The following is a 44,293-nucleotide window of genomic DNA, read 5'->3' on the forward strand; positions in this document are numbered from 1 at the left end:
GGGGGGGCGCGCGCGGGGGCGGGGGGGCCGGGGCGCCCCCGCCGGGGGGGGGGGGGGGGGGGGGGGGGCGGGCGGATCCCCCCCCTGGGGGTCCCGGGGGGCCCCCGCCCCCGGCCACCCCCGTTTCCCACTCGCCCACCCGTCCCGGTCGGCTGGGAAGCGAGGCGCGCAGTCGGCTCGGGCGGGTCGGAGTGCGAGGTGCGGAGCCGTCTCCGGCGGGTCGGGTCGGGGCCGACGGTGCGTCGGTAAAAGGGGGCCTCGGCCGGGCGTAGCGTAGAGCGCATGACGAAGTACGGATCCTTCCCCGGTACGCGTCCCCGGCGGCTGCGCACCACCCCCACCATGCGCCGTATGGTCGCCGAGACCCGGCTCCACCCGGCCGACTTCATCCTCCCGGCGTTCGTGCGCGAGGGCCTGAGCGAGCCCGTGCCGATCGCCGCCATGCCCGGCGTCGTGCAGCACACGCGGGACAGCCTGAAGAAGGCTGCCGCGGAGGCGGTCGAGGCGGGGATCTCCGGGATCATGCTCTTCGGCGTCCCCGAGGAGTCGAAGAAGGACGCCCTCGGCACTCCCGGGACCGATCCGGACGGGATCCTGCAGGTGGCGATCCGTGACGTGCGGGCCGAGGTGGGCGACGAGCTGCTCGTCATGTCCGACCTGTGCCTCGACGAGACGATCGACCACGGGCACTGCGGTGTGCTCGACGAGCACGGCCGTGTCGACAACGACGCCACCCTGGAGCGGTACGCCGAGATGGCCCAGGTGCAGGCCGACGCGGGCGCCCATGTCGTGGGGCCCAGCGGGATGATGGACGGGCAGATCGGGGTCATCCGCGACGCCCTGGACCAGATCGGCCGTGAGGACGTCGCCATCCTCGCCTACACCGCCAAGTACTCCTCCGCCTTCTACGGCCCCTTCCGGGAGGCCGTCGCCTCTTCGCTCAAGGGCGACCGCAAGACCTACCAGCAGGACCCCGCCAACTGGCGCGAGTCGCTGCGGGAGCTGGCCCTCGACCTGGAGGAGGGGGCCGACATGGTGATGGTGAAGCCCGCCGGGCCCTACCTCGACATCCTGGCCCGCGTCGCCGACGCCGTGGACGTGCCGGTCGCCGCCTACCAGATCTCCGGCGAGTACTCGATGATCGAGGCCGCCGCGGAGAAGGGCTGGGTCGACCGGGACCGGGCCATCCTGGAGACGCTGACCGGCATCAAGCGGGCCGGAGCGCGCAACATCCTCACCTACTGGGCCACCGAGGCGGCCCGGATGCTGGACTAGGGGCCGCCGCTGCTGTCGGGCGTTCCCACCCGGCCCGGCTACGAGTTCCCGCTGGACGGCTCGGACCGGGAGACCGAGGAGGACGGGCCCTCGTCGCGTACGCCCTCCCCGTTCCTGCACGCCGTGAGGGAGAGCGCCGCCACCAGCGCGAGCGCGACGGCGGCGAGCAGACGGGCCGGGGCCGGACGTGCGGGCATGGGGGGACTCCTGGTCGGAAGCGATCGGCGTGAACCCAAGCCTGCGCGGCGCCCGCGTCCGCTGCCACCTCTCGCGGGCGATTCGGGACGCCTGAACCAGGACCATGGCACTGAACTGCGGAGACGGCCTGGCCTGGGACGGCGTTCCGGGACGCCGAGGCCTCAACCGGGCGTCCGGATCGCGGAATTACCGGTGTAGGCGGCACCCATCTTCCTAGGCTGCGGGCAGTACGCCACATGGTGTCCGGCACCTGGTGTCCGCCATCCGGTGCCCGCAGCCGAAGGAGCCGTTGCCATGTCCCTCGCCGAGCCCGCTCCGCACGCCCCCGTCCCGCCGCTCTCCGCGCGAGCGGGTACGGTCGGCGGCTCGCCCGTGCGCGACATCCTCGCGGTCACCGCGCGCCCCGAGGTGATCAACTTCGCGGGCGGTCTGCCCGCGCCGGAGCTGTTCGACCGCGAGGGCATCGGGGCCGCGTTCCGCGAGGTGCTGGAGCGGACGCCGGACAAGGCACTCCAGTACTCCACGACGGAGGGCGAACCGGCGCTGCGGGCCGGGCTGGCCGCGCGCGTCACGGCACAGGGCCTGCCGACGGCCGCCGACGACCTGCTGATCACGACCGGTTCGCAGCAGGCGCTGTCCCTCCTGGCCACCGCCCTGCTCGACCCCGGGGACACCGTGCTCGTCGAGGACCCCTGCTATCTGGCGGCACTTCAGGTCTTCGGGCTCGCGGGCGCACGGGTGCTGGGCGTGCCGGGCGACGAGGACGGGGTGGACCCGGCGGCCCTGGCGGAACTGGTGGTGCGCGAACGACCCAAGCTGCTCTACCTCGTGCCGACCTTCCAGAACCCCACCGGCCGGACCATGCCGGCCGCCCGCCGCGCCGCCGTGGCCTCGGTCGCCGCCCGGCACGGGCTGTGGATCGTCGAGGACGACCCGTACGGCGAACTGCGCTACGAGGGCGAGCGGGTGCCGTGGATCGCCGCGCACCCCGGCGCCGAGGACCGGGTCGTCCTGCTCGGCTCCTTCTCCAAGGTCATGGCCCCCGGCATACGCCTGGGCTGGCTACGGGCGCCCGAACACCTGCGGCGCGCCTGCGCGGTGGCCAAGCAGGCGGCGGACCTGCACTCACCGACGGTCAACCAGCTCGCGGCGGCCGGGTACCTGGACGTGCTGGACGGCCATGTGGACAAGGTGCGCTCCGTGTACGGCGAGCGCCGCGACGCCATGCTCGCGGGTCTGCCCGCCGCCTTGCCGGAGGGTTCGGTCTGGAACCGCCCCGAGGGTGGCATGTTCCTCTGGGCCCGGCTCCCCGGCTCGTACGACACCACGGCCCTGCTCCCCAAGGTGGTGGAACAGGACGTGGCGTACGTGCCGGGTGCCCCCTTCTACGCCGGCACCCCCGACCGCTCGACCCTGCGCCTGTGCTTCGTGACGCAGACCCCGGACGAGATCACCGAGGGGCTGCGGCGACTGGGCAGGGGGCTCGGCGGCTGAGGGCGACGGGTGTCAGTCCCACCAGAAGGACCAGGTGTGCGCGCCGATCAGGCGTTTGGCGTACTCCTGGAGGTCGTCGCCGGTCTCGTCCGGGCAGAATGCGAAGTGCTCGACGGCGACCGCCTCCGCCTCGGCCGGTGTGGCGGGCGGCGCGGCGACCGAGACGACCAGGGCGGCGTAGGAGAGCGCGACCACGCGTATGCGGAAGCGGTCCTCCCAGGAGCGGAGTACGGCACAGAGCCGGGCCACGTCGTTCTCGTAGTTGAGCGGACCGGCCCAGCCGAAGGCTGCCGGGATGTCGGCGGAGCGGCGGGCCGGGACGAGGGCCAGCCGGTGATCCGCCCCCCTGGGAGCCGAGTCGAGCAGGGACGCGACCGCCTCGGCGGCCCGCTTCTCCGGGTCCGCCTCGGGCGTCCCGGCGGGCGCGAGTCCGGGCCACTCGTCCCAGGCTTCGGCCAGCACCTCCTCCGCGTCGTGGTCCCCGGGGTACGACGTCTCCTCGGGCCGCAGCTCCCAGTTGTCCGGGCCGCCCAGACCGCCGCCGACGTCCACGAGCACCGGAAGGAGTCCGGCCGTCCGCCGGGCGGGAGCGAGCGCGGTCCAGCCGCTGGGCGACGCGGGGCCGTCCGCGCACCACAGCAGCTCGTCGATCACACGCCCGGGGGGAAGCTGAAGCCCGAGCGAGCGCCCGCTCGGGTCGGCCGCCAGCTTGGGCAGCGGGTTGGGAAGGGTCGCCATGCCCGTGACTCTAGGGGCAGGCACTGACAGCGCTATTCGACCGACGCGACGAAGGCTGACCAACTGGCCGGAGAGACCGTCAGGGTCGAGCCGTCTTCCGGGTTCTTGGAGTCACGGATGTGGATGAGACGGGGGGAGTTGGCAACTTCGAGGCACTGGCCGCCCTCGCTGCCGCTGTAGCTCGACTTGAACCACTCAAGTGCGGTGCTCATTGCTCTCCTAGCAGGCGGTCGACTAGGCCCTTCGATTCGTGAGGGGACATGGCCTGTGACCGCAGCATCGCATACTTACGTGCCAGAACGGACACCTCGTCGGGGTCCGCGACCCACTGGCTGCCTCGTTGGCCCTCGGTGTAGGCGAGAAGCTGATGGTCGGGCGTTTCGAGCAGGGTGAAGGTGCCGTCCAATCCTGCCTGTGCGGACGTGTGCATGGACAGGAACTGCAGGGAAAGCCCTGGCAGTTGGGCGCACTCGCGCAGTCGGCGCAACTGATCGCGCCGCACCTTCCCGCCTCCGATACCGAGGTGCAGCACCGGCTCCCACACCACGAAGCTCATCGTCGGCGGGCACTTGCGCTGGAAGATCTCCTGGCGGGCCACGCGGGCTTCCGTCTTGGTGGCGAGTTCGTCCTCGTCGTACGCCGGTACGCGCTCGCGCAGCACCGCACGCGCGTACTCACGCGTCTGGAGCAGGCCGGGGATGACCAGCGCGTCGTACCAGGACAGGGCGATGGCCTCCCGCTCGTGTGCCATGTACTGCTCCGCGTACAGCGGGAACTGGTCGATCTCGGGGAGGTTGTCCACGCCCGCGCTCAACAGGCCCTTGGTCTCCAGGAGTTCGTCGAGGAGCTCGGCGAAGTCCCGCTTCAGCGGTCGTCGCCCCTGCTCGATCGAGGCGATCGTCTCCTCGTCGACCATCAGCCGTTCCCCGAGCGCCCGCTGCGTCAGACCGGCCGCGCGGCGAGCCGTTCCGACCTGGACGCCGAGCATCCTCATGGCCGAGAGGTTCCTCTTCCGCGGAAGCTTCTTGGAGTTCATGCCGGTCCAACTCCCCACGCCTGCCCATACGCGACCCCGTACGAACCCGTACAAAAAATCTGTACGGGCTCACCCGGTGATCCACCCTAGTCACTCTGCGCGACATTTGCTCCGTGAACGTCGAACCCGAACTTCCCCACCAGCGCGACCAGTTCTACGGCCGCGACCGCCGCTCCGTGCCCGCCGCCAGGCGGTTCGCAGGATGGTCGATGAAGTACTGGGGGCTGGACGACTGGGGCCGCGCCGAGGACGTGTTGCTGTGCGTGAGCGAGCTGGTGACCAACGCGCTGGTGCACGGGGTGCCGCCGGGCCGCGGCCTGCTGTTGCGGCTCCGGTACGACGGCGAGGTCCTGCGGGTGGAGGTGCACGACAGCGGGCCCGGCACTCCGAGGATCGCGGACGAGGCGGACGAGGGCGGGCGCGGGCTGCTGCTCGTGGCGGCGTTCGCCGACAAGTGGGGCGTGGGGGAGCGGGCGTTGGGAAAACTGGTGTGGGCCGAGTTCGTCGTCTAGTTCACGTGACCTTCGAAGCACTGCCGCTTCCCACCCGCCGCGGGCCGGAAGCAGGCCCGGACGACGGTCCCGGGGCGGGTCGCGGTCATGAGGGTGTGGACGTAGGTGTCCGCCTCGACACGGTTGTCGACCCGGGTGCCGCGGGCAGGGCCACGGGCGTTCGCCGTCATCTCCGCGCGGTCGCCGATCCGCGCACCCCACATCCGTATCCAGCTGGCACCGCATGCCTTGCTGTAGCGCAGTTCCACCCGGGCCCCGCTCGCGGTGCGGCGCTCGGCGAGGGTGTCCGGCGCCGCGGCGCAGACCATGCGCATCGGGTCCTTGCCCTCGCAGGCGTTGCCCCGGCAGTGCGGACCGGTGGCGGTAGGAGGTGTGGACGGGCGTGGTTCGTCGTTCCGGTGAGGGAGGAGGAACAGGGCCGCCGCGACGGTCCCGGCCATCACGGCACACACCGAGGCGAGGATCGCCACGACCGCCGCTTCCCGGTGGCCGGCCGGCGTGACCTCCTTCGGAGCGGGGACGGAAGGAGCAGGCGACGCATGCGGCGGCTGGGCCGCCTTCCTCGCGCGGCCGCCCCACTCCGACTCCGCGATCTCCCACAGCGCCAGACAACGGGCGTCGGGCTCGCCCGCGAGGTGGCACAACTCCCGCACCGCCGCACGCGGCGGCAGGGTCTTGCCGTTGAGATAGCGCTCCCAGGACGACTTGCTGAACGTGGTCTTCGCCGCGAGGCCCGCCAGGCTCAGGCCCGTGCGTGCCCTCAGCTCCCGCATTGCGGAGGCCAGCCGGGTGCGCTCCGGTGCGGGCGCCGGGTGCGTCATGCGCGCAGGGCCTTCCAGGTGTACGGCCCGATGACGCCGTCCACGACCAGGCCGGCACGCTTCTGCAGGTCCTTGACCGCGCTCCGCGTCAGCGGGCCGAAGAGCCCGTCGATGCCTCCGGGCGAGATGCCCGCCCTGCGCAGCAGGCACTGTGCCTCGGCCACCTCCGGACCGGCGTTGCCGCTGCCGAGCGTGGCGCTCCGGGTGCGGCTGTTGCCCGCGTACCAGCGTCCGCCGACGCGCTCGTACCGGCAGACGTAGGCGGGAGGCGACGGGTCCGCCGAAGCGGTGACCGCCGGGTGACGGTTCGCCGCCGCCGCTTCGCCCCGCCCGCTGCCGAGCCGTACGAAGAGGAGAACCGCCGAGGATACGGCCAGCGTCAGGGCCACCGCCCCCGCCACGAGCGCGACACGCAGCGAACGTCCGGACAGCCGTGCCCTCCCGGGTCCCGCCGCCGGGACCTCCGGTTCGGCCGCGGCGGGATCCTCCGGTGCGGATGCGCCCGCCCGGCGGTTGCCCCACGCGTCCGCGGCCACTTCGTGCAGCGCGAGCAGCCGGACCGGATCGTCACCGCCGATCCGGGCCAGTGCCTCCACGGCCTCCCAGGGCGGCAGCGACCCGCCGCCCAGATACCGTTCCCACGACTTCGGGCTGTAGCCCGTCTTCGCCGCCAGCTGCCGCATGCTCAGGCCACTGTGGTCCTTCAGCCGGCGCAGGCGCACCACCAATTGCCGCACCCGCGGATCCAGTTCCGCGGGCAGCGCTTTCCAACGCGACATGACCCCCCACTCGCGTTCATGGACCGTGGTCAGCGGTCCGTTACCCCCCACATTCTGCAACAGCAGTTCACACGAGCCACAACATCCCTTCCCTGCCGTCCCGCCGCACCGTCCCGAGGGGCGGCGTCCCCGCAGGTCAGAAGGGGTGTCGTCCCGCGATGCCGTCACTTGCGCGGCAATGGTGGCGGCCGCTGCCGCCCACCCCGCACTCTCGTTGTCGCCGCCTGATCGCCGACGGCGTCAGGTGCGGTCCACGAATCCGAAAGAGGAACACATGCGCTCGAACGTCATGGCCAGGACCCTCGTCAGCCTCACCGCTGTCGCGGGCATCGCCGCCGGCACCGTCGCCGCCGCGGGCACCAGCTTCGCGGCGTCCGCGCCGGTCTCGAAGGCCGCGGTGAGCCCCCGGGCCGTCGCGCCGCGCGCCGCGAACAACCTGGGGCTGACCACGGCGGAGGGAAGCAAGGTCCAGACCTGGCTGAACATGTGGTGGGGCTACAACGACACGGTCGACGGGCAGCTCGGCACCAACAGCTGGAAGGCGTTCCAGCGCTGCCTCCAGAAGTACGACGGCTACACAGGTGCCATCGACGGGGTCGTCGGACCCAACACGATCAAGGCGCTGCAGCGCTTCCTGACGGGGACCTACGGCTACACCGGTGCCATCGACGGCGTCGCCGGATCGGGCACCCAGGCCGCGTTCAAGCGGTTCGCCGCCGCCCTCTGATCCGCGCACGAACGACTGCGGCCCGTCCTCCCGGGGGAGAGGACGGGCCGCAGGACGTCGACGGCTCAGAGCCGCTCGGGCGTCCGGATGCCCAGCAGCGCCATGCCCTTGTGCAGCGTGCGGGCCGTCAGGTCGACCAGGAACAGCCGGTTCTCCACGACCTCCGGGGCGTTGTCGGCGGACAGGACCTGGCACTGGTCGTAGAACGTCGTCAGCAACGTGGCCAGCTGGTACAGGTACGCGGCCAGCTTGTGCGGCTCGTACGCCGACGCCACCTCCAGGACCGTCTCGGCGAACCGGTCCAGGTGCAGGCCCAGCGCGCGCTCCGCCGGGGCCAGTTCGAGCTCCGGGTGGGCGGCGGGGCGGGCCTCGCCTGCCTTGCGGAGGATCGACTGGATACGGGCGTACGCGTACTGGAGGTACACGGACGTGTCACCGTTCAGCGACACCATCTGGTCCAGGTCGAACTTGTAGTCCCGGACGGCGGAGGTCGACAGGTCGGCGTACTTCACCGCGCCGATGCCGACGTACCGGCCGTTCTCCTCGATCTCCTGCTCGGACAGGCCCACCTTCTCGGCCTTCTCCCGGACCACCGTCGTGGCGCGGTCGACCGCCTCGTCGAGGAGGTCCTGGAGCTTGACCGTCTCGCCCTCACGGGTCTTGAACGGCTTGCCGTCCTTGCCGAGGACCGTGCCGAAGGCGAGCTGCTGCGCCGTCACGCCGTCGTTCAGCCAGCCCGCCCGGCGGGCCGTCTCGAAGACCATCCGGAAGTGCAGGGCCTGCCGGGCGTCGACGACGTACAGGATCGTGTGCGCCTTCAGGTTGAAGACCCGGTCCCGGATCGCCGAGAGGTCGGTCGCCGCGTAGCCGTAGCCGCCGTCCGACTTCTGCACGATCAGCGGGACCGGCTTGCCGTCGGGGCCCTTGATGTCCTCGAAGAAGACGCAGAGCGCGCCCTCGGAGCGGACCGCGACGCCCGACTCCTCCAGGAGGCGGCAGGTCTCGGCCAGCATGTCGTTGTAGCCGGACTCACCGACGATGTCGGGGTCGCGGACCTCCATGTCCAGCTTCTCGAAGACGGAGAAGAAGTAGATCTTCGACTCGTCCACGAACTTCTGCCAGATGGCGAGGGTCTGCGGCTCACCGGCCTGGAGGTCGACCACCCGGCGGCGGGCCCGCGTCTTGAACTCCTCGTCGGCGTCGAAGAGCTTGCGCGCGGCCTTGTAGAGGCGGTCGAGGTTCGACATCGCCTCCTCACCGGTCACCTCGGCGGCCTTGTGGTCCAGCTCGTGCGGGTGCTCGTCCAGGTACTGGATGAGCATGCCGAACTGGGTGCCCCAGTCGCCGATGTGGTGCCGGCGGACCACGCTCTCGCCGGTGAACTCCAGGATCTGGACCACCGCGTCGCCGATCACGGCGGAGCGCAGATGGCCGACGTGCATCTCCTTCGCCACGTTCGGCTGGGCGTAGTCGATCACCGTCGTGCCGGGGTGCTCCGCGAACGGCACGCCGAGGCGCTCCGTGTCCGCGTACCGCGCGGCCAGGTTCTCCGTGATCGCCTTGTCGCTGATCGTGATGTTGAGGAAGCCGGGTCCGGAGACCTCGATGTCCCGGATCACGTCACCGGCGACGACCTGGGAGACGACCTGGGTGGCCAGCTCTCTCGGGTTCGCCTTCGCCTTCTTGGCCAGGGCCAGGATCCCGTTGGCCTGGAAGTCGGCCCGGTCGCTTCGTCGCAGCAGCGGGTCCGCGGTGGCCTCCGGCAGGGCGGCGGTGATGGCGGAGGCGAGGTGCTGCTGGACTGCGTCGCTGAGGGACGTGACCGGGGCCATAGGAATGGGTGCCGTTCTCCTCGTGGGGATGGATAGACCCGGCCAGTATCCCATGGGAGGTAAAGCGGTTTTCCCGGTCGAGGGTCGGTCTGGGAGTATGGAAAGGACCATCAAGAGCTCCTGGATCAAGAGGACGTGCCGAACGTGGCTCAGAGCACCGAGACCACCGACTGGGTCTCCCGTTTCGCGGATGAGGTCATCGAGGAGTCGGAGCGTCGGGCCCCGGGCAAACCGGTCGTCGTCGCCTCCGGGCTGTCCCCCTCGGGACCGATCCACCTGGGCAACCTGCGCGAGGTCATGACCCCGCACCTCGTCGCGGACGAGATCCGGCGGCGCGGCCGCCAGGTGCGGCACCTCATCTCCTGGGACGACTACGACCGCTACCGCAAGGTGCCCAAGGGCATCGCCGGGGTGGACGAGGACGCCTGGGCCGAGCACATCGGCAAGCCGCTGACCTCCGTGCCCGCCCCGAAGGGGTCGTCGTACCCGAACTGGGCCGAGCACTTCAAGGCGGCCATGATCGAGTCCCTCGCCGAGATGGGCGTGGAGTTCGACGGCATCAGCCAGACGGAGCAGTACACCACCGGTGTCTACCGCGAGCAGATCCTGCACGCCATGAAGCACCGCGGCGACATCGACGCGATCCTCGCCCAGTACCGGACCAAGCCGAAGGCCAAGAAGCAGGGCCAGAAGCCGGTGGACGAGGCCGAACTGGAGGCCGAGGAGGGCTCCGGCGCGGCGAGCGAGGACGACGGCAGCTCCGGCTCCGCCGGGTACTTCCCGTACAAGCCCTACTGCGGCAACTGCGACAAGGACCTGACCACGGTCACCTCGTACGACGACGAGACCACCGAGCTCGCCTACACCTGCGACGAGTGCGGCTTCGCGGAGACGGTCCGGCTCAGCGAGTTCAACCGCGGCAAGCTGGTCTGGAAGGTCGACTGGCCGATGCGGTGGGCTTACGAGGGGGTCGTGTTCGAGCCCTCCGGCGTCGACCACTCCTCTCCCGGCTCCAGCTTCCAGGTCGGCGGCCAGATCGTCGGGATCTTCGACGGCAAGCAGCCGATCGGTCCGATGTACGCGTTCGTCGGCATCTCCGGCATGGCGAAGATGTCGTCCTCCCGCGGTGGGGTCCCGACCCCGGGCGACGCGCTGAAGATCATGGAGCCGCAGATCCTGCGCTGGCTGTACGCCCGCCGCAGGCCCAACCAGTCCTTCAAGATCGCCTTCGACCAGGAGATCCAGCGGCTCTACGACGAGTGGGACAAGCTGGAGGCCAAGGTCGCCGACGGCTCCGCCCTCCCGGCCGACGTCGCCGCGCACTCGCGCGCGGTGCGCACGGCGGGCGGCGAGCTGCCGAAGACCTCGCGCCCGCTGCCGTACCGCACGCTGGCCTCCGTCGCCGACATCACCGCCGGCCACCAGGACCAGGCCCTGCGCATCCTCTCCGAGCTCGACCCGGCCAACCCGATCGGCTCGCTGGACGAGGCCCGGCCCCGGTACGACAGGGCCGAGGCCTGGATCAACACGCACGTGCCCGCCGACCAGCGGACCGTCGTGCGCGAGGAGCCCGACGTCGAGCTGCTGAAGTCCCTCGACGAGGCCTCCCAGCAGTCGGTACGGCTGCTGCTCGACGGGCTCGCCGAGCACTGGTCCCTGGACGGGCTGACCCACCTCGTGTACGGCGTGCCCAAGGTCCAGGCCGGGTTCTCCGCCGACGCCACGCCCAAGGAGCTGCCGCCGGAGATCAAGACCGCGCAGCGGACGTTCTTCGCGCTGCTCTACCACCTGCTCGTCGGCCGTGACACCGGCCCGCGTCTGCCCACGCTGCTGCTGGCGGTCGGCCAGGAGCGGGTCCGGACGCTGCTCGGGGAGTAGCCCGGGGAGTAAGCGGTACGGGAAAGGGGCCCTCGAGAGAGGGCCCCTTTCTCACGCGCGGTGTCTCACGTGCGGTGTCTCATGCGCGGCGTTCAGGCGATGTGGTCCTCTTCCAGCTCCGCGTTGTAGCGGTTGGTGAAGCGGTTGACCATGCGCTTGGCGTCCTCCGCGGCGAGGGCGATGCTGAACTCCGCGTCCACGTTCTCGCCGAACTCGCGCGGAGTCGGGTAGCTGCCGTTGATCGACTGCTTGAAGACCTGGTAGTAGGCCTCCTCGTCCGGTTCGAAGGGCGTGGTGCCGCCGCCCTCGCCCAGCTCGCGCGTGCGACCCGGGCTCACCGGGATGGGAAAGCTGCCGGTCTCCTCCGAAGAGGGCTCCTGGTAAGGCTCCGGCTCGTGCTCCTGCCCCTGCTCCGCGTAGTACTGCTCGGCCAGCTGCTGCTCCGCGAACCACTGGGCGTACTGGTCCGGGTCGTAGGTCGGGTCGTAGCCGCCGTGATAGTCGGCCTGCAGGGGCGCCTGGAACCAGGGGCTCTGGTCGTCCGGGACCTGCGGCTGCCCGGCGTTGTTGCCGACCAGCTCGGGGCGCTGGCCGCCGGCGGGCACCGCGTTCTGCGGGAGCGCTCCCTGCGCGGCGCCCCCCCCCCCCGCCCCGCCACCCTCTGGCCCGGGGGCGCCGGGGGGCCGCCGCGCGGGCTCGATGCCCGCGGCCGCCAGGCCGGCCGGGGCCGTCTCCGCCAGCGGGACGCCGTAGCGGGCCAGCCTCAGCGGCATCAGGGACTCCACGGGAGCCTTCCTGCGCCAGGCGCGGCCGAAGCGGGCGTGCAGGCGGGCCTGGTAGACGAGACGTTCCTGCTCCAGCTTGATGACCTGGTCGTAGGAGCGCAGCTCCCACAGCTTCATGCGGCGCCACAGCAGGAAGGTGGGCAGCGGGGAGAGCAGCCAGCGGGTGAGGCGGACGCCTTCCATGTGCTTGTCGGCGGTGATGTCGGCGATCCGGCCGATCGCGTGCCGGGCCGCCTCGACGGCGACCACGAACAGGACCGGGATCACCGCGTGCATGCCCACGCCCAGCGGGTCCGGCCAGGCCGCGGCGCCGTTGAAGGCGATGGTGGCCGCGGTCAGCAGCCAGGCCGTCTGCCGCAGCAGCGGGAAGGGGATGCGGATCCAGGTCAGCAGCAGATCCAGGGCGAGCAGGACGCAGATGCCCGCGTCGATGCCGACCGGGAAGACATAGGAGAAGTTCCCGAAGCCCTTCTTGATCGCCAGCTCGCGGACCGCCGCGTAGGAACCGGCGAAGCCGATGCCGGCGATGATCAGCGCGCCGGACACGACCACGCCGATGAGAACGCGGTGCATCCGGGTCAGCTTCAGTGGCGCGGCCACCCGTACTCCCCTCCCCTTGCGTGTTGTTGCGCGCAACAGGGTGGCACATGAGTGCGGAAAACGTGTCGCCGGTAGGCGAGGAGCCCGGCCCACTGGAGGGCCGGGCTCCGGTAAATCAGCGGGTTGAGCTGCGAGTTGTGCGCCAGGTGTGACAGTCAGCTCTTCTTCGACGCTGACTTAGACGGGGAGGCGGACGCCGAGGGGCTCGCCGACTTCGACGCCGACCTGGACGGCGAGGGCTTCGCCGTGCCCGAAGCCTTGCCCGATCCCGTGCCGGAGCCGGACGACCCCGTGCCCTGGCCGTTCGCCGCCGTCACCGCGGCCACGACCTCCTTGGCCGCCTTCTCCGCGGCCTTCGTCAGATCACCGGCGTCGGGGGTCTTCTCGCCGGCCAGGCCCGCGCCGTTGTAGTCGAGCGTGATGACCACGTTCTCGACGCGCACCACGACCGTCTGCTGCTTGAAGCTGCCTTCCTTCTTCTTCAGGTCGTAACGCACCGCCGTCGCCTCGTTGCCCGTCCCGGCGACCGGCTCCGACTTGGTGTTCTTGGCGCCGGACACGGCCTGGGCGCCCTGCGCCTGCTTGCCGTAGTACGCCTGCGCCTGCTTCTCACCGGAACCGCGGCTGGCGTCGGAGTCGAAGCGGAGGAGGGAGACGTTGAGCCAGCGGAACTGGGAGCCCTTCACGCCGTTGCTGTCCAGGCTGCTCCACGAGCAGCTGGCCCGGGACGTGGCGTCGTCCGAAAGGCCCTCCTTGCCCGACTTCGCACCCTTCGGCACGAGTTCGCCCAGAGTCTTCTTCGACAGCACCGCGCACGCCTCCGGCAGCTTCCGGTACGCGGCCGCCTGCACGGTCGGCGAGGCGCTCACCGAGCTGCCGCCGGAATCACTGCTCGTGGTCTGCCCGACACCGGCGCCCTCCTTGCTGTCGGAGCCGGAGTCCGAGGAGCAGCCTGCGGCGACGAACACCACGGGGACGGCGGCCGCGCAGACAAGGGCGCGGCGGAGTCGTCCCGCTCGCCGGTCACGCTGATCACGCTGGTCGTCTCGGTCGTCTCGCTGGGCTGCTCGCTGCATGGTTCCTTCACTCATGACGCTCGGGGTTCCTGCGGTCGGATCGGGTCCGAGGGGCCACGGTACGCGGTGAGTGCGCTGTGCGGTTCCGGTTCACGGGCTTTGCGTACGGCCGCGACAAGGGTCGCGGAAGGCGCTAACCGTTGAGCGAGTCGTCCAGCTGTGCGGCCAGATTCCGGGCCCTGTCCTGCATTTCCTTGCTGTCCGGGACCGTGCCGGTGGCCGTCGGCTGCTCGTCGTACTCGATGGTCACGATGACGTTGGACGTGCGGAACACCACAGTCACCGTTCGCTGTTCGGCCGCCGAACCGGAGCCGCTCAGCTGGTCGTCGAGGAAGGCCTCGTCCCCGAGATCGTCGAGAGTGCGGGGCTGGAGGTCGGCCGGAGTGGAGCCGGCGGCGCCGGCCGACGAGGACGAGGCCGAGGGCGCAGACGAGGCCGGGGACGAGGGCGAGGACGGGGACGAGGGCGCAGATGAGGCCGGGGACGCGGACGAGGCCGGATCGCTCGAGCCCGAGGCCGACGCCGAGGGGGTGCCCGTGGCCGAGGACGCGCTGGGCTCCGGCAGGTCGGCCGCGGTCTGCCTGGTCGCGAAGAGCTGCTCGGCCTGGGTGTCGTCGCTGACGGCGTTGTCGTACGACACGACCCGCTCGAAGTCGACGAGCAGATGGTCGGTCGCGTTGGCGGACTCCACCTTCCACCGGCAGCCGACCTTGCGGTCGGTGTCGTACGTCAGCGTGGCCGCGCCCTGGTACGCCCGGTCCCGCTGGTCCGTGTCGGCGATCTGCCGGATGCCGGGCATCAGGGCGTCGAGGGTGTCGTGACTCACCGCGCCGCAGGCCTCCGGGAGGGTGCGGTACTTGCCGGGCTGGGCGGCGGCCGTTGCCGTGCTCCCGTCGCCGGGGTTCGCGTCGTCCGTCGGACTGTCGTCGCTCGGGCCTCCGGTGCAGCCGACCAGCAGGGCCGCGAGCAGGGCGCCGATGCCGGATACATACGCCTTCCGCTGCACGGTCAGGCTCCTCTCGACGGTAGTCCTCCAGTGTCCCCGCTGGTTATTCGCTTGCCGCAGCGGGGCGCCCCCTGGAGACAATGTGTATCGCACGCACTGCTGTGGACGCCGGTCCCTTGTCCTATTTCGTAGACCTTGGCCCCGCTTTTGCGTTTTGCCGTAATCAAGACTTTTGCCGGGCATCCGGGGGGAATGAGAAAGATATGTCGTACGTGGAAATGGCGGGCGCACAGGTCCCCATCCGCATGTGGGCCGACCCCGCGACGGTCGAGGATGTCGCGCTCCAGCAGCTCCGCAACGTGGCGACCCTGCCGTGGATCAAGGGCCTGGCCGTGATGCCGGACGTGCACTTCGGCAAGGGCGCGACCGTCGGGTCGGTCATCGCGATGCGGGGAGCCGTGTGCCCCGCGGCGGTGGGCGTGGACATCGGCTGCGGAATGTCGGCGGTGAAGACGTCGCTGACCGCGAACGACCTCCCCGGTGACCTGTCCCGCCTCCGCTCGAAGATCGAGCAGGCGATTCCGGTGGGGCGGGGGATGCATGACGATCCCGTCGATCCGGGGCGGCTGCACGAGTTCGGGACCGGGGGCTGGGACGACTTCTGGGGGCGGTTCGACGGGGTCGCCGAGTCAGTCAGATTTCGTCATGAGCGTGCGGAAAAGCAGATGGGAACGCTTGGCAGTGGAAATCACATGATCGAGGCGTGTCTCGATGGGTCGGGTTCGGTCTGGCTCATGCTGCACTCCGGGTCCCGGAACATCGGCAAGGAACTGGCCGAGCACCACATCGGCGTTGCGCAGAAGCTCCCGCACAACCAGGGCCTGGTGGACCGTGACCTTGCCGTATTCGTGTCGGACACCCCGCAGATGGCGGCCTACAGGAACGATCTGTACTGGGCTCAGGAGTACGCCAAGTACAACCGCGCCATCATGATGGCGCTGTTGAAGGACGTGATCCGCAAGGAGTTCAAGAAGGCCAGGCCGACTTTCGAGCCGGAGATCTCCTGCCACCACAACTACGTGGCCGAGGAGCGCTACGAGGGTATGGATCTGCTCGTGACCCGGAAGGGAGCGATCCGCGCCGGCTCCGGTGAGTTCGGGATCATTCCGGGCTCGATGGGCACCAGCTCCTACATCGTGAAGGGGCTCGGTAACGAGAAGGCCTTCAACTCGGCTTCGCACGGTGCGGGTAGGCGTATGAGCCGGAACGCGGCGAAGCGGCGCTTCACGGTGCGGGACCTGGAAGAGCAGACGCGGGGAGTGGAGTGCCGTAAGGACTCGGGGGTGCTGGACGAGATTCCGGGTGCCTACAAGAACATCGACCAGGTGATGGAGCAGCAGCGCGACCTCGTTGAGGTCGTGGCGAAGCTGAAGCAGTTCATCTGTGTGAAGGGCTGACGCGGGACGGCCCCCGGCAGAAGCCGGGGCCGTCGGTCAGTCACGTCGAGGGAACACCGGACACCTGCAGCAAGGGCTCGGGCAGAAGGGCACCCCTGTGACTTATCGCAGCCGCTTCTCCAGCAAGGTCACCGCGTAGGGGCTGCCCAACCCCCCGTCCTTGGCCTTCTGTTCACCGACCACCGTGTAGCCCGCCGACTCGTAGTAGGTGCGCAGGCGGGGGTTGGAGGACAGGCAGTCGAGGCGTGCGTAGGGGCGGCCCGTTGCCGCGATGCGGGACTCCGCCTCTGCCAGCATCCGGCGGCCCGTGCCGGGCGGGGCAGTGTGCGGGGTGGTCATCAGGCGGTGGATGTAGCCGGCTTCGGGTGGGCGGGGACCCCAGGCCGCGGGGTCGTCCCACCAGAGTTCCCAGGCGCCCGCCGGGCGGCCGTCGGCGTACGCCAGCCAGACCTCGCCCTCGCGCATCCGGGTGCGGAAGTGGGCCTCGTCCTTCTCTCCCGGCTTCCACTGGTCGATTCCCCGGGCCAGCTGCCACAGGGCCGCCGTGTCGCGGAGGCGCACCAGTGGGGCGGTGTCGGCCGGTGTCGCCCTGCGGTACGTCAGCGGGGGCCAGGTCGTCGGGGCCGGTTCCAGGAGGCTTGCGCGGAGGGACTCCGAGAGGGCCTTGGCGTCCAGGCCCAGCGCGTCGGTGACGTAGGACTCGACCGAGCCGTAGCGTGCCTTCATGGCCGCCAGGAACAGGCGCATCGCCTCGGCCGGGGCGCGACCGAAGGCGGGCCAGGCCGGGGTGCCGCCCTCGTCGCGCCGCCAGTCGGACAGGAGCGCCGGGGTCGCGAGTTCCGTGAGGGTGAAGTCCTCGACGATCGTCGGCTCGTCCACGCCCAGCAACGTCAGGACCAAGGCCGCCAGTTGGCCCGTGCGGTCCTTGCCCGAGGCGCAGTGGAAGACCAGGGGAGTGGCGGCGGCTGCCGACTCCGCGATCAGCTCCAGGGCCCTCGCCAGCTCCTTCGTACCGTCCTGGGCCACCTCCATGTAGCGCTCGGAGAGGTAGGGACCCGGGGCGACGTCGGGGGACTGCGACGGCTGGTCGTGGGGGCGGTGCTCGATGCTGAGGTTGTGGTAGGTGAGGGAGGGGTGGACGGGGACACGGCCCCTGGCGTCGGCCTCCCCGGGGCGGCGCAGGTCCAGCACCGTGCCTATGCCCAGGGACAGGAAGCGGTCCCAGTCCTGCGTGCCTTCGGCCAGCTTGCCCAGGGAGTCGGCCCGGTAGAGCAGGCCGGGGCGGATGCGGTGACGGCCGTCCGGGGTCGGATAGCCGCCCAGGTCACGGAAGTTGTGCAGGCGGTCGAAGGTTATGTGTCTGTCCACGGCGTTGATTCTGGCCGCCGTCGCTCAGTGGCCGTGTCGTACCGCGTAGATCATGACGAATGCCACGACGTGGATGCCGAAGAGGAAGTACGCCAGGAAGTACCAGACTTGGCGTTCGTTCTTCGTCTCCTGGGCCAGGCGTCGTTTCTCCGCGGACTCGTCCAGTCCCTGGGGGTCGCTCATCACAGCTCGCGGTGGACCTTCGTGTTGGACGCCTGGGCGCGCGGGCGCAGGACGAGGAGGTCGACGTTGACGTGGCTGGGGCGGGTCACGGCCCACGTGATCGTGTCGGCCACGTCGTCGGCGGTGAGCGGGTCGGCGACGCCCGCGTAGACCTTGGCGGCCTTCTCCTCGTCGCCGCCGAAGCGGGTCAGCGCGAACTCGTCGGTCTTGACCATGCCGGGCGCGATCTCGATGACCCGGACCGGCTGCCCGACGATCTCCAGCCGCAGGGTCTCGGCGAGGACGTGGGCTCCGTGCTTGGCGGCGACGTAGCCCCCGCCGCCCTCGTACGTGCCGTGACCGGCCGTGGAGGACACCACGACCACCGTGCCGTCGCCGCTTTCCACCAGCTTGGGGAGCAGGGCCTGGGTGAGGTTCAGCGCGCCGATGACGTTGGTCTCGTACATCGTGCGCCAGTCCGCCGGATCGGCGGTGGCGACGGGGTCGGCGCCGAGTGCGCCGCCCGCGTTGTTGACCAGGACGCCGATGGTCCGGAACGCCGTCGCGAACTCGTCCACCGCCGCGCGGTCGGTGACGTCCAGCTGGTACGCCGTGGCCGAGTGGCCCGCCGCGACGATCTCCTCCGCCAGTGCCTCGATGCGGTCCTTGCGGCGGGCGGTGAGCACGACCCGGTAGCCGGCCTCGGCGAGCCTGCGGGCCGTGGCGGCGCCGATGCCGCTGCTCGCACCGGTGACTACGGCGATGCGGGAGGCGGCGGACGGTGCGGCGGTGGCCATGGGCTGCTCCTCGGGCGGGTGTGCGTTCGCTTTCGACCAGGGTAGGTGACGGGGGCGTTCGTGCCCGGGGGTGTTCCGAGGCGTGGGCGGTCAGCCGCCGTTCCTCGGCGCCCACATGATCAGGGCCATGCCGGCCAGGCAGATCAGCGCGCCGGTGATGTCCCAGCGGTCGGGGCGGTAGCCGTCGGCGGCCACGCCCCACAGGATCGAGCCGGCGACGAAGATCCCGCCGTACGCGGCGAGGACGCGGCCGAAGTGGGCGTCCGGCTGGAAGGTGGCGACGAATCCGTACGCGCCGAGGGCGAGGACCCCGCCGGCCATCCACAGCCAGCCCCGGTGTTCGCGGACCCCCTGCCAGATCAGCCAGGCGCCGCCGATCTCGAAGACCGCGGCGACGACGAACAGGGCGGCGGAGCGGAGGATCGGCATGCGGTGAGCTTCGCACGGACACGTCACCTGATGGACGGCGCGTGTCCGGGGCTCCACGTGGGATACATGCGTACATGCTGAGGACAAAGGTGCTTGCTGTGTGGGCGGCCGTACCGGTCGCGGTCGTGGTCGCCGTCGCCGGGCCCGCCCGCGCGGGCGGTACGCCGGAGGCCGACCTGGAGTACCACGGTTCGGCGGTCATGTCCGGTGACCGGATGGACGTCCGGCTCGTTCCGGGCAATCACGGGCCGTCGGCCGTGGACGAGGCGAGCGTGCAGCTGCGCTGGTCGGTGCCGCTCGCGGACCGGCAGTCGCTGCCGGACGGGTGCGTCCGTACGGGCGAGCGGGTGGTGGTGTGCGGGACGGGGGCGCTGCCCGCGGACGGGCTGGGCAAGCCGATCGACCTGGGTGTGGTGCTGAAGGACGGCGCGCCGGAGGTGACGCTGGAGATCGACACGGCGTGGAGCGACGGCACGGTGGACGCCAACCGGAGCAATGACCAGGCGCGTGTGCTGGTGCTGGACACCGGGGACGCGTACGTCTTCTGAGTCGAGCCGGGGTCTGCGCGTCGTACGATCTCTGCACGGCGCAGACGAAAGGGAGCATGGGCGATGTCCGGGAGCGCTGACGGGAGCGGTACCGCGCGGTCGGGGCTGCTGGCGGAGCTGTCCACGGTCTCCCGCCGGTACATGGCGTCGTACGCCCTGTTCAACCAGGCCGTCGCCGACAGTCTGGGGCTGCACCCCACGGACCTGCAGTGTCTGAACCTGCTCACGCTGGAGCGGGGTCCGGTGACGACGGGCCGGGTGGCGGAGCTGACCGGGCTGACGACCGGGTCGGCGACCCGGCTGGTGGACCGGCTGGAGAAGGCGGGCTACGTCGTACGGGAGCGGGACGCGGTCGACCGGCGGCGGGTGCTGGTGGCGACCGTGCCGGAGAAGATCGCCGAGTTCGGACGGATGTGGGAGCGGCTGGGCGGTGACTGGTCGGCGCTCTTCGACGACCTCGCCGACGCCGAGCTCGCCGTGATCGTGCGGCACATGAGGCGGACCGTGGAGTTCAGCGCCGAGCAGGTCGCCCGCCTCCGGGAGGCCCGGTCCGGGCAGGACCGGTCGTAGGGGCCGTCCCGGGGCGTCCTGTCCTGGCCCTGGCTCTCAGGAAGCGTCCTGGTTGTCGGTGTCGTAGCGCTCGCGTGCCGCGTGGACCTCGTCGAAGTTGGTCTCCGCCCAGTCCTTCACGGCCGTCAGCAGGGTGGCGAGGCTGCTGCCCAGCGGGGTGAGCTCGTAGTCGACGCGGACGGGGACGGACGGGGTGACCGAGCGGGTGAGGATGCCGTCGCGTTCCAGGGTGCGCAGGGTCTGGGTGAGCATCTTGGGGCTGACTCCGGCGATCTTGCGGCCGAGGTCGCTGTAGCGCATGGGGCCCTTGGACAGGGCCGAGACCACGAGGCTGACCCACTTGTCGCTGATGCGGTCGAGGAGCTGGTTGGTGGGGCAGCTCCGGATGAACGCGTCGTACTCGACGCGGGCCTGCTCGCGCCGCTGGGCCGCGGTCGTGGTCGCCATGGCTCACCTCCGGGGGACCTACGCACTCTGAGGTAACTACTTACCAATGGATAGTAGCTCTTCCTAGGGTTGTGCGCAGCGGAGGAGATACCGAAGCGAACAGCCCGACAAGGGGAGTTGTGAGTCATGCGTGCTGCTGTGGTGACGGCGTTCGGCGGGCCCGAGGCCGTGGAGATCGTGGAGAACGAGCTGCCCGAGCCGGGCGCCCGGCAGATGCGGATCAAGGTCGCGGCGGCCGCGCTGAATCCGGTGGACGCGGGGGTCCGGGCCGGTGCCTTCGGCGGGGCGGGAAAGCAGGTCGGGCTCGGCTGGGACGTCGCCGGGACCGTGGACGCGGTGGGTGCGGATGGGGCTACCTCCCTGCTCGAGCGAAGCCGAGAGCCCGGGGGATCCTGGAGCGTGGGCGACGAGGTGGTGGCCCTGGACTACGGCATGGCGAACCCGCTGGGTACGCACGCCGAGTACGTCGTCGTGGACACGGACGCGGCGGCCAAGGCGCCGGCGACGGTGGACGCCGTGCACGCGGCGACCCTTCCGCTGAACGCGCTGACCGCCGTACAGGCCCTGGACCTGCTGGATCCGGCGCCCGGCGCGTCGCTGCTGGTGACGGGTGCGGCGGGGGCCGTCGGCGGGTTCGCGGTCCAGCTCGCCGCCCACCGGGGGATCTCGGTGACCGCGGTGGCCCGTGAGGCGGACGAGGAGCTCGTACGGTCCCTGGGCGCGGCCCGCTTCACCACGGGCGAGGTCGAGCCGGGAAGCGTCGACGCCGTGCTGGACACGGCGCTCCTCGGTGAGCGGGCGCTGGAGTGGGTGCGGGACGGGGGCGCCTTCGTGGGGGTCATCCCGGGGGCGCAGCCCGCTCCGGTGCGCGGTGTGCGGACCGCCGCGGTGGAGGTGAGTCCCGACGGGGCCCGGCTGGCCGAGCTGGCCCGGCTGGTCGACGAGGGTGTGCTCACGCTGCGGGTGGCCGGGACCTACGCCCTGGACGACGCGGCCAGGGCCCACGCCCGGCTCGCGGAGGGCGGGGTGCGGGGGCGGCTGGTGCTCGTTCCCTAGGCGGAGCCGTCGGGACCGGAGGCTGTTCCGGAGACGGCCGGGTTGGTGGCGTAGGCCGTCGGCGGCACCCCCACGGTCGCCGTGAAGTCCCGGACGAGGTGAGCCTGGTCCGCGTAGCCGAGGTCGGCGGCGAGGGCGGCCCAGTCCAGGGCCCGATCGGTCTCGGCGCGCTCCAGGGCCTCGTGGATGCGGTAGCGCAGGATGACCCACTTCGGGCCGACGCCGACGTACGCGGCGAACAGGCGTTGCAGCAGTCGTACGGACACCCCCTCGGACCGGGCGAGGTCGGCGACGCGGCGGACGGTGCGGTCGGTGCGGACGCGGTCGACCAGGGCCATGGCCTGGTCGGCCTGGGGGTCGGGGCGCGGGTCGAGGGAGAGCAGGAACGCGTCGAGCGCGGCGACGCGGGCGTCCTCGTCGTCGGGGCCGAGGACCGCGCCGGGGTCGGCGTCGGGGTAGGGCTCGGGGGCGTCGGGGAGGCGGACGCGCCGGCCCGTCCAGTCGGAGACCGGGTGGCCGGGGGCGAAGGGGCGGAAGCCGCCGGGCCGGAACTGGACACCGCAGACGCGGCCGCTGCCCTCCAGTTTCTGGGTGAAGAGGCCGAGGCCGACGCCGGAGATCTCGGCGAAGGGCTCCTGTCCCCCGTACCGCTGGAAGACGACGTTCACGGACGGGTGCGGGACGACGTGCGAGGCGTACGGCCTGGGCAGGTCCCAGTCGATCAGCCAGTAGTGCTCCAGGTACGGCCGGAGCGGTTCGGCGGGCTCACGGCGGCGGAAGTCCACGTGGGCGAAGAGCTCCGCGGCGTCGACGATGCCTCGGGTGTCACGGCGTGGGGCGGCCATGCGCCGATGGTAGGGCGGGGCACCGACAGCGGGTGGAATACGGCGGCGGGGGTGACGGTTGGGAGGGTATAGTTGAAGCATAAACAACTTGGAGGTTGAGCGACCATGCAGTTCGGGATCTTCAGCGTCGGCGACGTCACCCCGGACCCCACCACGGGCCGTACGCCGACCGAGCGCGAGCGCATCAAGGCCATGGTCGCCATCGCGCTGAAGGCCGAGGAGGTCGGCCTGGACGTCTTCGCGACCGGTGAGCACCACAACCCGCCGTTCGTGCCGTCGTCGCCGACCACGATGCTCGGGTACATAGCCGCGAGGACGGAGAAGCTGACCCTCTCCACGTCCACGACCCTCATCACCACCAACGACCCGGTGAAGATCGCGGAGGACTACGCGATGCTCCAGCACCTGGCGGACGGGCGGGTCGACCTGATGATGGGCCGGGGCAACACCGGGCCGGTGTACCCGTGGTTCGGCCAGGACATCCGCGAGGGCATCAACCTCGCCATCGAGAACTACGCCCTGCTGCGCCGGCTGTGGCGCGAGGACGTCGTCGACTGGGAGGGCAAGTTCCGCACGCCGCTGCAGGGCTTCACCTCCACGCCGCGGCCGATGGACGACGTGCCGCCGTTCGTCTGGCACGGCTCCATCCGCTCCCCGGAGATCGCCGAGCAGGCCGCCTACTACGGCGACGGCTTCTTCCACAACAACATCTTCTGGCCCGCCGACCACACCAAGCGGATGGTCGAGTTCTACCGGAAGCGGTTCGCCCACTACGGGCACGGCACGCCCGAGCAGGCGATCGTCGGGCTCGGCGGCCAGGTGTTCATGCGGAAGAACTCCCAGGACGCCGTGCGCGAGTTCCGGCCGTACTTCGACAACGCGCCGGTCTACGGGCACGGGCCCTCGCTGGAGGACTTCACCGACCAGACCCCGCTGACGGTGGGCTCGCCGCAGCAGGTGATCGAGAAGACGCTGGGCTTCCGCGAGTACGCGGGCGACTACCAGCGCCAGCTGTTCCTGATGGACCACGCGGGACTGCCGCTGAAGACCGTGCTGGAGCAGCTCGACATGCTGGGCGAGGAGGTCGTGCCGGTGCTCCGGGAGGAGTTCGCCAAGGGCCGCCCCGCGGACGTGCCGGAGGCACCCACCCACGCTTCCCTGCTCGAGGCCGAGAAGAACGAGGTGACAGACGCATGAAGCTCGTCGTGGTCTCGGCGGGGCTGAGCGTCCCGTCCTCCACGCGGCTGCTCGCCGACCGGCTGGCGGCCGCCGTGGACCGCACGGCCCCGGTGGACATCCGGGTCGTCGAGCTGCGCGAGCTCGCCGTCCAGATCGCGCACAACTTCACCAACGGGTTCCCCGGGCGAGAACTGACCGCCGCCCTGGACGCCGTCGCACAGGCGGACGGGCTGATCGTCGTCACGCCGGTGTTCTCGGCGTCGTACAGCGGGCTGTTCAAGTCGTTCTTCGACGTGCTGGACAAGGACGCCATAGCCGGCAAACCGGTGCTGATCGCCGCCACCGGCGGCACCGCCCGCCACTCCCTGGTGCTGGAGCACGCGCTGCGCCCCCTCTTCGCCCACCTGCGGGCCGTGGTCGTCCCGACCGCGGTGTACGCCGCCTCGGAGGACTGGGGAGCGGAAGGACTGCCGGAGCGGATCGAGCGGTCGGCCGGCGAATTGGCGGGTCTGATGGCCGGACTCTCGGCCACGCGGCCGGAGCCGGCCGGGGTGGTGCCGTTCGAGGAGCAGCTGGCCAGGCTCGGCGCCGCCTGAGCCCACGGTGGGAGGACGGCGGACCCCCGTTCCGGGTTGTGTCTGTGACGGTGAGAGCCAGGTAAAAAGGGTGATGGTAGACCCGCTCGCCCCAGCCGAACCGACGGGGGCCTTGGCAGACTGGGTGCGTGCCCCAGACTGTGCTGCTCGCCGAAGACGACCGTGCCATCCGTCACGCCCTGGAGCGTGCCCTGAGCCTGGAGGGCTACCAGGTGACGGCGGTCGCCGACGGTGTGGAGGCGCTGGCACAGGCCCACCGCACCCCGCCGGACGTCCTCGTCCTCGACGTGATGATGCCGGGCATCGACGGGCTCCAGGTGTGCCGGGTGCTGCGCGCCGAGGGCGACCGCACGCCGATCCTGATGCTCACCGCCCTGGTGGAGACGGCGGACCGCATCGCCGGCCTCGACGCCGGTGCCGACGACTACGTCGTCAAGCCGTTCGACGTCGAGGAGGTCTTCGCCCGGCTCCGCGCGCTCCTGCGCCGCACCAGCCCGGTCGGCGCCGGCAACGGCAGCGCCGGTGTCGTCGACCCGGTCCGCGACCCGCAGGTCTCCGACCGGCAGATCGAGGCCGCCGGGCTGCGCATGGACCTCCAGGCGCGCCGGGCCTGGCGCGGCAAGCGGGAGCTGGAGCTGACCCGCACCGAGTTCGAGCTGCTGGAGCTGCTGGTCCGCAACGCGGGGATCGTGCTCGACCACTCCACCATCTACGACCGCATCTGGGGCTACGACTTCGGGCCCGGCTCCAAGAACCTCGCCGTCTACGTCGGCTACCTGCGCCGCAAGCTCGACGAACCCGGCGCCCCGCAGCTGATCCACACGGTCCGCGGTGTGGGTTACGTGCTGCGGGAGGACTGAGTGGGCAGTCTGCGGCGGCTGTTGGCCCGGCGCCGGCCCAAGCTCGTGTCGCTGCGCACCACCTTCGCCGTCTCCTTCGCGGCCGTCACCGCCGCAGTCACGATCCTCGTCGGCATCCTGTCCTACGGAGCCGCCGCCCGGCTGGTGCGCGTGGACCAGCAGTCGGTGTTCACACAGGTCGTGCAGGACGTGCAGGACGAGGTGCGGCAGCACGAGATGGTGCCGGAGGACTTCAGCTCCTCCCGGCCGGGGCACGACCTGGTGCGGCCCGCCCGGACCGACGTCCAGGTGCTCGGGGCGCGGGGGGAGATCGTCGACCACGGAAGCCCGGTGCTCCCCGTCACCGCCCGCGACCGGGCCGCGGCCACCGACAGGGCGGCCGGGAAGACCGTCGAGCACAAGGACGTCCGGGTCGGCGAGGACCTCTTCCGCATCGCTACCGTGTCGCTCGGCGACGGTCGTGGCGGGGTGCAGGTCGCCCAGGAGTTCAGCGACACCGAGGACCTGCTGCGGGCGCTCCAGCAGCGGACGCTCGCGCTGATGTCGTCCGTGGTGGTCGCCGCCGGGCTCTTCGGCTGGTGGCTGGCCCGGCGCATCACTTGGCGCCTGATCGCCCTCACCTCCGCCGCCGAGGACGTCGCCCGCACCCGTCGGCTGGGCATCGAGGTGCCCGTCGCCGGCTTCGACGAGGTCGGGCGCCTGGGACGGGCCTTCGACCGGATGCTCGGCCGGCTCGCGCAGTCGGAGGAGGACCAGCGCCGGCTGGTCCAGGACGCGGGCCACGAGCTGCGCACCCCGCTCACCTCGCTGCGGACGAACATCTCCCTGCTCCGCCGTATCGACGAGCTCCCGCCCGCCACGCGCGACGACCTCGTCGCCGACCTCACCCAGGAGGCCCGCGAGCTGACCGACCTGGTCAACGAGCTGGTCGACCTCGCCGCCGGGCAGTCCGACAGCGAGCCGCCGCAGCGGGTGGACCTCGCCGACATCGCCGAGGACGTCGTGGGGCTCGCCCGGCGCCGTACCGGGCGGGAGATCGTGCTGCGGGCGAGCGGCGACACCGGCACGGACGGGCGGCCGGGCATGCTCCAGCGCGCCATGTCCAACCTCGTGGAGAACGCCGCGAAGTTCGACCGGGGCGGCAAGGAGCCCATCGAGATCAACATCACCGGACCCGCCCGCCCCCAGGTTCTCGACTCCGCTCGAGCAGGGGGGACCCCCATCGGCTCGGTTCGCGTCGAGGTCCTCGACCGGGGGCCGGGTATCGCCGACGGCGACCTGATCCGCATCTTCGACCGCTTCTACCGCGCCGCCGACGCCCGTTCCCTTCCCGGCTCCGGCCTCGGCCTGTCCATCGTCCGCGAGGTGGCCATGGCGCACGGCGGGGCGCCGTTCGCCTTCCGGCGGGAGGGCGGCGGGTCGGTCATCGGCTTCACGGTCGGCGCGGGCACGACGGGCGGCTGGACGCGGGGCGGGACGCGGGGCGGGACGCGGGGCGGGGCCTGAGGGCGGTTCGGCCCCTCCGGTACCGGGAACCCAGGCGGTCGTCAGGATGACCAGCAGGGCAGGCTGCTCACGCCCGGCACCCCGGTCGCGCTGATCGACGTCCCCGCACTGAACCTGAGCCAGGTTGTCCTCGAGGGCACCGACTCGGCCGTGCTGACCGACGGACCCGGCCACCGCCGGGACACCCCGATGCCCGGACAGGCCGGCACCAGCGTGCTGATGGGCCGGGCGGCGGCCCATGGCGGTCCGTTCGGGCGGCTGGCCGATCTGGCCGAGGGCGCCACGTTCACCGTGACCACCGGTCAGGGCAGGGCGAAGTACCGGGTCGTCGGCGTACGGCGGGCCGGTGACCCGGCGCCCGCCACGGTGGCCGCGGGCAAGGGCCGCCTGGTCCTGGTCACGGCCACCGGTCCCCGCTTCGTGCAGGCTGGGATCCTGCGCGTCGACGCCGGCCTGGTCTCCGCGCCCTTCCAGACCCCGCTGGCCGTCATCCGCTCCGGCACCCTCCCGGAGTCCGAACAGCCGCTGGCTCGCCCCTCCGGTGTGCCGTGGCCGCTGGTCATGTGGCTGCAGGCGCTGCTGCTGGCCGCCGTCGCCGCCGTCCGGGCCTGGCACCGCTGGGGCCGGCACCAGACCTGGATCGTCTTCGCCCCCGTCGTCGCGGTGCTCGGCCTCCAGGTCGCCACGCGCACCACCGAGCTCCTGCCGAACCTGCTGTGAACCGAGGTACCCGACCGTGACCGACACCGTGGCCAGTGCCGTGACCGACGCCGTGAACGACGCCGTGACCGACACCGCCGTACTCCCCGTCCACGCGGCCCCGGCCGCCGGCCCCGCCACCCTGGAGGCCCGCGCCGTCCCGGCCTGGTTCGGTACCCACCAGGTGCTCAGCCGTGTCTCGCTGACCATGCCCGCGGGGCGGGTCACGGCCCTGATCGGCCCCTCCGGCTGCGGCAAGTCGACGTTCCTGCGCACCCTGAACCGCATGCACGAGCTGATCCCGGGCGCGGCCTTCGGCGGCGAGGTGCTCTTCGAGGGCGAGGACGTCTACGGCCCGAGCGCCGGCTGACGGACGCCCGCCACCGCATCGGCATGGTCTTCCAGAAGCCCAACCCGTTCCCCGCGATGTCGATCTACGACAACGTGGTGGCGGGCCTGCGGCTGACGGGCACGCGCGTGAGCCGCCGTACGAAGGACGAGTTGGTCGAGGAGTCGCTGACCCGCGCGGGGCTGTGGAAGGAGGTGCGGGACCGGCTCCGCCGGCCGGGCGGCGCGCTCTCCGGCGGCCAGCAGCAGCGTCTGTGCATCGCCCGCGCCCTGGCGGTACGGCGCCGGGTCCTGCTCATGGACGAGCCCTGCTCCGCGCTCGACCCCACGTCCACCCGACGGGTCGAGGAGACGATCCACGAGCCGGCCGGCCAGGTGACCGTCGTGATCGTCACCCACAACATGCAGCAGGCCGCCCGTGTCTCCCAGCGGTGCGCCTTCTTCCTCGCCGAGCAGGCAACCCCGGGCGGCATCGTCGAGCACGGCGACACCGAGCAGATGTTCGGCTCCCCGGTGGACCAGCGGACCGCCGACTGTGTGGCGGCCCGGTTCGGCCGACGGCGGTCAGCAGTACGGCGGCTGGTTGGTGAGCGAGGCGGCGACGCGCATCCATACGCCGAACTGGCGGTACAGCGAAGGGAGTTGTCCGCGAGCCTCGACGGTGCGGCTGTCGGTGGCGGTCACGCCGGGGATGCCGGGGAGGGTGGCGGCGACGGAGGCCGACTGCCAGCGGACGGTGAGGGTGCGCTCGCCCGCGGGGACGGAGGGCCGTTCCGGTACGGCCGACAGGGCCGCGGCGACCGCCTCCTCCACCGCCCGGCGGGCCTCGGCCTCGGGGCGCAGCTCCGCCGCGAAGCGGTCGCGGGCGTACTTCACGGGGACCGTCGCGATCCGGTCGTCCCAGGCCGTCGCCTCCGCGCAGGCCACGTCGTCACCCGTGAGGGCGACCACCGGGACGCCGAGGGCCGCCGCCGTGGCCTGGGCCAGCCCGATCTCGCCGACCGGGCTGCCGTCCAGCCATATGTCCTCGATCTCATGGCCCATGAAGCTGTGACTGAGCACCCCCGGTGCCCCGGCCCGGGAGTGGTAGCCGACACAGATCGCGGCGTCGTGCCCTGAGGTCAGGCCCTCCAGCATGCCCATCTGCTTGGGCCTGCCCCGGACCAGCCGGGCGGCGGGGTGCAGGGCCTCGGGCAGCAGGTTGCGCATCGGACCGTGGGCGTCGTTGACGAGCACCTCGGTGGCGCCCGCCGCCACGGCGCCCCGGACGGCGGCGTTCACGTCCTGCGCCATCATCGAACGGCCGCGCTCGTAGTCCCGCCCACCGGGCTGGACGTCGTCGGCGTCGACGAGTCCGGTGATGCCTTCCATGTCCGCGCTGATGTAGATCTTCACCGCCTGAGGCTATCCCGACCCTACGTGATGTAGTTTCCCAACTGCTGACAGCCACAAGCCGGTTCTACGGGGGAATCATGCAGGGCTCGGACACGCGGGACGCACGGAAGCCGGGGAAGGCCGCCGTGAGCCTCGGACCCACCATCGCGCTGCTCGTCGTGAGTCTCGTCATCGCTGCCGTGGGCGTGTACGAGCTGTGCGGCTTCGGGCTGCACAGCCTCGACAGACGACCGCACCTCTTCAGTGACGGACTGGCCACGGGCGGTGTGATCGCCGCCGTCGTGACGGCGGGCGCGGCCCTGGGCAACCTGGCGTGGCACCTGGCGGCGGAGCGGCGGGGCGCGGACCGGTCCGGGTGACTCCGGGTACGACCGTGCTCGGGGCACCTTACAGGCTGTAGTGTCGGCGGTGGCCTGTCCCCGTCCCCCCAAGGTGACCAGTCACCATGCCCGCACCCGCACAGCGGCCGACCCTGATTTCCCCACAGGTTCCCGCCCAGCGCAACACCCGGCAGCGCACCACCGAAGCCGACCGCTCCCGGCTCAGGACCTGGGCCGCCGCCGCCACGGTCTGGTACCTGCGGCTGATGGCCCTTTTCAACATCGTGGCCGTCATGTCGCTGCCGTTCCGGCAGGAGGTCTACGAGCACAACACCGGACAGCTCCTGGATCTCCACCGGCGGCACGTCCACCACCCGGGCCAGTTCTTCACGCCGTACCTGGCCACCGCCGGCCTGGTCTCGGCCGCGCTCGCGCTGTTCCTCGCCCTGGTGATGCGGCGCCGCAAGCGCGCCGCCTGGGTGTCCAACCTGCTGCTCGCCGGACCCCTCTTCCTCCTCTACGTAATCGCCCTGACCCAGCACGAGTACCGCGAGCACGCCTTCAACTGGGTCTCCGCGGGACTCACCGGCCTCTTCGTGGCCGCGCTGATCGTCGGGCGCCGCGAGTTCAACGCCGTCGGCGACCCCTCCAACCCGAAGCTGGCCCTGGCCGTCGGCGCGGGCGGCATCCTCGTCACAGGCGCTCTCGGCACACTCCTGGTGAACGCCACCAACAAGCTCCCCGGCGCGAGCACCACCGACGAGATCGCCTACACCTTCCTGCGGGGCATCAGCGTCGGCCCGCTCGCCGACCGCATCGATGCCGTGCACGCGCCCCGCTGGACCGACATCACCGTCAACATCCTGCTCGCCGCGGCCTTCTGCCTCGTCCTGTACGCCTGCTTCCGCTCGCCCCGCGGCCGCCGGCTGCTCAGCACGGAGGACGAGGAACGGCTGCGCCGCCTGCTCGACCGGCACGGCGCCCGGGACTCCCTCGGCTACTTCGCCCTGCGCCGCGACAAGGCCGTCATCTGGTCGCCCACCGGCAAGGCCGCCGTCACCTACCGCGTCGTCGGCGGCGTCAGCCTCGCCTCCGGCGACCCGATCGGCGACCCGGAGGCCTGGCCCGGCGCCATCGACGCCTGGCTCGCCGAGGCCCGTCGGCACGCCTGGACGCCCGCCGTGATGGGCGCGAGCGAGGAGGCCGGCACGATCTACGCCAGGCACGGCCTGGACGCCCTGGAACTGGGTGACGAAGCGATCGTGGACCTCTCCGACTTCACCCTGGAGGGGCGCGCGATGCGCGTCGTACGGCAGGCGCACAACCGTGTCCGCCGTGCCGGGTACACCGTGCGCATCCGCCGCCACGAGGACATCCCCGACGACGAGATGGCCCACCTCGTCGAGCGCGCCGACCACTGGCGCGACGGCGCCACCGAACGCGGCTTCTCCATGGCCCTGGGCCGCCTCGGCGACCCCTCAGACGGCCGCTGCGTGATGCTGGAGTGCCGCGACGGCGACGGCGCGCCCCGCGCCCTGCTCAGCTTCGTCCCGTGGGGCGGCAACGGCCTCTCCCTCGACCTGATGCGCCGCGACCGCGAGGGCGAGAACGGCCTGATGGAGTACATGGTCGTGGAACTCCTCCTGCGGGCGAAGGAGCTGGACGTCCAGCGGGTCTCGCTGAACTTCGCGATGTTCCGCTCGGTCTTCGAGCGGGGCTCGCGGCTCGGCGCGGGCCCGGTCCTGCGCCTGTGGCGCTCGATCCTCACCTTCTTCTCACGCTGGTGGCAGATCGAGTCCCTGTACCGCGCCAACGCCAAGTACCGCCCCGTGTGGGAGCCGCGCTATCTGCTCTTCGCCAAGAGCAGCGACATCCCGCGCATCGGGCTGGCGAGCGCGCGGGCCGAGGGCTTCCTGACCCCGCCCGCGCTGCCGTCCTTCACCCGGCGCAGGCAGGCTCCCCGCGCGGAGGTCACCTCGTCCCCACCGTCCGCAGCACAGTGAGCACAAGCGCCCGGGCCACGGCCACCACCTCACCCACGGACACCCGCTCCTCGGCACTGTGCGCCACCCGGATGTCCCCCGGCCCGAACTGAAGCGTCGGAATCCCGGCCCCGGCATACAGCCGCAGGTCGCTCCCGTAGGGAGCCCCGCGCTCCCGGGGCCGGGCGGCCCAGCCGTTCGCGTCGGTGCAGGCGTCGCGCACCACGTCCCGCAGCGGATGCCCCTCCGGCAGGCCGCCGCTGGCGAACTGACCGCCGGTCCAGCTCACCGTCGCCGGACGGTCCCGCAGCCAGGGGTCGGCGGCGCAGGCATCGGCCACGCACCGCTCCAGCTCCGCGCGGGCGTCCGCCGGGTCCTCACCGAGCCTGACGCCCAGCCGCCCCTCGGCGACCAGCAGGTCCGGCACGCTGCTCGCCCAGTCGCCCGAGTGCAGGGTGCCGACGGAGAGGGCGTACGGGATCGGATACTCGGCCATCAGCGGGGACGGACCGGCGTTACGGACCGTCTCCAGGCGGGCCAGCGCCGAGTGCAGCGGCAGATACGCGTCGATCGCGCTCACCCCGGCCTCCCGGGAGCTCCCGTGCGCCGCCTTGCCGGGGACGGTGATCCGGAAGGTCAGGGCGCCCGCGTTCGCGGTGATGAGGGTGCCCGCGGTCGGCTCCGTGATGACGCAGGCGTCGCCCCGGTGCCCGCGCCGCAGCGTGCCGAACGCGCCGATCCCGCCGTCCTCCTCGCCGACCACGAAGTGCACGGCGACCCGGCCGCGCAGCCGCACCCCGGCCGCCCGCACCGCGGCGAGCGCCGCGAGGTGCGCCACCAGCCCGGCCTTCATGTCACAGGCCCCGCACCCGTGCACGACGTCCCCGGTCACCCTGGGCACGAACGGATCGCCCTCCCACGCGGCGGGATCCCCGGGCGGTACGACGTCCACATGCCCCTGCAGCACGAGTGCCGGCCCGTCGGCGTCCCCGCCCGCCGTGTGCCCCACCAGACCCCACGCCTCCTCACGCGGCACCTCCATGCCGGGGAAGTCCGGGTCCGCGAGCAGCGCCGGCAGGTCCATGGACCACAGATCCACGTCCAGCCCCAGCCGCTCAAGCCGCCCGGCCAGATGGTGCTGGAGCTCCGACTCGGCGGCGCTCCCGGTCACACTGGGAATCGCGAGCAGTCCGAGCAGCGTCCGGCCGACGGCCGCCTCGTCGACCGCTCCGAGAGCGGCGGCCTCCTCGTCGGTCAGCACGCGGGCTCCTTCCCGTCACGTCGGCGGCGTCCCCTCCCCGCCCCCCCCGATCATGACGCCGCGCGGGCACACGGAAAAGGGCGGGGTCCAAGGTCCCCGCCCGCTCTCGGCCGCCCGTCGCCCTACGGCCACACCAGGCAGTACGGCTGATGCCCGGCCTCATGCAACCGATGGCTGAAGTCCTGCCACTCGTGCAGCAGCTGGTACACGTTGAACGCGTCGCGCGGGCCGCCGCGGTCCGGGACCGTCGACCAGATGAAGGCCGCGGCGCCCACCGCCTCCTCGCCGATACCCCGCAGCGGGTCCACGACGGTCATGGGGAGCTTCACGACCGCGTAGTCGGGGTGCAGGACGACCAGCTCCAGGGGCGGCACCTTGTGCAGGGGGACGCCCTCGATGCCGGTCAGCACCATCGCGGCCATCGTCTCCGGCTTGATCTTGGTGAACATGCCGTTCATGCCGAGCTCGTCGCCGCCGAGTTCCTCGGGGCGCATCGAGATCGGGACGCGGGCCGCGGTCGCGCCGTCCGGCGCGCCGAAGTATTTGTATGTCACCCCCACCCGACCACCATTCCTGTTCCCCGCCCCCAGCCGATCGATCCGACGGTCGATACGTCGATCGTCGCGCTCTGACTCACTCGGCACACCGTGTGCCTGACGTGCCTCGGTCGTTTCCTCCGCCTCGCGTCGGTGCCTTCCCCGCCGGGCACGTCGAGGACCCAGGTCATCGGTCCCCTCGCCCAGTCCGCCACCGCGATGCATATCTCCACCCGACTGCTTTTCTAGGACGCGCGGCCCCCGCCGCGCAACCCGATCATCGTGACAGTGACCTCCCCCACGGCCGCCCGCCGAAACGTGCGTCGAAACACCAGTCCGCAGGATCTTCGCCGTCCCTGATCACCATGAGCCGTATGAGCTGTGTGTATCAGCTGTGTGTATCAGGCCCCAGTCTCGCAGATGGCGCGGCACCGACAAGCGGCGCCGGACGCGAGATCGACCACGTGTTTGTCGGAGTGATGACCGGGGCGGCCTACCCTGAGGAGGTCACTACGCAACCGGAGTCCGAGAAGTCGGAGAAGCCGCACGTCATGAGCGAAATCCCCTATTCATACGAAGCGCCTGTCTCGCAGGCGCTGTTCGACCGTGCGGCCGCCGTCACGCCCGGGGGCGTGAACTCCCCGGTGCGCGCCTTCCGTGCCGTCGGCGGTACGCCCCGGTTCATGGTGTCCGGCACCGGTCCCTATCTGACCGACGCGGACGGGCGTGAGTACGTCGATCTGGTCTGTTCGTGGGGGCCCATGATCCTCGGGCACTCGCACCCCGAGGTCATCGCCGCCGTCCAGGAGGCCGTCGCGCGCGGTACCTCGTTCGGTACGCCCGGTGAGGGCGAGGTCGCGCTCGCCGAGGAGATCGTCGCGCGGGTCGAGCCCGTCGAGCAGGTGCGGCTCGTGTCCAGCGGCACCGAGGCCACCATGTCGGCGATCCGGCTCGCCCGGGGATTCACCCGGCGGTCCAAGGTGATCAAGTTCGCCGGGTGCTACCACGGGCACGTGGACTCGCTGCTCGCCGCCGCCGGGTCCGGGGTGGCCACGTTCGCGCTGCCCGACACGCCCGGTGTCACCGGCGCGCAGGCCGGCGACACGATCGTGCTGCCGTACAACGACCTGGAGGCCGTGAACGAGGCCTTCCACCGGCACCCCGGCGAGATCGCCTGTGTGATCACCGAGGCCTCGCCCGGCAACATGGGCGTCGTGCCGCCGGCGCCCGGGTTCAACCAGGGGCTCAAGGACGCCTGCCAGCGCAACGGGGCTCTCTTCATCTCCGACGAGGTCATGACCGGGTTCCGTACCAGCCGCTCCGGCTGGTACGGCATCGACGGGGTCAGGCCCGACCTCATGACCTTCGGCAAGGTCATGGGCGGCGGGTTCCCGGCCGCGGCCTTCGGCGGCCGTGCGGACGTCATGGCCCACCTCGCGCCCGCCGGGCCCGTCTACCAGGCGGGCACCCTCTCCGGGAACCCGGTCGCCACCGCCGCGGGCCTCGCCCAGCTGCGGCTCCTGGACGACGCCGCGTACGAGACCGTCGACGGCGTCTCCGCGCAGATCCAGGGCCTCGTCACCGAGGCCCTCACCAAGGAAGGGGTCGCGCACCAGCTGCAGACCGCCTCCAACATGTTCTCCGTCTTCTTCACCAACCGGCCCGTGAGGAACTACGAGGACGCCAAGGCGCAGGAGTCCTTCCGCTTCACCGCCTTCTTCCACTCGCTCCTCTCCGACGGCGTCTACCTGCCGCCGTCGTCCTTCGAGTCCTGGTTCGTGTCCGCGGCCCACGACGAGCGGGCCATCCAGAAGATCGCCGACGCCCTTCCGGCGGCGGCCCGAGCCGCCGCGGAGGCCACCGCGTGAGCAACGACAACGCCATCACCGTCGTCCACCTGATGCGGCACGGCGAGGTCGCCAACCCCGACGGGGTGCTCTACGGGCGGCTGCCCGGCTATCACCTCTCCGAGCTCGGGCGGCAGATGGCCGACCGGGTCGCCGAGCACCTCGCCCCCCGGGACGTGACGTACGTGGTCGCCTCCCCACTGGAGCGGGCGCAGGAGACCGCGACGCCGATCGCCAAGACGCACGGCCTGGACCTCGACTCCGACGAGCGGCTCATCGAGGCCGAGAACGTCTTCCAGGGGAAGACCTTCGGGGTCGGGGACGGCGCCCTGCGCAAGCCCGCCAACTGGAAGCACCTCGTCAACCCCTTCAAACCGTCCTGGGGAGAGCCGTACGTCGAGCAGGTCGTACGGATGATGGGCGCCCTGAACGCGGCCAAGGACCGGGCGCGCGGTCACGAGGCCGTGCTCGTCAGCCACCAGCTGCCGATCTGGATCGTGCGGTCGTTCGTCGAGAAGCGGCGGCTGTGGCACGACCCGCGCAGGCGGCAGTGCACGCTCGCCTCGCTGACGTCCTTCACCTACCGGGGCGACCGGATCGTCTCCGTCGGCTACACCGAGCCGGCCCGGGACCTGGTTCCCGCTCACCTCCTGGCGGGAGCCAAGCCGGTGAAGGGACAGAGCAAGGCCTTCGGAGCCTGACCGGGGCCGAACCCGATCGGGGCAAGCACCACAACTGCCGTCCCTTAGGGCGCTTTTGTTGTGTTCGTTGCAAAATATGGAAGAAGTAGCGGAACCTCCCGGTTCGTCACGCCCTCTGAGTGGGTGACCGCCAGCAGGATGTGACGAATCGGGGTTCTCATGCGCACCTTCTCCCGTAGGGGAATACTCGGCCTCGGCGCGGGCGCCGCGGCCGCCGCCGGTCTCGCCGGCTGTGGCACGCTCAACGCCTCAGACGGGGACGGGCGCGGTTCCGGTTCCGGCGGCTCGAAGGGCGGCGACGGCGGCAAGGGCGGCGCGCGCCCCGCCCGGCCCATCGGTGACGGCTCCACGTCCTTCACCGGCAGGCAGCCCCACCAGCCCGCCAAGCCCGAGCCGCTGCAGGCCGGGCAGACCCCGCCGCAGTTCGTGATCTTCTCCTGGGACGGCGCGGGCGAGGTCGGCAACGGCCTCTTCCCGCGCTTCCTCGACCTCGCCAAGGAACACGGCGCGAGCATGACCTTCTTCCTCTCCGGGCTGTATCTGCTGCCCGAGTCGAAGAAGCGCCTCTACAACCCGCCGAACAACCCACGCGGCGCCTCCGACATCGGCTACCTCGCCGACGACCACGTCAAGGCCACGCTGACGAACGTGCGCCGGGCCTGGCTGGAGGGCCACGAGATCGGCACCCACTTCAACGGGCACTTCTGCTCCGGCTCCGGCACGGTCGCCAACTGGACCCCGCAGCAGTGGAAGAGCGAGATCCAGCAGGCCAAGGCCTTCGTGAAGGAGTGGCGCACCAACTCCGGCTGGACCGAACTGCCGTCGCTGCCGTTCGACTACGAGAAGGAACTCGCCGGCGGCCGTACGCCCTGTCTGCTCGGTCAGAACAACCTGCTGCCCACCGCCCGTGAACTCGGCTGGCGCTACGACGCCTCCTCGCCGGGCGGCCGCCAGACGTGGCCGCAGAAGAAGCTGGGGATCTGGGACCTGCCGTTGCAGCAGATACCCTTCCCCGGCCGCAGTTTCGAGGTCCTGTCCATGGACTACAACATGCTCGCCAACCAGTCGGTCAACTCGACCAAGGCGCCCCCGTCCAACTACCCGGGCTGGCGGACCCAGTCCGCACAGGCGTACATATCTGGATTTCAGCGGGCTTATGAGACGAATCGGGCACCCTTCTTCATAGGCAACCACTTCGAGCAGTGGAACGGCGGCATCTACATGGACGCCGTCGAGGAGGCGTTCAAGCACATCGCGCGGGAGAAGGAGAAGGGGGCCGACGTGCGGCTCGTCTCCTTCCGGCAGTTCGTGGACTGGCTGGACGTCCAGAAGCCGGCGGTGCTCGCCAAGCTGCGTACCCTGGACGTCGGGCAGCGGCCGGCCGGCGGCTGGAAGAACTTCCTGTCGGACACCCCCTCCGGCTCCGCGGGCGCCGCATCGAATGCCGCCTGAAAAGCGGTTTTCCACCCGCAAGGGGGGTGCGCAAGATCCCCAGAACGGGCATGCGAAACTTTTCACATGAGCACCCGTAGCCGCGTCCTGCTTGCCGCCACGGCCGCCGCAGCGGCCCTGACCCTGTCCGCGTGTGGATCGGGCGGCACCTCCGGCGGGGGCGGCAACACCAACTTCGTCACCGGCAACAACGGCATCGACACGGCCGCCAGGGGGCACCGCGCCGCTGCGCCCGACCTGTCCGGCAAGACCGTGGACGGCAAGAGCCTCGACGTCGCCGACTACAAGGGCAAGGTCGTCGTCGTCAACGTCTGGGGCTCCTGGTGCGGGCCGTGCCGGGCGGAGGGCCCGAACTTCGCCAAGGTCTCCAAGGAGTACCAGGACAAGGGCGTCCAGTTCGTCGGCATCAACACCCGGGACACCAGCACCACTCCGGCGCTCGCCTTCGAGAAGGACCTGGGCATCACCTACCCGAGCCTGTACGACCCGACGGGCAGGCTGATGCTCCGCTTCAAGAAGGGCACGCTCAACCCGCAGCTGATCCCCTCCACGCTCGTCATCGACCGGGACGGGAAGATCGCCGCGCGGGCCCTGGAGGGGCTCAGCGAGGAGAGCCTGCTCAAGATGCTCAAGCCGGTCCTCGCGGAGAAGTGACGTGAGCGCGCTTCTGCCGCTCGCCGCGGAAGCGGCGGGCAGGAACCAGACCGTCTACAGCGGCGCCCTGCTGGTCGCCCTGCCGGTCGCCGTGATCGGCGGCCTCGTCTCCTTCTTCTCGCCGTGCGTCCTGCCCCTCGTCCCCGGCTACCTCTCCTACGTCACCGGGGTCGCCGGCACCGACCTGGGCGAGGCCAAACGGGGGCGTATGGTCGCCGGGGCCTCCCTGTTCGTGCTCGGCTTCAGTGCCGTGTTCGTCTCCGGCGGGGCGCTGTTCGGCTTCTTCGGCTGGACCCTGCAGGAGCACAAGGACACGCTGTCCAAGGTGCTCGGCGTGCTCATGATCCTGCTGGGCGTCTTCTTCATGGGGCTGATGCCCTGGCTGACCCAGCGCGAGTTCCGCTTCCACCGGCGCCCCGCCACGGGCCTGGTGGGCGCCCCCCTGCTCGGCGCGCTGTTCGGCGTCGGCTGGACCCCCTGCATCGGTCCCACCCTCGCCTCGGTCGTCGCGTTGTCCTCGCAGCAGGCGAGCGCCGGCCGCGGCGCCATACTGACCGTCGCCTACTGCGTCGGCCTCGGCGTGCCCTTCGTCCTCACCGCCGTCGCCTTCCGCAAGGCCCTCGGCGCCTTCGGCTGGGTCAAGCGCCACTACGTCTGGGTGATGCGCGCCGGCGGCACGATGATGATCGTGACCGGTGTGCTGCTGCTGACCGGGGCGTGGGACAGTCTCGTGTACCAGATGCAGATCTGGTCCAACGGCTTCAACGTGGGGATCTGACCCGATGAGCAACACCACGACGGACAACTCCGGGGCCGGGTCCGAGGACCAGGACCTGGGCGCAGCCGGCTCCCAGCTGTCCACCGCGCCCCAGGAGGAGCCGGCCGGCCTCCCCTCGCTGGGCGTCGTCGGCTGGGCCCGCTGGTTCTGGCGGCAGCTGACCTCCATGCGGGTCGCGCTGCTGCTGCTCCTGCTGCTGTCGCTCGGCGCGATCCCCGGTTCGCTGATCCCGCAGACCGGCGCGGACGTCACCAAGGTCGCCGAGTTCCGCAAGAACCACGCGGCGCTGGCGCCCGTCTACGACAAGCTCGGCCTCTTCCACGTCTACAGCTCGGTGTGGTTCTCCGCGATCTACATCCTGCTGTTCGTCTCGCTCATCGGCTGCATCGTCCCGCGCACCTGGCAGTTCGTGGGCCAGCTGCGCGGCCGTCCGCCGGCCGCGCCCAAGCGGCTGACCCGGCTGCCCGCCTACACCACCTGGCGCACCGAGGCCGACCCCGAGCAGGTCCGCGAGGCCGCGCTCGCCCTGCTCAGGAAGCGCCGGTTCCGCGCCCATGTCGCCGGTGACGCCGTCGCCGCCGAGAAGGGTTATGTGCGTGAGCTGGGCAACCTGGCCTTCCACATCGCGCTGATCGTGCTGCTGGTCGCCTTCGCCTCGGGCCAGCTGTACAAGTCGGACGGCACCAAGCTGGTCGTCGAGGGCGACGGCTTCTCCAACTCGATCATCCAGTACGACGACTTCAAGTCCGGCAGCCTGTTCACCACCGACGACCTGGTGCCCTTCAGCTTCGACCTGAAGGACTTCAAGGGCACCTACGAGCTCACGGGCCCGAACCGCGGCACCCCGCGCACCTACCAGGCGAAGCTCACCTACAGCAAGGGCGCCTACGGCAAGGAGACCTCGACCACCGTCAAGGTCAACCAGCCGCTGAAGATCGACGACTCCAAGGTCTACCTCGTGAGTCACGGCTACGCGCCCGTCATCACCGTCCGCGACGGCAAGGGCAACGAGGTCTTCCACGACGCCGTGCCGCTTCTGCCGCTCGACGGGAACGTCACCTCGCAGGGCGTGATCAAGGTGATGGACGGCTACAAGAACGCCAAGGGTCTCGGCGAGCAGCTCGGCATCAAGGCCTTCTTCCTGCCGACCTACGGCGGAGCGGGCATGGAGATCTCCTCCGCGTTCCCCGCGCTGCTGAACCCGGTGCTGAACCTGGAGCCCTACTACGGCGACCTGGGCGTCGACTCGGGCCTGCCGCAGAGCGTGTACCAGCTCGACAAGAAGCACATGAAGGCGTTCGAGGACGCCAAGGGGCGGCAGCTGCGGACGAACCTGAAGCCCGGCGAGACCATGCAGCTCCCGAACGGCGCCGGCTCCGTCACCTTCGAGAAGGACATCAAGGAGTGGGCCGGCTTCGAGATCGTCCAGGAGCCCGGTGGCGGCTGGGCGCTCGGCGGCGCGCTCGCCGCGATCTTCGGTCTGGCCGCGTCCCTGTTCATCCAGCGCCGCCGCGTCTGGGTGCGGGCCGTCCGCGGCGCCGACGGCGTGACCGTCGTCGAGATGGCCGGGCTCGGCCGCAGCGAGTCCGCCAAGGTGCCCGAGGAACTGGGCGACCTCGCCGGACTCCTCTACGACCAGGCGCCGGGGGCTCCGGACCCCGACGACGACCCTTCAGAAACCCCCGACCCCGAAGTCGTACCTGCCGAAGGGGCTGAGAAGTGACTCTCGCCGCCGCAACCGATCTCGCCACCGCCACCAACGAGCATCTCGCGAGCATCAGCAACACGCTGATCTACTCCTCGATGGCCGTCTACACCCTTGCCTTCTTCGCGTACATCGCGGAGTGGCTCCTCGGCAGCCGCAGCAAGGTCGGCCGTACGGCCGCCGCGCTCACCGCCGACGCCTCGAAGAAGGCCGCCGCGCCCGCCGTCACGGTGAGGACGGCCGGCGGCACCGCCGTCCTCGAGCGGCCCAAGGTCGTCGTCCGGTCCTCGGCCGGCGCCCGGGACGTGCCGGACGGGCCAGGTGCCCACGGCGGTGACGAACAGGGCGACCTCTACGGCCGGATCGCCGTGTCCCTCACCGTGCTCGCCTTCCTCGTGGAGCTGGCCGGTGTCGTCGCCCGGGCGGCCTCCGTGGAGCGGGCGCCGTGGGGCAACATGTACGAGTTCAACATCACGTTCTCCACGGTCGCCGTCGGTGTGTACCTCGCGCTGCTGGTGCTGGGGAAGAACGTGCGCTGGATGGGCCTGTTCCTCATCACCACGGTCCTGCTCGACCTCGGCCTCGCGGTGACCGTCCTCTACACCGCGAGCGACCAGCTGGTTCCGGCCCTGCACTCGTACTGGCTGTACATCCACGTCTCCACCGCGATCTTCTGCGGCGCGGTGTTCTACGTCGGCGCGGTCGCGACGATCCTCTACCTGTTCAAGGACTCGTACGAGAACAAGCTGGAAAGCGGCGGCAAGCCCGGCAGCTTCGCGACCTCCGTCCTGGAGCGCCTGCCCGCCTCCGCCTCGCTGGACAAGTTCGCCTACCGGGTCAACGCGGCCGTCTTCCCGCTGTGGACGTTCACGATCATCGCGGGCGCGATCTGGGCGGGCGACGCCTGGGGCCGCTACTGGAACTGGGACCCCAAGGAGACCTGGTCCTTCATCACCTGGATCGCCTACGCCTGCTACCTGCACGCCCGCGCCACGGCCGGCTGGAAGGGCCGCAAGGCCGCGTACCTCGCGATGATCGCCTTCGCCTGCTGGCTGTTCAACTACTACGGCGTCAACATCTTCGTGAGCGGCAAGCACTCGTACGCGGGCGTGTAGCCGGCGCCGGCGAGCGCCCCCAAGGGGTGCGGAAGCCGCACGCCCGGGTCAGGCTGGTTCCATGACGGGTTCCATCGAACAGGGCACCAGCCAGACCCATGGGAACACGCACATACTCCACTTCCTGGTGCGGCTTCCGGGGCCCATGGGCGAGGTGTGGCCCGCGCTGGCCACCCCTGAGGGGCTCGCGGGCTGGTTCACCGGCGTCGATGTCCTCGAGCCGCGGCTCGGCGGTGCGGTCACCCTGCGGGGTCTGGGCAGCGGGCACATCACGGCGTGGGACGTGGACCGGGTCGCCGAGTACACGGTGGAGGGCGGCGGCCGTCTCCGCTTCCATCTGGAGCGGGACGGGGAGGCGGCGAGCGCCCTGCGCTTCACCCATGAGTTCCGGGGGAACGGGGAGTCGGAGCAGGGCTGGCGGACCAGATTCGAACGTCTGATCCAGTTGGTCGAGGGCGCGGCCTAGGCGTTCCGTCACATCCCCGTCGTCCGCCCGGAGGGCGGGGCAGGCGGGCATCCGACGTCAGGGACTAGGACGGCGGCAGACACTCCCTCGCCGGCGGCTTCCCCTCCGGCCAGGCGGTCCGCACGAAGCGGGAGCCGCCCTCGGGGATGAGCTCCACGATCGGCACGGCCTTGTCGTACGGGTTGCCGTGCACGTCCAGACAGATCCAGCCGCTCGCCCCGTTCACCCGCAGCGACCCCTTGACCTGTGGCCACTGCAGACCCACGTCCTCGAGCGACGGGACCTTCCTGCCTTCGGGGACCGCCTCGCGGATGCCGTGCACGGCCAGCCGGACGGCGTCGTACGCGATGATCAGCTGCCCGTCGTCCAGCGCGACCGGGCCGATCGGCCCGACCGGCTCCCGCTCCGCGCTCTTCAGCAGCGCCTTCAGCACCTGCGCGTCCGCCGCCGAGCCGCCCGTCCTCGCGGGATCCCCCGCCCAGGCGTCCGGATGCGCGAGGGCGGTGTAGCGGACGGAGAGGTTGTGCTTCAGGGCGCCGCGGTCCAGATCCTTCTCGCCGGTCAGGTACGAGCCCTCGTCCCCGGTCAGCAGCGTGAACTTCCGGTCCTGGCAGCCACGGCCGCCCAGCGCGTTGATGAACTGCCGCAGCTGGGTGTGGCGGCCCGCGAACAGGATCGTGTCCGTCTCCTTGGACGTGTCGCACACCAGATGGGTGATCTGCCGGAAGGTGTTGGCGGTCGTGCCCTCCTGGCTGCGGTCGGCGGGCGGGGTGAACGGCTGCGGCTCGTAGGGCGACCCCTTGATCAGCGCGGCGAACGACTTCTGCAGTGTCCGGGTGTACGGGTCCCCGGGCTTGTCGTACACCAGCAGCGCCTTGCCCGCGCTGACCTTGGCGAAGGAGGCCAGCGCGCGCGCCTCGTCGGTGTTGGTCGGGGAGACCCGCGCCAGTCCGGGGAAGGGGTCCTTGCCGCCCTGCCCGTTGGCCAGGTCGTCGGCGGTGATGGAGGAGCCGACCACCGGGACGCCCAGCCGGGTCAGCTCCCCGACGGCCTTCTTGTTGTTGTCGGTGCTCTGCCCCACCCCGGCCACCGCCCGCAGCCGGTCCGCGCTCACCGTCATCCGCGCCAGCCGGTCGACCGTCCGCTTCCAGTACGTGCTGGTCGCCCCGGGGTTGGCCATGACGAGCCGGATCGCCGGGGCCTCCCCGTTGGAGTCGTGGTTGGCCTGGTACTGGGCGAGATAGGCGCCCTGCAGCTCGTGCTGGATGTCGCTCAGGCTGGCGGCGGCGGTCGCGGTGTACGGCAGCATCACCGCGACGGTCACATAGGTGCCGGGCTTGAGCCGTTCGTTCTCGCGCGCGATCGCCCGCACCGTGTCCCGCAGCCGGGGATGCCCGAAGTCGTACGCCGTCGTCGCCACGCCCACGCACTCGTCACTGCCCTCGGGCCGGGACACCCCCGGCGCGCAGGACCGGTCGTCGTGCGCGAGGGTGCGCGCCGCGAAGACCAGACCGGTCACCAGGCCCGCGGTGATCAGGAGCGCCAGGTAGCGGCGCAGCGGTATCTCCCAGACGTCCTCGCGCAGCCATGTGCCCAGACCCCTGCGTGCCATCACGCCTCCCCGCTCCGGTCGTCCGGGTCGTCCTCCTCGTCCGGGCCGTCCAGCGGGCGCCCGGCGAGCGCGGCCGCGGGCCAGTCCCGCGACGCCCGCCACAGCAGCGCGTTGCCCGCGGGCCGCAGATTGGACAGCTGCTCCAGCTCGAACCGCAGCCGGTCGCACACCCTCGGGTCGGGCAGCACCAGCGGGTCGGCCAGCTGCCACACGGCGTGCAGCAGCCTGCGTATGCGCAGGTGCAGCACGGCGTCCACGCCCTCCGGCACCTGCTGCTCGGCGTCCGTGCGGCCCAGCGCCACGGCCGCGCGCCGGTCGTCCCGGCCGGAGAAGTCGCGGCCGTCCGCGTCGTGCGCGTGGAAGTAGGGCGCCGACGCGACGAAGCGGAGCATGCGCAGCCAGGCGCGGGTGCCGAGAGTGTGGAAGGTGTCGCGCAGCTGGGCGACCGCCGGCTCCGTAGTCCCCAGGGCGAGCTGGTGGTGCAGCCGGTAGGCGTCGGCGTTCCCGGTGGACTCCGTGTAGCGCGCGACCAGCGTCTCGTGGGCCGTGCGCCACGGGCCGTGGTCGGCGCCCCGCAGATGCAGCCGGAGCAGCAGCAGGGTACGTACGAAGGGATCGCCGACGAACTGGCCCGGCCGGCCCGGCAGTCCCTCCCGGGCCAGCCGGGTCTGTAACGCCCGTACGTCCGCCGGGCCGAAGTCGTCCGGAAGCAGGGCCTCGGCCAGCGCGCACGCCGAGTCGTGGTCGTGCGCGGCCGCCAGCACGGTCAGCTCGTCCAACTGGTCGGCGGGCACGAGCCGGTCGAGGAGCTCACGGTAGGCGGGGGAGCCGTCGTGGTCCTCGTGCAGCCGTACGTCCGCCGTCCGCCGCCGGCCCAGCGAGGCCGCCTCCGGCAGGTTATGCGC

Annotated in this window: 44 protein-coding genes and 2 pseudogenes; 25 read left to right on the forward strand and 21 right to left on the reverse strand. The window is 71.3% G+C overall.

The genetic code is table 11. The features are described from left to right. The first annotated feature begins 282 nt into the window (after positions 1-282). Positions 283-1,275 (forward strand): porphobilinogen synthase, encoded by a 993-nt coding sequence (gene hemB, locus ACFW2E_RS00090; protein WP_384458843.1) that lies wholly within the window; start codon positions 283-285, stop codon positions 1,273-1,275. Between the two features lie 38 nt (positions 1,276-1,313). On the opposite strand, the gene ACFW2E_RS00095 is transcribed toward hemB, so the two are convergent. Next, a complete protein-coding gene (locus tag ACFW2E_RS00095) occupies positions 1,314-1,472 on the reverse strand; it encodes a hypothetical protein (RefSeq protein WP_384458846.1) in 159 nt (52 codons plus the stop codon). A 295-nt stretch (positions 1,473-1,767) separates the two neighbouring features. On the opposite strand from ACFW2E_RS00095, the gene ACFW2E_RS00100 reads away from it, so the two are divergent. Further along, on the forward strand, positions 1,768-2,967 hold the full coding sequence (locus ACFW2E_RS00100) for a PLP-dependent aminotransferase family protein (RefSeq protein WP_384458849.1): 1,200 nt from the start codon (positions 1,768-1,770) through the stop codon (positions 2,965-2,967). Positions 2,968-2,979: 12 nt separating this feature from the next. On the opposite strand, the gene ACFW2E_RS00105 is transcribed toward ACFW2E_RS00100, so the two are convergent. The 3 genes from ACFW2E_RS00105 to ACFW2E_RS00115 are packed head-to-tail and all read right to left on the reverse strand — an operon-like array spanning position 2,980 to position 4,741. Further along, positions 2,980-3,705 (reverse strand): DUF4253 domain-containing protein, encoded by a 726-nt coding sequence (locus ACFW2E_RS00105; protein ID WP_384458852.1) that lies wholly within the window; start codon positions 3,703-3,705, stop codon positions 2,980-2,982. A 32-nt stretch (positions 3,706-3,737) separates the two neighbouring features. Further along, positions 3,738-3,917 (reverse strand): DUF397 domain-containing protein, encoded by a 180-nt coding sequence (locus tag ACFW2E_RS00110; protein WP_384458855.1) that lies wholly within the window; start codon positions 3,915-3,917, stop codon positions 3,738-3,740. Then, positions 3,914-4,741, reverse strand: a complete 828-nt coding sequence (locus ACFW2E_RS00115; RefSeq protein WP_384458858.1) for a Scr1 family TA system antitoxin-like transcriptional regulator — start codon at positions 4,739-4,741, stop codon at positions 3,914-3,916. Before ACFW2E_RS00115 ends, ACFW2E_RS00110 begins: the two co-directional genes overlap by 4 nt. A gap of 113 nt (positions 4,742-4,854) precedes the next feature. On the opposite strand from ACFW2E_RS00115, the gene ACFW2E_RS00120 reads away from it, so the two are divergent. Beyond that, positions 4,855-5,253 (forward strand): ATP-binding protein, encoded by a 399-nt coding sequence (locus ACFW2E_RS00120; RefSeq protein WP_384458861.1) that lies wholly within the window; start codon positions 4,855-4,857, stop codon positions 5,251-5,253. On the opposite strand, the gene ACFW2E_RS00125 is transcribed toward ACFW2E_RS00120, so the two are convergent. After that, positions 5,250-6,074, reverse strand: coding sequence for a DUF2690 domain-containing protein (locus ACFW2E_RS00125; protein WP_384458864.1), 825 nt, complete (start codon positions 6,072-6,074; stop codon positions 5,250-5,252). The two genes, ACFW2E_RS00120 and ACFW2E_RS00125, sit on opposite strands and share 4 nt — an antisense overlap. Continuing rightward, positions 6,071-6,853: a peptidoglycan-binding protein gene (locus tag ACFW2E_RS00130; RefSeq protein ID WP_384458867.1), complete on the reverse strand. Its 783-nt coding sequence runs from the start codon at positions 6,851-6,853 to the stop codon at positions 6,071-6,073. The genes ACFW2E_RS00125 and ACFW2E_RS00130 overlap by 4 nt, the downstream gene beginning before the upstream one ends. Before the next feature lie 274 nt (positions 6,854-7,127). On the opposite strand from ACFW2E_RS00130, the gene ACFW2E_RS00135 reads away from it, so the two are divergent. Further along, complete coding sequence (locus ACFW2E_RS00135; protein ID WP_384458870.1) at positions 7,128-7,580, forward strand: peptidoglycan-binding protein; 453 nt, start codon at positions 7,128-7,130, stop codon at positions 7,578-7,580. Between the two features lie 65 nt (positions 7,581-7,645). Here ACFW2E_RS00135 and argS read toward each other — a convergent pair whose 3' ends face one another. Further along, a complete protein-coding gene (gene argS, locus ACFW2E_RS00140; protein WP_384458873.1) occupies positions 7,646-9,412 on the reverse strand; it encodes an arginine--tRNA ligase in 1,767 nt (588 codons plus the stop codon). A gap of 135 nt (positions 9,413-9,547) precedes the next feature. Here argS and lysS point away from each other — a divergent pair, with 135 nt between their 5' ends. Continuing rightward, positions 9,548-11,290, forward strand: a complete 1,743-nt coding sequence (gene lysS / locus ACFW2E_RS00145) for a lysine--tRNA ligase (protein WP_384458876.1) — start codon at positions 9,548-9,550, stop codon at positions 11,288-11,290. Positions 11,291-11,382: 92 nt separating this feature from the next. Here the strand turns inward: lysS and ACFW2E_RS00150 are convergent, their stop codons facing one another. From ACFW2E_RS00150 to ACFW2E_RS00160, 3 genes are all read right to left on the reverse strand, one after another. After that, positions 11,383-12,675 (reverse strand): DUF2637 domain-containing protein, encoded by a 1,293-nt coding sequence (locus ACFW2E_RS00150; protein ID WP_384458879.1) that lies wholly within the window; start codon positions 12,673-12,675, stop codon positions 11,383-11,385. 155 nt (positions 12,676-12,830) lie between these two features. After that, positions 12,831-13,766 carry a DUF3558 domain-containing protein gene (locus ACFW2E_RS00155; RefSeq protein WP_384458882.1) on the reverse strand — a complete coding sequence of 312 codons (936 nt, stop codon included), beginning with the start codon at positions 13,764-13,766 and terminating at the stop codon, positions 12,831-12,833. Positions 13,767-13,884: 118 nt separating this feature from the next. Beyond that, the gene (locus ACFW2E_RS00160; protein WP_384458885.1) at positions 13,885-14,757 is read right to left on the reverse strand and encodes a DUF3558 domain-containing protein; all 873 of its coding nucleotides are present in this window, start codon (positions 14,755-14,757) and stop codon (positions 13,885-13,887) included. A gap of 203 nt (positions 14,758-14,960) precedes the next feature. Between ACFW2E_RS00160 and ACFW2E_RS00165 the strand changes: the two genes are divergently transcribed. Next, on the forward strand, positions 14,961-16,154 hold the full coding sequence (locus ACFW2E_RS00165) for an RtcB family protein (RefSeq protein ID WP_384458888.1): 1,194 nt from the start codon (positions 14,961-14,963) through the stop codon (positions 16,152-16,154). 102 nt (positions 16,155-16,256) lie between these two features. Here the strand turns inward: ACFW2E_RS00165 and ACFW2E_RS00170 are convergent, their stop codons facing one another. The 4 genes from ACFW2E_RS00170 to ACFW2E_RS00185 form a co-directional block, all read right to left on the reverse strand. Next, positions 16,257-17,522 carry a GNAT family N-acetyltransferase gene (locus ACFW2E_RS00170; RefSeq protein ID WP_384458890.1) on the reverse strand — a complete coding sequence of 422 codons (1,266 nt, stop codon included), beginning with the start codon at positions 17,520-17,522 and terminating at the stop codon, positions 16,257-16,259. Between the two features lie 24 nt (positions 17,523-17,546). Then, complete coding sequence (locus ACFW2E_RS00175) at positions 17,547-17,705, reverse strand: hypothetical protein (RefSeq protein ID WP_384458893.1); 159 nt, start codon at positions 17,703-17,705, stop codon at positions 17,547-17,549. Beyond that, positions 17,705-18,481: an SDR family NAD(P)-dependent oxidoreductase gene (locus ACFW2E_RS00180; RefSeq protein ID WP_384458896.1), complete on the reverse strand. Its 777-nt coding sequence runs from the start codon at positions 18,479-18,481 to the stop codon at positions 17,705-17,707. The genes ACFW2E_RS00175 and ACFW2E_RS00180 overlap by 1 nt, the downstream gene beginning before the upstream one ends. A 90-nt stretch (positions 18,482-18,571) precedes the next feature. Then, complete coding sequence (locus tag ACFW2E_RS00185; RefSeq protein WP_384458899.1) at positions 18,572-18,910, reverse strand: YnfA family protein; 339 nt, start codon at positions 18,908-18,910, stop codon at positions 18,572-18,574. A 74-nt stretch (positions 18,911-18,984) separates the two neighbouring features. Here ACFW2E_RS00185 and ACFW2E_RS00190 point away from each other — a divergent pair, with 74 nt between their 5' ends. Both ACFW2E_RS00190 and ACFW2E_RS00195 read left to right on the forward strand, forming a co-directional pair. Continuing rightward, positions 18,985-19,458, forward strand: a complete 474-nt coding sequence (locus ACFW2E_RS00190) for a hypothetical protein (protein WP_384458902.1) — start codon at positions 18,985-18,987, stop codon at positions 19,456-19,458. Positions 19,459-19,521: 63 nt separating this feature from the next. Next, the gene (locus ACFW2E_RS00195; protein WP_384458905.1) at positions 19,522-20,028 is read left to right on the forward strand and encodes a MarR family winged helix-turn-helix transcriptional regulator; all 507 of its coding nucleotides are present in this window, start codon (positions 19,522-19,524) and stop codon (positions 20,026-20,028) included. Between the two features lie 36 nt (positions 20,029-20,064). Here the strand turns inward: ACFW2E_RS00195 and ACFW2E_RS00200 are convergent, their stop codons facing one another. After that, entirely contained in the window at positions 20,065-20,475 is a 411-nt protein-coding gene (locus tag ACFW2E_RS00200; protein ID WP_384458908.1) for a winged helix-turn-helix transcriptional regulator, read from the reverse strand. Between the two features lie 126 nt (positions 20,476-20,601). On the opposite strand from ACFW2E_RS00200, the gene ACFW2E_RS00205 reads away from it, so the two are divergent. Further along, positions 20,602-21,531 (forward strand): NADP-dependent oxidoreductase, encoded by a 930-nt coding sequence (locus ACFW2E_RS00205; RefSeq protein ID WP_384458911.1) that lies wholly within the window; start codon positions 20,602-20,604, stop codon positions 21,529-21,531. On the opposite strand, the gene ACFW2E_RS00210 is transcribed toward ACFW2E_RS00205, so the two are convergent. Next, entirely contained in the window at positions 21,528-22,376 is an 849-nt protein-coding gene (locus ACFW2E_RS00210) for a DUF6597 domain-containing transcriptional factor (protein ID WP_384458914.1), read from the reverse strand. The two genes, ACFW2E_RS00205 and ACFW2E_RS00210, sit on opposite strands and share 4 nt — an antisense overlap. Before the next feature lie 105 nt (positions 22,377-22,481). Here ACFW2E_RS00210 and ACFW2E_RS00215 point away from each other — a divergent pair, with 105 nt between their 5' ends. The 6 genes and pseudogenes from ACFW2E_RS00215 to ACFW2E_RS00240 all read left to right on the forward strand — a co-directional run. Further along, entirely contained in the window at positions 22,482-23,573 is a 1,092-nt protein-coding gene (locus ACFW2E_RS00215) for an LLM class flavin-dependent oxidoreductase (protein ID WP_384458917.1), read from the forward strand. After that, positions 23,570-24,151 carry an FMN reductase gene (locus tag ACFW2E_RS00220; RefSeq protein WP_384458920.1) on the forward strand — a complete coding sequence of 194 codons (582 nt, stop codon included), beginning with the start codon at positions 23,570-23,572 and terminating at the stop codon, positions 24,149-24,151. The genes ACFW2E_RS00215 and ACFW2E_RS00220 overlap by 4 nt, the downstream gene beginning before the upstream one ends. Before the next feature lie 140 nt (positions 24,152-24,291). After that, positions 24,292-25,011, forward strand: coding sequence for a response regulator transcription factor (locus ACFW2E_RS00225; protein ID WP_384458965.1), 720 nt, complete (start codon positions 24,292-24,294; stop codon positions 25,009-25,011). Further along, positions 25,012-26,517 (forward strand): ATP-binding protein, encoded by a 1,506-nt coding sequence (locus tag ACFW2E_RS00230; protein ID WP_384458923.1) that lies wholly within the window; start codon positions 25,012-25,014, stop codon positions 26,515-26,517. Between the two features lie 93 nt (positions 26,518-26,610). Then, positions 26,611-27,237, forward strand: coding sequence for a sortase (locus ACFW2E_RS00235; RefSeq protein WP_384458968.1), 627 nt, complete (start codon positions 26,611-26,613; stop codon positions 27,235-27,237). 121 nt (positions 27,238-27,358) lie between these two features. Then, positions 27,359-28,119 (forward strand): annotated as a pseudogene (locus tag ACFW2E_RS00240) (phosphate ABC transporter ATP-binding protein); the annotation flags it as partial. 9 nt (positions 28,120-28,128) lie between these two features. Here the strand turns inward: ACFW2E_RS00240 and ACFW2E_RS00245 are convergent. Then, a complete protein-coding gene (locus tag ACFW2E_RS00245; RefSeq protein ID WP_384458926.1) occupies positions 28,129-28,959 on the reverse strand; it encodes a M55 family metallopeptidase in 831 nt (276 codons plus the stop codon). A 125-nt stretch (positions 28,960-29,084) separates the two neighbouring features. Between ACFW2E_RS00245 and ACFW2E_RS00250 the strand changes: the two genes are divergently transcribed. Both ACFW2E_RS00250 and ACFW2E_RS00255 read left to right on the forward strand, forming a co-directional pair. Then, positions 29,085-29,318 carry a hypothetical protein gene (locus ACFW2E_RS00250; protein WP_384458929.1) on the forward strand — a complete coding sequence of 78 codons (234 nt, stop codon included), beginning with the start codon at positions 29,085-29,087 and terminating at the stop codon, positions 29,316-29,318. Positions 29,319-29,404: 86 nt separating this feature from the next. Then, on the forward strand, positions 29,405-31,282 hold the full coding sequence (locus tag ACFW2E_RS00255; protein ID WP_384458932.1) for a phosphatidylglycerol lysyltransferase domain-containing protein: 1,878 nt from the start codon (positions 29,405-29,407) through the stop codon (positions 31,280-31,282). On the opposite strand, the gene ACFW2E_RS00260 is transcribed toward ACFW2E_RS00255, so the two are convergent. Further along, positions 31,251-32,522 (reverse strand): ArgE/DapE family deacylase, encoded by a 1,272-nt coding sequence (locus tag ACFW2E_RS00260; RefSeq protein WP_384458935.1) that lies wholly within the window; start codon positions 32,520-32,522, stop codon positions 31,251-31,253. The genes ACFW2E_RS00255 and ACFW2E_RS00260 overlap by 32 nt on opposite strands. A gap of 122 nt (positions 32,523-32,644) precedes the next feature. After that, positions 32,645-33,283, reverse strand: coding sequence for a hypothetical protein (locus ACFW2E_RS00265; RefSeq protein ID WP_384458938.1), 639 nt, complete (start codon positions 33,281-33,283; stop codon positions 32,645-32,647). Between the two features lie 326 nt (positions 33,284-33,609). On the opposite strand from ACFW2E_RS00265, the gene hemL reads away from it, so the two are divergent. The 8 genes from hemL to ACFW2E_RS00305 all read left to right on the forward strand — a co-directional run bounded on the left by hemL (position 33,610) and on the right by ACFW2E_RS00305 (position 41,776). Next, positions 33,610-34,926, forward strand: a complete 1,317-nt coding sequence (gene hemL / locus ACFW2E_RS00270) for a glutamate-1-semialdehyde 2,1-aminomutase (RefSeq protein WP_384458941.1) — start codon at positions 33,610-33,612, stop codon at positions 34,924-34,926. Positions 34,927-34,958: 32 nt separating this feature from the next. After that, positions 34,959-35,606: a histidine phosphatase family protein gene (locus ACFW2E_RS00275; protein WP_384458971.1), complete on the forward strand. Its 648-nt coding sequence runs from the start codon at positions 34,959-34,961 to the stop codon at positions 35,604-35,606. A gap of 159 nt (positions 35,607-35,765) precedes the next feature. Next, complete coding sequence (locus ACFW2E_RS00280) at positions 35,766-37,058, forward strand: hypothetical protein (protein WP_384458944.1); 1,293 nt, start codon at positions 35,766-35,768, stop codon at positions 37,056-37,058. A gap of 66 nt (positions 37,059-37,124) precedes the next feature. Then, positions 37,125-37,712 carry a TlpA family protein disulfide reductase gene (locus tag ACFW2E_RS00285; RefSeq protein WP_384458947.1) on the forward strand — a complete coding sequence of 196 codons (588 nt, stop codon included), beginning with the start codon at positions 37,125-37,127 and terminating at the stop codon, positions 37,710-37,712. Position 37,713: 1 nt separating this feature from the next. After that, positions 37,714-38,490 carry a cytochrome c biogenesis CcdA family protein gene (locus ACFW2E_RS00290; RefSeq protein ID WP_384458950.1) on the forward strand — a complete coding sequence of 259 codons (777 nt, stop codon included), beginning with the start codon at positions 37,714-37,716 and terminating at the stop codon, positions 38,488-38,490. A gap of 4 nt (positions 38,491-38,494) precedes the next feature. After that, on the forward strand, positions 38,495-40,213 hold the full coding sequence (locus ACFW2E_RS00295) for a cytochrome c biogenesis protein ResB (protein WP_384458953.1): 1,719 nt from the start codon (positions 38,495-38,497) through the stop codon (positions 40,211-40,213). Next, complete coding sequence (gene ccsB / locus ACFW2E_RS00300; protein ID WP_384458956.1) at positions 40,210-41,310, forward strand: c-type cytochrome biogenesis protein CcsB; 1,101 nt, start codon at positions 40,210-40,212, stop codon at positions 41,308-41,310. The genes ACFW2E_RS00295 and ccsB overlap by 4 nt, the downstream gene beginning before the upstream one ends. Positions 41,311-41,371: 61 nt before the next feature. Further along, the gene (locus ACFW2E_RS00305; protein ID WP_384458959.1) at positions 41,372-41,776 is read left to right on the forward strand and encodes a hypothetical protein; all 405 of its coding nucleotides are present in this window, start codon (positions 41,372-41,374) and stop codon (positions 41,774-41,776) included. A 64-nt stretch (positions 41,777-41,840) separates the two neighbouring features. Here the strand turns inward: ACFW2E_RS00305 and ACFW2E_RS00310 are convergent, their stop codons facing one another. Further along, on the reverse strand, positions 41,841-43,388 hold the full coding sequence (locus ACFW2E_RS00310; RefSeq protein ID WP_384458962.1) for a hypothetical protein: 1,548 nt from the start codon (positions 43,386-43,388) through the stop codon (positions 41,841-41,843). Next, a pseudogene (locus ACFW2E_RS00315) lies at positions 43,388-44,293 on the reverse strand (hypothetical protein); the annotation flags it as partial. The gene ACFW2E_RS00310 and the pseudogene ACFW2E_RS00315, both read right to left, overlap by 1 nt.

The organism is Streptomyces sp. NPDC058964, assembly GCF_042741275.1.
In the GTDB taxonomy this organism is placed as follows: Bacteria; Actinomycetota; Actinomycetes; order Streptomycetales; family Streptomycetaceae; genus Streptomyces.

What these genes read in the sequence shown, in the direction of transcription:
- ACFW2E_RS00275 (WP_384458971.1), top strand. Translation starts at nt 34,959, where the DNA reads ATGCGGCACGGCGAGGTCGCCAACCCCGACGGGGTGCTCTACGGGCGG.
- ACFW2E_RS00185 (WP_384458899.1), bottom strand. Translation starts at nt 18,910, where the DNA reads ATGCCGATCCTCCGCTCCGCCGCCCTGTTCGTCGTCGCCGCGGTCTTC.
- ACFW2E_RS00115 (WP_384458858.1), bottom strand. Translation starts at nt 4,741, where the DNA reads ATGAACTCCAAGAAGCTTCCGCGGAAGAGGAACCTCTCGGCCATGAGG.
- ACFW2E_RS00165 (WP_384458888.1), top strand. Translation starts at nt 14,961, where the DNA reads ATGTCGTACGTGGAAATGGCGGGCGCACAGGTCCCCATCCGCATGTGG.
- ACFW2E_RS00205 (WP_384458911.1), top strand. Translation starts at nt 20,602, where the DNA reads ATGCGTGCTGCTGTGGTGACGGCGTTCGGCGGGCCCGAGGCCGTGGAG.
- ACFW2E_RS00095 (WP_384458846.1), bottom strand. Translation starts at nt 1,472, where the DNA reads ATGCCCGCACGTCCGGCCCCGGCCCGTCTGCTCGCCGCCGTCGCGCTC.
- ACFW2E_RS00180 (WP_384458896.1), bottom strand. Translation starts at nt 18,481, where the DNA reads ATGGCCACCGCCGCACCGTCCGCCGCCTCCCGCATCGCCGTAGTCACC.
- ACFW2E_RS00215 (WP_384458917.1), top strand. Translation starts at nt 22,482, where the DNA reads ATGCAGTTCGGGATCTTCAGCGTCGGCGACGTCACCCCGGACCCCACC.
- ACFW2E_RS00310 (WP_384458962.1), bottom strand. Translation starts at nt 43,388, where the DNA reads ATGGCACGCAGGGGTCTGGGCACATGGCTGCGCGAGGACGTCTGGGAG.
- hemB (WP_384458843.1), top strand. Translation starts at nt 283, where the DNA reads ATGACGAAGTACGGATCCTTCCCCGGTACGCGTCCCCGGCGGCTGCGC.
- ACFW2E_RS00195 (WP_384458905.1), top strand. Translation starts at nt 19,522, where the DNA reads ATGTCCGGGAGCGCTGACGGGAGCGGTACCGCGCGGTCGGGGCTGCTG.
- ACFW2E_RS00190 (WP_384458902.1), top strand. Translation starts at nt 18,985, where the DNA reads ATGCTGAGGACAAAGGTGCTTGCTGTGTGGGCGGCCGTACCGGTCGCG.
- ACFW2E_RS00285 (WP_384458947.1), top strand. Translation starts at nt 37,125, where the DNA reads ATGAGCACCCGTAGCCGCGTCCTGCTTGCCGCCACGGCCGCCGCAGCG.
- hemL (WP_384458941.1), top strand. Translation starts at nt 33,610, where the DNA reads ATGAGCGAAATCCCCTATTCATACGAAGCGCCTGTCTCGCAGGCGCTG.
- ACFW2E_RS00255 (WP_384458932.1), top strand. Translation starts at nt 29,405, where the DNA reads ATGCCCGCACCCGCACAGCGGCCGACCCTGATTTCCCCACAGGTTCCC.
- ACFW2E_RS00105 (WP_384458852.1), bottom strand. Translation starts at nt 3,705, where the DNA reads ATGGCGACCCTTCCCAACCCGCTGCCCAAGCTGGCGGCCGACCCGAGC.
- ACFW2E_RS00220 (WP_384458920.1), top strand. Translation starts at nt 23,570, where the DNA reads ATGAAGCTCGTCGTGGTCTCGGCGGGGCTGAGCGTCCCGTCCTCCACG.
- ACFW2E_RS00295 (WP_384458953.1), top strand. Translation starts at nt 38,495, where the DNA reads ATGAGCAACACCACGACGGACAACTCCGGGGCCGGGTCCGAGGACCAG.
- ACFW2E_RS00125 (WP_384458864.1), bottom strand. Translation starts at nt 6,074, where the DNA reads ATGACGCACCCGGCGCCCGCACCGGAGCGCACCCGGCTGGCCTCCGCA.
- ACFW2E_RS00110 (WP_384458855.1), bottom strand. Translation starts at nt 3,917, where the DNA reads ATGAGCACCGCACTTGAGTGGTTCAAGTCGAGCTACAGCGGCAGCGAG.
- ACFW2E_RS00210 (WP_384458914.1), bottom strand. Translation starts at nt 22,376, where the DNA reads ATGGCCGCCCCACGCCGTGACACCCGAGGCATCGTCGACGCCGCGGAG.
- argS (WP_384458873.1), bottom strand. Translation starts at nt 9,412, where the DNA reads ATGGCCCCGGTCACGTCCCTCAGCGACGCAGTCCAGCAGCACCTCGCC.
- ACFW2E_RS00280 (WP_384458944.1), top strand. Translation starts at nt 35,766, where the DNA reads ATGCGCACCTTCTCCCGTAGGGGAATACTCGGCCTCGGCGCGGGCGCC.
- ACFW2E_RS00305 (WP_384458959.1), top strand. Translation starts at nt 41,372, where the DNA reads ATGACGGGTTCCATCGAACAGGGCACCAGCCAGACCCATGGGAACACG.
- ACFW2E_RS00155 (WP_384458882.1), bottom strand. Translation starts at nt 13,766, where the DNA reads ATGAGTGAAGGAACCATGCAGCGAGCAGCCCAGCGAGACGACCGAGAC.
- ACFW2E_RS00200 (WP_384458908.1), bottom strand. Translation starts at nt 20,475, where the DNA reads ATGGCGACCACGACCGCGGCCCAGCGGCGCGAGCAGGCCCGCGTCGAG.
- ACFW2E_RS00100 (WP_384458849.1), top strand. Translation starts at nt 1,768, where the DNA reads ATGTCCCTCGCCGAGCCCGCTCCGCACGCCCCCGTCCCGCCGCTCTCC.
- ACFW2E_RS00135 (WP_384458870.1), top strand. Translation starts at nt 7,128, where the DNA reads ATGCGCTCGAACGTCATGGCCAGGACCCTCGTCAGCCTCACCGCTGTC.
- ACFW2E_RS00265 (WP_384458938.1), bottom strand. Translation starts at nt 33,283, where the DNA reads ATGCATCGCGGTGGCGGACTGGGCGAGGGGACCGATGACCTGGGTCCT.
- ACFW2E_RS00130 (WP_384458867.1), bottom strand. Translation starts at nt 6,853, where the DNA reads ATGTCGCGTTGGAAAGCGCTGCCCGCGGAACTGGATCCGCGGGTGCGG.
- ACFW2E_RS00175 (WP_384458893.1), bottom strand. Translation starts at nt 17,705, where the DNA reads ATGAGCGACCCCCAGGGACTGGACGAGTCCGCGGAGAAACGACGCCTG.